Below are 57,671 nucleotides of genomic sequence, written 5' to 3' on the forward strand. Positions count from 1 at the left end.
AGCAAGTTAATCGGCGTCTCTTTACCTTGGCTGCGAGCAGAATGCGCAGAGATAAACCCCTCGCGCTTCCAACGAACACTGAGCAGATCCGGTGAGTGCTTAATAATATCCCGCAGCGCATGAATCACGGTTTCATTGGTATTGGCGCAAATTTGCAGCAAAATATCGCCGTGGCACAAGCCCGCATCCAGTGAGTCATTTGGGAAACGGGTCATGCGCTGAAGCCGCAAAGGTTTATGCTGCTGCAAGCCAAAACGCTCATCAAACAGCGAGTCACCGACCGACACTGTGATAGTCAGATTATCCGGATAGATTTCCGGCCCCATAATGCCTGAATCCAGTGGCGGTAACTTGGCATTCACTGAGGGTGCATGCCCGCCGGTGGTCAGAAAGGCAATGCGCTCGGTTAACAACTTGAATAACCGGCTCAATGCCGCTTTATCTGTTGCCAGCACATCAAACGCCACCAGCATCATCGCGGCCTGCTGTGGCGTGAGTACCCCAGATTGATGTTGACCATAAAACGGCTGTTTCTGCCAGCGTTCATCTTGGGCAGGAGCAGCCTCGGGGGCTGGGCAATCCGCAGCACGCGCGACTTTTACCCCACCAAGGGCCAGTGCGCCACTCATCATCCCCATACCAAGCAACAAACGTCGACGAGACGGCAAAGCCGCCCCGTTATCATGCTGATACGGCCCTAATTGCCGGCCGATTTTCTTACTCATCTTAATGCCTCAATCAAGACCTAATACGCCACGGAGCTGAGCAAGGTCTTCCGCCAGAGCCGTAATCGGCCCTTTCATTGCAGTGCGGTCGGCATCGGTTAACTTCTCGTATGACTCATAGCCATCTTTGGTACGATATTTCGCCAAAATGCTATCAACAGTCTTGAAGTTAGCATCAATTTTTTCCAGCAACGGTTTATCGGCTTTTTCCAGCAATGGACGTAGCAGATTAACAATTTTCTGCGCGCCATCGACGTTAGCCTGGAAATCCCATAAGTCAGTGCGGCTGTAGCGATCTTCTTCACCACTGATTTTACTGGCGGCGACTTCTTCAATCAGACCTGCTGCACCGCCCACCACTTTGCTTGGCGCAAAGGTTAGGCCGCTAATCCGTTTTTGCAATTCCTGCGTGTCTTGATACAGCGTATCGGCAAATTTATCCGCGCCTTTGGTGGTGTTATCACCAAATAAGATTTTCTCTAAACGGTGGAAACCGGTGAATTTCGGGTCCGCCGCTTTATGTTCAAAATCATCTTCACGGGCATCGATACTGCCATCTAAATCAGAGAACAACTCGGCAATAGGCTCAATGCGCTCATAATGTTGGCGGGTTGGCGCATAAAGCTGGCGTGCCAAGGCCAAATCACCTTTTTTTACCGCGTCAGTAAAGGCTTTGGTTTGCGCCACTAACTGAGCAACTTCCTGTGTTACATAGACTTTGTATTCAGCAATTGGCCCCACCAGCGCCATGGCATCTGGTTTCACTGCTGCGTTGGAATCTGCTGCTGCAGTGACCGTCAATTTGCCTTTCGGATTGCTCAGCAAACCACAGGTCATATCGTACTCACCCGGTTCCAAATTGGCGGTCATCTTCTGCGTAAAGCCAGGGGCGATATTTTCACGTTCTTCAACTACCATCACCCCTTTCAGAATCTCCCACTCCAAGCCTTTCTGGCTCGCATTGTGGACAATAAACTGAGTTTTACCGGCAGGGATGGACAGCGCCATTGGCTCACACTGTTTATCATTAACCGTTATTTTAACTTGTGGAATATCAGCTGCCTGCGCGCTGATAGCAAAAACAGGCAGTGCCAATAAAGCGGCGTGTAAGGCTGTGCGACGGAAGAACCGGTTAGACATGTAATAAATCCCTGAATTATTGGTTAGTTTTCCGCGCAGCAGGTACGGTTGAGGCCGCCGTGGTGCGTGGTGGAAGGAAGAAGAGAATCAATGCCGGAATTAGGTAGATAAAGTAGACCGCAACCTCACTGATGGTCGGTGCTTCCTGATAGCCAAACATGCCCTCAAGGAAGGTGCCAAGTAATGAATGAGTTGACAGGACATTGGTCAGATCAAAAGCGATGTCCTGGAAATGGTTCCACAGACCGGCTTCATGGAAGGCTCTTATCGCCCCGGCAGCAAGACCGGCGGCCACAAACAGAATAAACAGGCTGGTCCATTTAAAGAATTTAGCCAGATGTAACTTAACACCGCCCCAGTAGATAGCCATGCCAACTAAAATGGCGCAGGTTAAGCCTAATATTGCACCAATAGGTGCACCAATGCCGACATCTTGCTGGAACGCCGCCAATAAGAAGAAGACCGACTCAAGGCCTTCACGAGCCACCGCGAAGAATACCATTGCCACTAATGCCCACCCCTGACTACGGCCCGAATTTAGCGCGCTATCAATCGCCCCTTCGAGATGAACTTTGACTGACTTGGACACTTTGCGCATCCAGAAAACCATATAGGTTAATATGCAAACTGCCACCACCGCGATAATCCCTTCGAACAACTCTTGCTGTTTTTGCGGGAACTCACCCGTGGTCTCATTAATAAAAATACCTATCGCCAGACAAAGTGCTGCGGCGGTAATAACACCCACCCATACTGCTCCCATCCATTGACCGCGTTGAGTACGTTTAAGATAACTGGCGATCAGGCTAACAATCAGCGCAGCCTCTAGCCCTTCACGAAACATAATAAGAAATGGGACAAACATGCTAAACACCCCTGATGGGTATGGCTATGGGTAGCGATCTATGATTATAGACAATGTCGGTAAACGTAAAGAAAAGTAAAACGATAGTGATTATCATTCTGGCAAAAAGAAATTCAAGAGGCTGAATAAGAATATTGTTAAACAAACTGTGGCAAGTTGTTTCTGATGAGTTAAATAATAAATGAATTCATTAGGATACGAATTAATGCTGCGATTTGTTCTGTGTAAGATTTATTGCAAAAAAAAGCTCCCTATCTGGTAGGGAGCTTTTATCAGCGAGTGATTAGAGTGGCTAAGCACCACCAACACACTGGCAACGGGCAAAATGACCGCGATATTAAATGGTTTTAAACTCGGCTTCCGCGCTACGGAAACGTTCAGTAATTGCATTGCTCGGCGTGCGGCCTAGCAAGCTCACCACCACAATGGCGATACTGGCGAACAAGAAGCCCGGGATGATTTCATAGAGATCCAACCAAGCATATTGCTTCCAGACAATGACGGTAATCGCACCAATCAGCATCCCCGCCAATGCGCCATTGCGCGTCATTCGTGGCCACATCACTGAAATCAGAACCACAGGGCCAAATGCCGCACCGAAACCAGCCCAAGCATAGCTCACTAAGCCAAGCACGCGGTTATCTGGGTCTGCCGCCAAGGCGATAGCAATCAGAGCCACCAACAACACCATGGCACGCCCCACCCACACCAACTCCTTCTGGCTGGCTTTTTTACGCAAGAATGCTTTGTACAGATCTTCCGTCAATGCACTGGAACACACCAGTAACTGGCAGCTTAATGTGCTCATTACTGCCGCCAAAATAGCAGACAATAGAATGCCGGCAATCCACGGATTGAACAGCAACTTGGCTAGCTCGATAAACACTCGCTCGCCATTTTGAGTCACACTTCCCGCTTGCTCTGGATGGTTCTCGAAATAAGCGATGCCAAAGAAGCCTACCGCGATAGTCCCTGCCAGACACAAGATCATCCAAGTCATACTGATACGGCGGGCACTACGGATAGTACGATGAGAATCTGCCGCCATAAAACGCGCCAGAATATGTGGCTGACCAAAATAGCCCAAGCCCCAACCCAGCAAAGAGAGAATTGCGACCAGATTCAGTCCTTTGAACATATCAATATTGGCGGGGTTTTTCGCCGCAATCACCATCATTGAAGTATCGATGCCCCCGACCGCCAGAATGACGATAATCGGAGTTAGAATCAGGGCAAAAATCATCAGAGTTGCCTGAACGGTGTCAGTCCAACTAACGGCCAGGAAACCCCCAATAAAGGTATATGCGATGGTCGCCGCAGCACCGGCCCACAGAGCAGTGCCATAACTCATGCCAAAGGTGCTTTCGAACAGTCGTGCTCCGGCAACAATCCCTGAAGCACAATAAATAGTGAAGAAAACCAAGATAACGACCGCAGATATCACCCGCAGCAATTTACTGTTGTCTTCAAAGCGGCTGGTGAAATAATCCGGCAGTGTCAGAGCATTATTATTCGCTTCGGTATGTACTCGCAAACGACCGGCAACTAACTTCCAGTTAAGGTAAGCACCAATAGTTAAACCAATCGCAATCCAGCTCTCAGAGATGCCTGAAAGAAAAATCGCCCCCGGCAAACCCATCAATAGCCAACCACTCATATCAGAAGCGCCAGCAGACAATGCGGTCACCACACTGCCTAGACTTCGCCCACCCAAAATATAGTCATCAAAGTTATTGGTCGCCCGGTAGGCCATAAGGCCGATAAGTATCATCCCAAAAATGTAAACTAAAAAAGTCACCAACATCGGTGTGTTCATGGTCATGCAACGTCTCCATAGTGCGTATTATCGTTTTAATATATCTCGCTATTTTTAGTTCTTTCCGCTTAAAGCGGCATCATGCTTTATACCCAATAGGTTGCAAAATGATGGTTATCTCTCTGGCTGGTCGGAACGTGACACTAAGTTGCACCAGAGCTGAATGCTTAACCTTAAATACATTACTAGCGCACCTATTCGCTAGCAAACCACTGTCTCGCGGTTGCTATCCTAGTAGAGTCCTTTCTTCACTCACAAGAATTTAAACAAATTATTTACAAAAAATTCACCCTGCATCACATTACGCAATGTCGACAGTTACACCCGACATCACAAAATGAGTGACACCTAAGGCAAAGCCGCCATAACCCCTACTATTATTAGCATTAGTCGTCCTTACGCGTAATTTTAAGCAAATACCAATTCTTGATAATTGTTAAAAACAAGACGGAATTCACAGTTCAAATACGCCCCTCAATTAACAAGGTTGCACAAAGTTGCAACATGCTTGATATTGTCTGAAATAAAATCATAACTCCCCTTATGGAAGGAGATAGACCGCATGGGTAGCACCACAATGGGCGTGAAGCTCGATGAAGCGACACGTGACCGTATTAAAGCCGCGGCACAGCGTATTGACCGCACGCCACACTGGCTTATCAAGCAGGCAATTTTTAACTATTTGGAACGACTGGAAAATAACAGCGAATTACCGGAGCTTCCTGCAACAAATGCGGCCACCTCTCAGGAAGCGGACGACATTATGCCGCAAGTCACTGAAAGCGCCCACCAGCCATTCTTAGATTTTGCCGAGCAGGTGCTGCCGCAATCGGTTACCCGAGCCGCTATCACCGCGGCCTATCGCCGCCCAGAGACAGAAGCCATTCCAATGCTATTGGAGCAGGCGCGCTTACCGACAGACCAGGCGCAAGCAACCCATAAACTGGCTTACTCCATTGCTGAGAAACTGCGTAATCAAAAGAGTGCCAATGGCCGTGCCGGGATAGTCCAAGGCCTGCTGCAAGAGTTTTCACTCTCTTCACAAGAAGGCGTGGCATTGATGTGTCTGGCAGAAGCCCTGCTGCGTATTCCGGATAAACCCACTCGTGACGCGCTGATTCGCGATAAAATCAGCAATGGCAACTGGCACTCCCATTTGGGCCGTAGCCCGTCAATGTTTGTCAATGCAGCGACCTGGGGCCTGCTGTTTACCGGCCATCTGGTTTCGACTCACAATGAAGCCAAACTCTCCAGCTCCTTAAACCGAATTATTGGTAAAGGCGGCGAACCGCTGATCCGCAAAGGCGTGGATATGGCCATGCGCCTGATGGGTGAGCAATTTGTGACTGGCGAAACCATTGCGGAAGCATTGGCTAATGCCCGCAAGCTGGAAGATAAAGGTTTCCGTTACTCTTACGATATGCTGGGTGAAGCCGCGCTGACAGAAGCGGATGCTCAGGCTTATCTGCTCTCTTACCAACAGGCAATTCATGCCATTGGTAAAGCGTCAAATGGCCGAGGGATTTATGAAGGGCCGGGGATTTCAATTAAACTTTCGGCGCTGCACCCTCGTTACAGCCGTGCTCAATATGAGCGAGTCATGGATGAGCTTTATCCGCGTTTGTTGTCACTCACCCTGCAAGCTCGCCAGTACGATATTGGGATTAATATTGACGCCGAAGAAGCCGATCGTCTGGAAATTTCACTCGATCTGCTGGAAAAACTCTGCTTTGAGCCAAAGCTGGCAGGCTGGAATGGTATTGGCTTCGTTATTCAGGCCTATCAAAAACGCTGCCCATTCACCATTGATGCAGTAATAGATATGGCGCAGCGCAGCCGTCGCCGCCTGATGATCCGCTTGGTCAAAGGTGCATATTGGGACAGCGAAATCAAACGCGCCCAAATGGATGGCTTAGAGGGTTACCCGGTTTATACCCGCAAAGTTTATACCGATGTTTCTTATCTGGCTTGCGCACGAAAATTACTGGCGGTGCCTAACCTGATTTACCCGCAATTCGCCACCCACAACGCGCATACGTTATCAGCGATTTACCATCTTGCTGGGCAGAATTACTACCCTGGGCAATATGAATTCCAGTGTCTGCATGGTATGGGTGAACCGCTGTATGAGCAGGTAGTTGGGAAAGTTGCCGAGGGTAAGCTTAATCGACCATGCCGTATTTATGCACCAGTGGGCACCCATGAAACATTGCTGGCCTACTTGGTTCGCCGCCTGTTGGAAAACGGAGCAAATACCTCATTTGTTAACCGTATTGCGGACGCCACCCTACCACTGGATGAATTAGTCGCCGATCCGGTGAGTGCCGTGGAGGCTATCGCCGCCAGTGAAGGGCAACTCGGCTTACCTCACCCACGAATCCCATTACCTCGGGATTTGTATGGTAAAGACCGCGCTAACTCCAGCGGGTTAGATTTGGCCAACGAACATCGTCTGGCCTCACTCTCCAGCGCATTACTCACCAGTGCCAGTCAACTGTGGCGGGCAGAGCCTATTATTGATGCCGAGCTTGATAGCGGTGTCGATCTGCCCGTTATCAACCCCGCCGAGCCAACAGATATCGTCGGTTACGTTCGTGAAGCCACAGAAGCTGAAGTGAGCCGTGCTTTGGATGCCGCAGCCAATGCCGGGGCGATTTGGTTTGCCACACCACCGGCGGAGCGAGCCGCTATTTTAGTGCGTGCTGCCGAACTGATGGAAAATCAGATGCAAACACTGATAGGTATCCTGGTGCGCGAAGCCGGTAAAACCTTCAGTAATGCCATTGCAGAAGTGCGTGAAGCCGTTGATTTCCTGCACTACTATGCCGGAATGGTACGTGATAACTTTTCTAATGATAGCCACCGCCCACTCGGCCCAGTGGTTTGCATTAGCCCATGGAACTTCCCACTCGCCATCTTTACCGGTCAGGTTGCTGCTGCTTTAGCTGCCGGTAACAGTGTGTTGGCAAAACCGGCAGAACAGACACCACTGGTTGCCGCTCAGGCCGTCCGTATTTTGCTGGAAGCCGGTATCCCGCCAGGTGTACTGCAACTGTTGCCGGGCCAAGGTGACAGTGTTGGCGCCACACTCGTCAACGATGCGCGAGTACGCGGCGTGATGTTTACGGGCTCAACCGAAGTAGCAAGCATTCTACAGCGCAGCATTGCTGGCAGACTTGATCCTCAGGGCCGCCCAACCCCATTAATTGCTGAGACCGGTGGCCTCAATGCCATGATAGTGGACTCATCGGCGCTTACCGAGCAAGTGGTCACTGACGTTGTGGCTTCGGCCTTTGACAGTGCAGGTCAGCGTTGTTCCGCTTTACGCATCCTCTGCATTCAGGATGATGTCGCTGAGCACACCTTACAAATGCTACGTGGCGCCATGGCTGAATGCCGGATGGGCAACCCGGAACGCCTGTCTACCGATATCGGGCCGGTGATTGATGCGGAGGCTAAAGCTGGCATTGAACGCCATATCCAGGCAATGCGCACCAAAGGGCGCAAGGTTTATCAAGCTGCCCGCAACAATGATCAAGATGAGAAAGAGTGGCAACACGGCACCTTTATCAAACCGACCTTAATAGAGTTGGATAGTTTTGATGAACTGCAAAAAGAGATCTTCGGCCCAGTGCTGCACGTAGTGCGCTTCCAGCGCCAGAACCTGAGTGCACTGGTCGATCAAATCAATGCTTCTGGTTATGGCCTGACGTTAGGCATTCACACCCGTATTGATGAAACCATCGCCCATATCACTGAAAAAGCCAAAGTCGGAAATCTCTACGTTAACCGCAATATGGTCGGTGCAGTGGTCGGGGTACAGCCTTTTGGTGGTGAAGGTTTATCTGGCACGGGCCCTAAAGCCGGCGGCCCGCTGTATCTGTATCGCCTTCTGTGCAGTCGCCCGGAAGATGCGGTGGTCAATACACTGTCACATCCGCATAGTGAAGAAGTGCAGAATGTCGCTGGCCGTGAAATGTTGCAAGCCGCCCATCACGCTCTGATCACATGGGCTGGAGAGCAGCAACATAGCGAGCTCGCCGAATTGGCGCAGCGCTATGGTGAGTTGGCTCAAGGGGGAACAGTCCGGCTGTTACCGGGGCCAACCGGTGAGCGTAATACTTATGCTCTGTTACCTCGTGAGCGAGTGTTATGTTTAGCTGATACCGAGGCCGATGCACTGACACAACTCGCCGCCGTACTGGCAACCGGCAGTGAGGTATTATGGTCGGAAAATACCGTGCAAAGTGATTTGTTCCGCAAATTACCTCCAGTTGTGCAAGCGCGTATTACCCTCACTAAAGATTGGCAAACGGCTAATGTCAGCTTTGATGCGGTTATCTACCACGGCGATGCCGACCAATTGCGTATCTTGTGTGAGCAGATAGCGCAAATTGATGGGCCAATTGTCTCGGTACAAGGTTTTGCCCGTGGTGAAACCAATATCCTGTTAGAGCGCTTGCTCATTGAGCACTCACTCAGTGTCAATACTGCGGCAGCGGGTGGCAATGCCAGCCTGATGACCATCGGCTAGCTTTTCGTATTTCCAATTTTTTAATTAGCATAATAAGGCCCTTTGGGGCCTTATTATTTGCTCGATAATGAGTGTTTATTTCTCGAGGTATCCCGCACTGTCGTGTGCAAAACCGCAACAATCCTCTTTTTCTCTGGCAACATTCCGCATATCTAGCTTCGTGTTCTTGTCACCTTGCTGTGCCTAACTCACTATTAATTCAAGCAAACAACTGAGCGACTTGTGTTCCTAGCTTTCTTCTTAGTGAAGATATTCTATACAGCAACTTTCAGAGGTGATATTTATATTCATGGCTGATAAAAAGATTATTGATGAGACCCATCAAATTGCTAGCCGGCGCGGTAATGGTCAATTACGCCGCGAGATATGGGCCGACCGGTCAGGTACCATTACCCGTTATAATTTAGCCTATATCAATCACTGTTTATCGCGGGGTGATAATGGTCGGGTCATCGGTTATGACAATGCTCATGGGTATCATCATCGCCATTACTTAGGCGCCATTGAAGCGGTTAATTTTGTCAGCTTTGAACAAATAGAGGATTGCTTTCAAAAGGATTGGACTTCACTAAGGAGAAGTTAATGGACAAGCTAGTCATCAAAACTGCAACGGAAGATGAATTTTTCAAGCGAGGTAAACAACTCGCAGCCTTGGCTGATGTGGGGCAAACATTACCTGAAGAGCATATAATTACTTTCGAAGACCCGCTGGAAATGGTGCGAGTATTAAGTGCCGCACGCATCGTGCTACTACGAGCCGTCAAAAAGCATCCCGGTTCTATCACCTCCCTTTCAACGCTACTCAAAAGAGATCGCAGTGCCGTCACCCGCGATGTCGCTATTTTGCAGAAAGCGGGGTTGGTTACCGTGGAACAGAAAGTATTACCCGGCCATGGGCGCATGAAAGAAGTTAAAATAACCGCTCATCGCCTTAAGCTCGAAGCCTTTCTATAACACTGCCGAAAAAATCAGGGGCCATTGGCGGCCCCATTACACAACTGTTTATGCTCATTAACACACTTTATGCTAATTAACCCACTGGCGACTCAGTGATTATTCAGGAACTTATCCAGGAACTGCCGAGTGCGGTCATGTTGCGGATGAGCAAACAATTCTTTCGCTGGCCCTTGTTCAACAATCCGCCCATGGTCCATAAAGATAGCCCGATCTGCGACATCGCGAGCAAAGCTCATTTCATGAGTGACGATGACCATCGTGCGTTTTTCTTCAGCCAATGCACGGATAGTATTTAATACCTCACCCACCAGCTCGGGGTCTAGCGCAGAAGTCGGTTCATCAAACAAAATGACCTGAGGTTGCATCGCCAATGCCCGAGCGATAGCAACACGTTGTTGCTGACCACCAGATAAACGGCGAGGATAAGCATCTTCCTTGCCACTTAACCCAACTTTTGCCAACAACGCCCGCGCCCGCTTTTCAGCCTCAGCGCGTTTCTCGCCCTTAACAATGACCGGCCCCTCAATGATATTTTCCAGCACTGACCGGTGCGGAAACAGATTGAAGCTTTGAAACACGAACCCCACTTGCTGGCGTAGTGCGCGCACCTGACGTTGCTGCCTGCTGATAGGAATACTGCCGTCAATCTCTATATCACCCACTCGAATAATCCCCGAGTCAGGGATCTCCAGCAGGTTGATACTCCGTAGCAAGGTGGTTTTTCCTGAGCCACTAGGCCCGATGATCGCCACCACTTCGCCACTATTCACTTCAAGATCGATACCATGTAGTACCTGTTGACCTTTAAACTGTTTGGTCAGTTTTTTCACGTCGATGGCACTCATGGCTACTCCTGATCCTGACGATTAACATGTGCTTCCAGGCGATTTTGTAATGCTGACAACAATGTTGCCATGATCCAGTAAATCAATGATGCCGCCAGATACATAGTGAAAACTTCCAGTGTCCGAGACGTTACCAATTGCGCCTGGCGGAACAACTCAGGCACCTGAATGGTGGCCGCCAGAGAAGTGTCTTTGACCAAACCAATAAAACTGTTACCCAGTGGGGGTAAAGCGGTACGCCCGGCTTGTGGCAATATCACCCGATAAAGTGTCTGCCAGCGCGTCATCCCGATACTGGCCGCCGCTTCCCACTGCCCTTTCTCAATTGATGAAATGGCAGCACGCAGTGTCTCGGAGGTATAAGCCGCAGTATTCAATGATAAGCCAATCAATGCCGCTGGCATTGGATCCAGCTCAATACCAAACTGTGGCAATCCGTAATAAATCATAAACAGTTGGGCAATTAATGGCGTACCACGGAAAATGGAGACGTAAAAACGCGAGAGCAGTGAGAGTGGCAAGAAACGGGATAGCCGCATCATTGCCAACATAAAACCTAATGCCAGACCAAAAAACATCCCCCCCAGACTAAGCTGGAGGGTAAACCAAGCACCTTTCAATAAAAATGGTGCTGAATCCAGCACCAATTGAATACTTTCTTGCATTATTTAGTTACGTCCGCACCAAAATATTTTTCAGAAATTTTGGCCAATGTGCCATCTTTTTGCATCTCAGCAATAGCCTGATTGATTGCCGCTAACAACTGAGGGTTATTTTTACGCAATGCCACGCCTGACTCCTGACGAGCAAACGCTGGGCCAGCAACGGCAAGGGTGTCATTGGTTTTCTTCACCAAATCCAACGCCGCTAAGCGATCAACTAAAATGGCGTCTGTACGGCCAACGCGAAGATCCTGATACTTGGTTGGGTCATCATCATAAGTACGGATATCAACACCTTTCAGGTTGTCACGTAACCACTGCTCATAGTTACTGCCCAAGCCGACGCCGACTTTTTTACCTTCCAAATCTTCAGGTTTGTTGAACTTGCCTTCATTACCTTTCTTGGTCAAAACCTGAATACCAGAGATGGTATAAGGGGTTGAGAAATCATACTTTTTCTTACGTTCTTCTGAGATAGTGACTTGGTTAATCGCCACATCAATACGTTTGGACTCCAGTGAGGCCAGCATGCCATCCCATTTAGTCGGAGTGATTTTTGCCTTAACACCCATGTGTTCAGCCAATGCGTTAGCAAAATCCACTTCGAATCCAGTCAGTTTGCCATCTTCACCTTGGAAGCTGAACGGAGGATAAGTCCCTTCCAGGCCGACCACCAGAGTTCCGCGTTCTTTGACCTGATCGAGCAGGTCAGCCGCAGCGTAAGACTTCACATTAAGGCCGGTTGCCAGTGCAACTGCCACCATACCCAGAACCATTCGACGACGTACAATTGAAAAGCTCATACATACCCCAACTGTCATGTTTGTTTTTGATATTCAGTACTTTATCAGTGCTGTTAATGGAATAAAGGAATATAAAATAATAACGATAGCCATAAATGGAATAAGCAATAACCAAAGGTTACACCTGTGGATGATATGCAAATAATGCCGGGGCGCCGCCAGTGTGAATAAACAGAATCGGCCCCTCATCACGAAACTTTTTCTGCTCCAGGCCATCGAGTAAACCCGCCATCGCCTTACCGGTATAAACAGGATCCAGCAACATGCCCTCTAACCTTGCCAGCAGCCCTATCGCGGCCAATCCTTCTTCGTTTGGCTCGCCATAGCGCGGAGCGAAATAGTCATCCCACAAGGTAATTGCTGCCTGCGGCCCAGTAATGCCAAGGGATGCGGCCAGTTTTTCCTGAATATCCACCACTTTAGGCCGTTGTTCATCCGCTTTACGCGATACTGTCACGCCGATCAATTCAACCTCAGGTAACAGTTGCTGTAGCCCTACGGCTAACCCGGCATGAGTCCCGGCACTGCCCGAGGCCACCACCACCGAGCTAAAAGCAACATTCCCTGCCGACTGGGCAGCAATTTCCAATGCGCACTGCACATAGCCCAATGCACCTAAGGCATTGGAGCCGCCAACCGGAACCACATAAGGGCGAAAACCTTGTGCTTCAATTCGAGTAGCCAGCTCCGCTAATTGCTGATTGGGGTCGTGCAAGCCATCACACATCACCACATCGGCATTAAACAAATCCAGCAGCAATCGATTGCCATTGGTCAGATAATTTTCCGCTGAAGTACCGATAGGATTCTCGAGTAACGCAACACAATGTAGCCCCAGCTTGGCGGCAACGGCGGCCGTTTGACGCACATGATTAGACTGAATAGCCCCAGCGGTCACCAGTGTATCGGCCCCTTGCCTCAGTGCATCGGCAGCCAAATACTCCAGCTTACGCAATTTGTTACCGCCTAGTGCCAGCGGGGTGACATCATCACGTTTGATATAAATTTCACGTCCCAGGTAATCGGAGAGTCGAGATAATTTTTCTAATGGTGTCGTATGACCGACCAAGTCCAGGCGCGGAAATTGCGCCAGTTTATGTTGAAACGTCACGGGTCCCCCGGGGAATTAATGAGTTACTGCAATTACATAGATTTATCAGATGTAACACGAATAATCACTGATTTTATTATAGATGTCGGTAAGCAACAGCGCCGGAGATTAATATCATAGGAGGAATAAATGAAACGCCCGGCGAAGGAGAAACCTTGCCGGGCGCTGAATCACGGAAGAGTGTGACTGAATAGCTTTGCGTTATATTAGAAATGATTCCACTGAAAACACAGAGCTTTCTCAACTGCTGGAATGCGCTCTATTAACCTTAGTAATTTTTTTGCCATGCCAAATATTGATCATATTTACGCAAAGCAATGCGGTAATTGTTATGTGCGGCATTGGGCAGTTCATCGATAATACGCTGATGCATGGTTTCACTGGCGAATTTTTCTGCTGGGTAATTAGTGGCAACCAGCATTTCATCTAATCGACGTAGACGCACAACATATTCACGAACAGTGCTATGACTCATCTCAGTTTGTTCAAATAGATACTGTTTGAACGCCATAATATCAAAATAACCCGGTGCGCTATTACAGTATATCTCACTGCAAAAGCGGCATAATGCGGTTAGTTCATGCTGAAGTTTTGACCAGACTTGATCGTCAATAGGCTGGTCCATACCAGCGATTGCTTCTTTATTAATAATTTGTCCGCGAAAAACCAATGCCATGCGGTCGAGTTCTTTATGACAATGTGAGCAATGAGTTTGACCGTGCTTATAATCTTTTAAATAACGGCTCAGCGGCCGCTTTTTTAACTGAAGTCCTGGCATGAGAAGACCTGCATTAATAAAGTTAAACACTGTGATATCACTGAGCGAAAGTGAATTAAGAGTCGTTACTCAGGCGGGCGCGTAAGCGTTTTATCGCCTGGCTATGAAGCTGACTGACGCGGGATTCCCCCACTTCGAGTACAGCGCCGATTTCTTTCAGGTTCAGCTCTTCCTGGTAATACAGCGTCAACACCATTTTCTCACGTTCCGGCAATGCCTCGATCGCTTCAATGACGCGCTGGCGCAGATTTCCTTCCAACAAATGTTGCAACGGATTGGCATCTTCATGCCCTTCCAGCAGCGGCTCGACACTTTCACCATGCTCTTCTCGCCATTCGTCATAGGAGAAAAGCTGGCTGTTATTGGTGTCTAATAAGATCTGGCGATATTCGGCCAGATCAATTTCAAGAATTTGCGCCACTTCCTGCTCTGTTGCTGGTCGCCCAAGCCGCTGTTCGACTTTTTGCATGGCGCTGGCAACTTCGCGGGCATTACGCCGAACACTGCGCGGAGCCCAATCTCGGCTGCGCAGCTCATCCAACATGGCGCCACGTATACGCTGTACCGCATAAGTGGTAAATGCGGTTCCTTGTAAAGCGTCATAACGCTCAACGGCATTCAGCAGACCAATCCCCCCAGCCTGCAACAAATCGTCCAATTCCACACTGGCCGGCAGGCGCACCTGCAAACGTAATGCCTCATGGCGCACTAGAGGAACATAACGTTGCCAGAGGGAATTCTTGTCCATCACGCCTTCGGCGGTATACAGATCGCTCACTAGACAGGCACCTAAGGGTAAGAGAGTCGTACCATTATCCTGTCAGGTCAGTCAGACAATCGCCGGAATAGGCCTATAAAAGGGCGGCTATTTGGCTTATGCCCGCGAGTTTTACTGTTAACCTACTGCTTAGATTGAAAAAACAGAGCGAAAAATTGCAGCAAAAACCAGCAGAAATAGATAATTAGCGCCTGATTTGAACTGTCCTTATCGAAATAGCTCTGTTTAGTATTTCGATAAGGCAAGATAAAACCCCGCCGTAGCGGGGTTTGAAAACATATGGTGTATCTGTGGAATTAACGCAGCAGAGACAGAACAGTTTGTGGTACCTGGTTTGCCTGAGACAGTACTGAAGTACCTGCTTGTTGCAGAATCTGCGCACGGCTCATGTTAGATACTTCTGTTGCATAGTCAGCATCCTGGATGCGGCTACGTGCTTCAGTCAGGTTGTTTACGGTGTTGTTCAGGTTGGTGATGGTAGAGTTGAAACGGTTTTGAATCGCACCCAATGAGCTACGCAGGGAGTCGATTTTATTGACCGCGCCATCCAGAGTTGCCAACGGATCGGTAGTTTTAGCCGTTACGGTTTTAGCATCAGTAGTTAGAACACCATCAGCTTGTTTGAATACTGCTTTGCCTGAACCGTTAGAAATTGAACCATCTGCTTGTGCAAAATAGCTAACAGTTTTGTTAGTAGTTAATGCGCCATCTTTACCAACAAATGCCGCTGCACCACCAGTAGTAACGTCGCCGTTAGCTGCAACTGAGTGAGTACCAGCAGTATATGCGGTACCTTTAGCCAGAGTACCTAATGCATCAGCACTAATAGTTGCGCCAACAACATCAAAACCCGTACCATTGGAAGTAATAGTGCCTGCATCAGTTGTGATTGTGGCAATTTTACCTGTGCCACTTGCTGACAACGCAGTCAGGGTTGCTGCAGGAGGGTTAGCAGCCTGGTTTTTAGTCAAGTTACCGGTAGTATCAAGGAACAAAGCAGCGCCATCATCTGCCGCAGTCATCGAGCCGTCTTTAGCAATTAAGACATCTTGCTTAGTACCGCCAATCTCAATAGATGCTTTAGTTACATCACCCGCTTTAGGGTTCAGGTACGTTTGTACATTTGCAGCGCTAACACCCGTCGCATCAAATGTAAATGATTTATTAGTGGCATTATAAGTATAAGTATCAGCAGTCGCAGCTGTCCCTAAACCGTTATTTGCAGCTATACCGGCAGCAACCACAGCGTTACCATTTGCCAAATTAGCAAGTACATCACTGCTGGTGGCGGCTTTCAAGCCAGCTGAACCGTTATACTCATTGGTTGTACCAACTTGGGTAAAACCTGCAGTTTTCAAATCAGCCAAAGAGGCCGCAGTGTTGGCTACACCACCTTTACCATTGACGTTGAAACCATCCAGACCCAATGTCTTAGAGTTGATTTCTTTCAGATCCAGTGAAATAGTTTCGCCGTCGTTCGCGCCAACCTGAATTTTCAGGCTGTCAGTTGAAGCCAACACTTTAACGCCGTTAAATTGGGTTTGGCTGGATACACGGTCGATTTCGTCTAAACGTTGTTGAATTTCGTCTTGGATTGAATCCAGGTCGGTTTGTTTGTTGCCTTCAGAAGAGGCCTGAACGGTCAGCTCACGAACACGTTGTAAGTTGTTGTTGATTTCGTTCAGTGCGCCTTCAGTAGTCTGAGCGATAGAAATACCATCGTTAGCGTTACGTGCCGCCTGAGTCAAACCACGGATGTTAGAAGTAAAACGGTTAGCAATTGCCTGACCCGCTGCATCGTCTTTCGCGCTATTAATACGCAGACCGGAAGACAAACGCTCAATGGCGGTGCCTAAAGAAGACTGGGATTTGTTCAGGTTGTTCTGAGTCAGCAGAGACAAGCTGTTAGTGTTAATTACCGCCATATTGTTATTCCTTAAATGCTATTGGGTTATGGTTTGGGCATACTGCCCACGGCTTCATCACCGTCACAACTTGTATCGGCGCTCTTTAAGGAACCTTTAGCTTTTCTGAGAAATAATTTTAAATTTTAGCAAAATTATTCTTTCTCTCTTCTTTAATTATTACTCTATTCAATGGCGTAAATAGCGCCCAGTTATCCCCCGTTATTCTGCCCATCATAAATTCTATTTTATGTGTAAACTTTTTTCCTCTCTGGCCGATAACCCGGTAACGACACTTGAATATTAAGGATTAGAAATGGCAAGTATCAGTTCTCTGGGCAGTGGGTCAGGTATGGACTTAAACAGTTTGTTAGATAAGTTAACCGCATCGGAACAGACACGCTTAACCCCACTAACTAATCAGCAGTCCAGCTATAAAAGTAAGCTAACTGCATTTAGCGTTCTACAAAGTGCCTTGGCGAAACTAGAAACTGCATCTGCTACATTAAAAAAAGCAGACACATTAAATTCAACAGCAGTCAGTAGCACCAATACTGCGTTTAGCGCCACTACAGATAGTAAAGCAACCGCAGGCAGCTATGCTATTGAAGTGACAAACTTAGCTAAAGCACAATCTTTATTATCCAAAGATGTTCCTAACGCAACAGATAAACTGGGCAATGATAACTCTACTCGCACAATTACAATTAGCCAGCCAGGGCAAGAAAAACCACTGGAAGTGACATTAACCAATGAGCAAACATCCTTGGCAGATATCAGGGATGCAATTAACAAGAAAGAAGGTAACGTTAATGCCAGTATCATGAAGGCGGATGATAATACTTATTATTTGGCATTAACTTCTCGAGATACCGGCACAAAGTCAGAAATGACCATCAGTGTTGCCGGTGATGACACATTAAATGACTTTCTGAATTATACGCCAAGCACTACCGGTGGCAGTGGCGCAATGACGCAAAAAGTGAAAGCCGAAGATGCCGAACTGATAGTCAATGGTGTGGCTATAACTCGTCAAAGTAATACGATTACTGATGCGCCACAAGGTGTGACAATTAACCTAAAAGCAGAAACCAAAGCAGGCACACCAGAGCAACTGACAATAACTCGAGACAGTAGTGCGACAAAAGCGGCTATTCAAAGTTTTGTCGATGCTTATAACTCATTGCAGACAACCTTTGGTTCACTGACTAAATATACGGCAGTAGAAGCAGGTAAGGATCAAGCCAGCAGTAATGGTGCTCTAGTGGGTGATGGTACATTACGTACTATTCAAACTCAGTTAAAAGGGCAATTAGCATCAGCTCAATCAGGTGATTTGAAAACACTGGCGAGTATGGGTATTACGCAAGATCTCGATGGTAAACTCGTAATAGATTCTACAAAATTAGATGTTGCACTAAAAGATAAACCGAATAGCGTCACTGCATTCTTTGTCGGTGACGGAAAAAATACTGGTTTCGCTACTCAGACAGATAATTTACTTAACAACGCATTGGATACAACGAAAGGCACTTTAAAAGCGGTGACTGACGGCATTAATAAATCATTAAAAAGCCTAGATAACCAAGTTTTATCCACAACGGATAGTATAAATGCCAATATTGAACGATATAAAACACAATTTACACAGCTGGATAAGATGATGAGTTCGTTAAATAATACCTCCAGCTTCTTAACCCAACAGTTTTCTTAAAAAGGATTAGGATATGTACAACCGATCAGGGAGCCAGGCTTACGCTCAGGTAGGACTAGAAAGTGGTGTAATGAGCGCCAGCCCGCACCAATTGATCGTGATGTTGTTCGACGGGGCGCAAAGCGCCCTGGTTCGAGCTCGCATCCTGATGAATCAAAGAGACATTCCTGCTAAAGGGGCAGCGATATCTAAAGCAATTGATATTATTAATAATGGCCTGAATGCCGGGCTAGATTTGGAAAAAGGCGGCGAAATGGCTGAGAATTTATCTGCCTTATATGACTATATGTCACGGCGCTTACTGCATGCCAATTTGCATAATGACGAACAGGCCATTGATGAAGTTTTGGCTCTGCTCGAAAATATAGCAGATGCGTGGCGGCAGATCGGCCCCAATTATCAACCTGATTAGGACCCCATTTAATGGAACGTCACCAGCACCTTTTGTCCGAATATCAACAAATCCTGACCCTCAGTGAGCAAATGTTAATGCTGGCGACTGAGGGAAAATGGGATGCGCTGGTTGATCTGGAAATGACTTACCTCAAAGCAGTTGAAAATACGGCTAATGTGACTATTTCGTCCTGCACATCTTCGGTGCTGCAAGAGCTATTACGGGAGAAGCTTAAAGCTATTCTGGATAATGAAATAGAGATTAAGCGTTTATTACAACTGCGTCTGGATGCATTAAGTGAATTGGTCGGGCAATCCACCCGACAGCAGGCGGTTAATAATACCTATGGTCAGTTTCCTGACCATGCATTGCTGCTAGGCGAAACACAATAATCTCCGGTTCGCCTAGCCACAATATATCGACTTGTTGCGAGGCAATAACTTGCAACTTAAATGATTATCATGATAACTACTTTTAATTACCATTATTTTTAACATGGGATTATATTGACAGTAACAATTACTCATATCTAACTGACTATTATTCTCATATTTAATACTTTTCGCTAAAATAGTCAGTTACTGTAAGTTTTCTATTAAAATGGGTTGCCAGTCTGCTATTCAAAGCGTAAAGATATTCTCAGGCCAAAATTGTGAAATGAATATCGATGGAACGTACAATTAATTTTTGCCCTGGTGTGGGTAGCTCGGCACATGTTATTCAACACACAGAGCTACTACTCTCCTCTGTCTATATTGAGCATCCATTGCTCATTATGGTTAACCGTGGGCATAAGATTATTCGTTGGAATAATCAAGAATGTCGAGTTCAATCGGGCGAAATAGTCGCAGTGAGTAGTGGCCAAACCATTGATATTGTTAACGGCCTATCTGATGATGGGTTATTTTTCAGTCATCAGCTTCGTTGTGATCCTCGTTTGATAGCCACATTTGCCAATCACCCAGCATCATCTGGCCTTAGGGCCATTCCTAGTGTTATGCCAGTGCGTAATTTAGCTCCCGAATTTATTAATACCTTCGGAAATACCTTTAAAGCCATCTCAGATATTGGCGATATCCCTCCATCTATTGTCAGGCATCGTATGCTTGAATTACTGCTTTGGTTAGCTCAGCGAGGGGTTAAATTCACACTCAATGAAAGTCACTCATTAACTGAGCAGGTACGCCGTTGTCTGGCGATTGACCCCCACAAAATATGGTCAGCATCGGAGGTCGCCGAACATATGGCAATGAGCGAAGTGGTATTACGGCGAAAACTTGCGGCGGAAAATACATTATTACGCGATTTGATGATTGATGTTCGTATGACCAGTGCCTTACGTTTATTGCAAGGGACAGATTGGCCGATTTCACTGATTGCTAGCCAAGTTGGTTACGAAAGCGCATCACGCTTCGCTGAACGTTTTCGTAAACGTTTTGGTTTTGCTCCCACCGCCATTCGCGGGCATCATCGTTTACAACCCCCGGATAATGAGCCATCGCCCCCCAACTATCATAGTTATTTAAATCTTCATACACCGGATTTAGATTCAATCTAAACTCATTGAAGCTTCAGATAATTTTCACTGTAGCTCTTTGTTCTCCAATCTAAAATACATCCGCCTCGCTTATTTAAGCTTTCTCTATCTGTATTACAGCCAGTTATTTAGACTGCTAAACACTGCTTTTGGATATTCTGCGAGTTAAAACATTTTTTTTACTACAGTCATTAGTTATTTCATCCAACAAACCGGACTTGATAACTAAAAAAGTGATTATAATCATATAATTAGATATAAGCCACCGAAAGAAAGGGAAATATGTTAGTTAGGCCAGTACATTCTATTATTAAATTTGATTAAATAATAATCTTCCGGGATGGTTATGATGCTTAGCAACCTGTTCGGACTAAAAAGCCGCTATCCTCTGCACATCCAGATTGCAGCCCTATTTACGTTGCTGATTGTCTCAATAGGCACGGTAATTATTATCTTTGGTCATAGCCAACTCACTAAATTGACGGAAATCAGCACCAATAGGCAATATCAAAAAACTGGCCAGGCAATTGCGGCCGAGTTAGATGCGGTGACCCGCCCGATGATGATGTCGGTTAATATTCTCGCCAGTATGCAAATTACAGAATTATCTACCCTTGAACAAAGAATGAACTTTGTGGGTAAGTTTATTGAAATCCTCAAGCAGAATAACTATGCCAGCGCTGTCTACAGTGCTTATCCTAATGGGGATTTCTTTATGCTGAGGCGTCTAACAGCGGCTAATCGCCTCTTATTTCATGCCCCTGAAGATGCGGAATGGATGATTCAAAGTAATCGCTTTCTCGATAGCTTGCCGGAAAAACGCTTTATCTATCTGAATAAACAGCAGCAAGTCATTGCCGTTATGCCTCGGGACAATGATAACTATGATCCCCGCCGGCGAGATTGGTTTATTTTAGCCTCGGCCAGCCCTACATTAATCACCTCCCCTATCTATATTTTCAAAGGCACAGGAGAGGCTGGTTTTACTTATAGCCGTCAGGCTGAGAATAAAAAGGCAATTATTGGACTCGATGTTTCATTAGCATCTTTATCACAATTTCTTGTCAGACAAAACTTACCGCCAGGCAGTCAGGCCATCATTATTAATTCTCGCGGTGAAGTTATCGCCAGCTTGCCAAAAATCAAAGAAAGCACAACAGTCTCTGCCAGTGCTGATAAACAAATTCCGGTATTGCAAGCATTGCTAAATGCTAAAGAAAATAGCACCGCCGCCAACAATCTTGATGACAATAGTGGTGATAGCATCATGTTTGAAGCACAAAATCAGCAATGGTATGGTGCTGTTGTCGATATTAATAACAATAACAATAAATATCAGTTAGTCATTGCGACTCCAGCCAGCTATCTAACTGCCGATGCTAACTCTATTCGTAATCATTCGACCTTTATTGCCTTTATTCTTCTGATGCTCAGCTTGCCGATTGTCTGGTACTTCTCCAGAAAAATATCTAACCCGCTTATTCGTCTCCGTAAAGATGCTGACTCCATCAGCAACTTATATTTCGAGGAGCACGAGGTAGAGCACTCGGTGATTGAAGAAGTGGATGAATTGCACAAATCAATGTCAAAAATGAAGTCGACGCTAAAACAGTTTATTTCCATGGGCAATATGCTGACAGCCGAAAGTAACTTCTTCCGTCAGATGCAGGGTTTATTGAGTGAAACCACGGAAATTGCAGCAATGACTGGGGGGATGATATTCCTCGCGGATAAAAATGAAGGGATCTTTACGCCAACGGCATTTCGCTGGAATGGTGAAAATATCCCTGTGGCAGAGATGTCTTCATTACAGGTAGCAGAAGATAATTTTGCCACCTTCCATCCCGTGCTGGAGGGGAAAACTATCACTGGCACATTGAATAAAGAAAATATATTCAGCCAATTGAAAGACTTCCTCCTGCCCTATTTACCGTTACGTTTTATTGCTGTGCCAATGAAAACGCATGATGAACAATTATTGGGCTTCTTGCTGCTCTTTAACCCTTATGTATTAAATACTGAACGTGAACGGTCAAAAATTCAGTTAGTTAATGCGCTGGTTGGTAGTTTGTCTGTTTCTGTAGAAACACAACGATTACTGCAAGAACAAAAAAATCTGCTCAATGCATTTATAGAGCTTATTGCCGGTGCAATAGATGCCAAGAGTGCTTATACCGGAGGGCACTGCCAGCGGGTACCTGAAATAACCAAAATGCTTGCCAAAGCCGCGGTTAATGTTAAAGAAGGGCCTTTTGCTGACTTTACTTTATCAGAGAATGAGTGGGAAGAACTGCATACAGCTTGCTGGTTACATGACTGTGGCAAGATAACAACACCAGAATTTGTTGTCGATAAATCAACAAAACTGGAATTAATTTATGACCGTATTCACGAGGTAAGAATGCGGTTTGAAGTATTAAAACGTGAGAAAGAAATTGCCTTCTTGCGCCGCCATGCCACCATCACGGCCAGTGAAGCTGACCAACAATTGCTGGCTGATGAATTGCGCCAGTTAGATGAAGATTTTTACTTTATCGCTAACTGTAATGTCGGCGGCGAATTTATGTCTGATGAAGCAATAACCCGTATCCAGCAAATTGCCGGTTATCGCTGGACGCGCACATTGGATGATAACGCTGGTATTGCTAATGAGGAACGAGCACGTAAAGCCCGGCAGCCAGCCGCATCATTGCCAGTACAAGAGCCTATGCTGGCAGATAAAGAAGAACATATTATTTATCGCGATAATAAAAACAGACGCCCAGAATATTATGATTTCAAAGTGCCAGAGCCAACCTTACTTTATAACCGTGGGGAGATTTATAACCTCAGTATTCGCCGTGGGACACTGACGGAAGAAGATCGCTATAAAATAAATGAGCATATTATGCAGACCATTGTAATGCTTAAAAAACTCCCCTTCCCGCGCACCATGGCGAATGTGCCCACTATTGCCGGCGGGCATCATGAACGGATGGATGGTAAAGGATATCCTTATCGACTCAATTATACCCAGATGAGTATTCCTGTCCGTATGATGGCCATTGCTGATGTTTTTGAAGCGCTGACCGCCGCCGATCGCCCTTATAAACCGGGGAAATTGTTATCTGAGGCACTGAACATCATGGTTAATATGGTGAACGAGAATCATCTGGATAGAGAGATATTTATCTTGTTCCTGCAATCGGGTATCTGGCATGAATACGCCGTGGCTCACTTGCAAGCCGATAAAGTGGATGTTATTGATGTATCGGCATTACTGCAAAGAATAGGTCATCAGAATATTACGTTGGCGGAGACGGCTTAAACACCAGCAGCAAGAAACGGAGTGTGCGCCAAACAGAATTGAGGCTAAGCTTTTCGCTTTTCACATGCACCATAAGGGAGTTTTTAAGCATGTTTTATAGCTACGGTGAAACAGAAATTAATCATCTCAAGCGGCGGGATAAAAAGATGGCGGCGGCCATCGATCGATTAGGGATGATAGCCCGCCCATTATCACCAGATCTATTTGCCGCATTAATCAGAAATATCGTTGATCAGCAAATATCGGTTAAAGCGGCGCTCACTGTTAATGCGCGCCTGGTGACTTTACTCGGTGCTGTTACACCAACGGCGATGGCAGCAGCGCCTATTGAGGCTATTCAAGCTTGTGGTATGACCATGAGAAAAGCCGGATACATTAAAGGAGCCGCAGATGCGGCACTCGATGGATCACTGGATTTATCAGCTATCTCGCAGTTACCCGATAATGACGTCATTACTCAGTTATCGAACCTTAACGGCGTGGGTATTTGGACGGCAGAAATGCTGCTTATCTCTTCACTTTCTCGCCCAGATATAGTCAGTTGGGGTGACCTGGCAATACGCCGAGGTATGATGAATTTATATCGCCATAAAACATTGCCGCGCGAGCGTTTTGAACGATATCGCCGCCGTTATACCCCTTATGGTACCACTGCATCACTTTATCTATGGGCATTGTCACACGAAGAATTTGAATAACATCTGTGGCGCAGTTATTGCCTTATATTATTCCTCAAGATATCGCCCGCCCATTCTATCTAATGCATTCGCCAGCCTTTTAATATTAACGCAGCCAGGTTTCGGCGTATCAAACCTCGAGCTGCAAGTATTTTTCATCTGCCCAACCCAATAAGCTTTAAGAATGGATAAATCGACTAATTTCATGCAGGCAATTCGCTCTTTCTTCACATAGCGATTACTGCAAACAGCTTCTGAAACTTTCATTATTGCCGGTTCGGCCAAGAGTGGTTGGAGTTCACTAGAGAATGAAAAAATAGGAAAAGAGACAAGGAATATCATTAAATAAATTCTCATTACAGCCACCTATATCAATTGATTTGAATAATAAATATCGCATCGAATTGTTACATAAATGTTGAATGAGATTTTGCTCACAGGTGCGAAGTTAATTATCACCATGAGAAAGAGACTCTCGGGCTGGCATTTCACTGCACAAAGCCCAAGTTATTTTAAGTCGTGCGGGGAGTCAGCAAAGATTTAAAATAATTAAACCCCCATATTCATTACGTCTTGATAAGCCGCAACCAGCTTATTACGTACCTGAATACCGAGCTGTAAAGAGACCGATGACTTCTGCATGTCCACCATCACATCATTCAGACCAACACCGGGGACGCCCAACTCAAAATTTTGTGCTTGGGTGCGAGCATGTTGCTGATTTTCACTGATTTTGCCAATTGCCGCTTTTAATTCACTGGCAAAACCGGCTTCTGCGGGCAATGTTTTCACCGAGTTAGATGCTTGCAATGCAGTGACCTGCAACTGCTGTAAAACCCCTTCGATACCTTGGACAGACATACTCACCCCAGAACATTCAGTTGTTCGAATAACATCATGACAAGTGAAGCGGCCAACACAGTTATTCACCGCCAGACCCGTATCACTTTTTTCAGGATGACACCCTAACACATCATTTTTGCGCTAAAGCGGCTAATTAGACACAAAAATACCGGCTAATTGAGCCATCAAACCACTCACTTACAGCAAATAATGGCGTGCCCACAAAAGGGGATATCAGTTATTGATGCTTTCACTTGGGAGTCTGTTTTGTTTCGACACACTAGTTACACAAAGAATACTCACTCAAACGTTGTTCAGCTTGGCCAAGGACGTGTATGAATGCCTCGATAACCGGCGGTGAAAATCGTGAAAATACCTTTGCGACGACACTGGCACGCCTACGCGCGAATCCAAAAATCCCACTGCTGATTGCAGCCGCAGCCGCTATCGCTATTATTGTCGCGCTGATGTTATGGGCTAAAAGCCCAGATTATCGCGTTCTTTATAGCAACCTGAGTGATCGTGACGGTGGCGAGATCGTCACACAACTGACACAACTGAATATTCCTTACCGCTTCGCTGATAATGGCGGGGCGTTGTTGATCCCGGCGGATAAAGTACATGAAACCCGCCTGCGTTTGGCACAGCAAGGTTTACCTAAAGGTGGTGCAGTCGGTTTCGAGCTGCTGGACCAGGAAAAATTTGGCATTAGCCAATTCAGTGAGCAAGTTAACTACCAGCGGGCGCTGGAAGGTGAACTCGCCCGGACTATCGGCACTCTGGGGCCAGTACTGAATGTACGAGTCCATTTGGCGATGCCAAAACCCTCACTGTTTGTCCGCGAACAAAAATCACCGACTGCCTCGGTAACACTCGCCTTGCAACCTGGCCGTGCACTTGATGACGGTCAGATTAACGCTATCGTGTATATGGTATCCAGCAGTGTGGCTGGCTTACCACCGGCTAACGTCACCGTGGTCGATCAGACTGGTCGTTTGCTGACGCAATCTGACAGCGCCGGTCGCGACTTAAATGCGGCACAACTCAAATTTACCAATGAAGTTGAAAACCGCTTCCAGCGCCGCATTGAAACCATTCTGGCCCCTATGGTCGGCAGCGGGAATGTGCATGCTCAGGTGACTGCCCAAGTTGATTTCGCCAGCCGCGAACAGACTGACGAAGAGTACAAACCGAATCAGGCAGCCAACCAAGGCGCAGTACGTTCTCAGCAAGTCAGCTCCAGTGAACAACTGGGCGGCACCAATGTTGGTGGCGTGCCGGGGGCATTGTCTAACCAACCTTCAGCCACGCCGGTCGCGCCGATTGAAGTGCCTCAGCCTGCTGCTGCGGCACCCGGTGCTGCGGGTGCAGCCGCGAATAATGCCAATGCGGCGAATCGCCCTGCAACAACCCGGCCGACAGCGACATCCAGTAATAGTCGCCATGACCAAACCACTAACTTCGAAGTTGACCGCACTATCCGCCACACCCAGCAGCAAGCGGGCATGGTACAGCGCCTCTCCGTCGCCGTGGTGGTTAATTACGGCAGTGATAAAGCGGGCAAACCTATTGCCTTGACTAAAGATCAACTGGCGCAGGTGGAATCTCTGACCCGCGAGGCGATGGGCTTCTCCACTAATCGTGGCGACACCTTAAATGTGGTGAACACGCCATTTAATGCCACCGATGATGCCTCCGGCAATACCCTGCCATTCTGGCAACAACCGTCCTTCTTTGATCAGTTGCTGAATGCGGGTCGTTATCTGCTGATCTTGCTGGTGGCTTGGATCTTATGGCGCAAACTGGTTCGTCCATTAATTGCCAAGAAACAAATTGCTGATAAAGCAGCGGCCTCGGTCAATAACATTGTTCAGACCGCGCAAGCCACTGAAACGGCGAAACAGAGTAAAGAAGAGCTGGCCTTACGTAAGAAAAATCAGCAGCGGGTAAGTGCTGAAGTTCAGGCCCAGCGTATACGCGAACTTGCGGATAAAGACCCACGTGTTGTCGCGCTGGTTATCCGTCAATGGATGAGTAATGACCAATGAGCCTGACCGGAACTGAAAAAAGCGCCATCATGCTGATGACTCTGGGTGAAGACCATGCCGCCGAGGTGTTTAAGCACCTCTCCTCGCGCGAAGTGCAACAGCTCAGTACCACTATGGCGAGTATGCGTCAGGTCTCTCATCAGCAGTTGGTTGATGTCTTGGCTGAGTTTGAAGACGATGCCGAGCAATATGCGGCTCTGAGTGTCAATGCCAGCGATTATCTGCGCACCGTGCTGATAAAAGCCTTGGGGGAAGAGCGTGCGTCCAGCTTGTTGGAAGATATTCTGGAATCACGCGAAACCACCAGTGGTATGGAAACACTCAACTTTATGGAACCGCAGATGGCGGCCGACCTGATCCGCGACGAGCATCCGCAGATCATCGCCACCATTTTGGTTCACCTCAAACGCGCTCAGGCCGCCGACATTCTGGCCCTGTTCGACGAGCGCCTGCGCAACGATGTCATGTTGCGTATCGCCACCTTTGGCGGTGTTCAACCCGCGGCGTTGGCTGAATTAACTGAAGTGCTGAACAACCTGCTCGATGGCCAGAATCTCAAACGCAGCAAAATGGGCGGTATCCGCACCGCAGCCGAGATTATCAACCTGATGAAAACACAGCAGGAAGAGACGGTTATGGAAGCGGTACGCGAATATGACGGCGAGCTGGCACAGAAAATTATCGACGAAATGTTCCTGTTCGAGAACTTGGTCAGTGTCGACGACCGCAGCATTCAGCGTTTGCTACAAGAGATCGACAACGAGTCGCTGTTGATTGCATTGAAAGGTGCGGATCAAGCACTGCGCGAGCGCTTCCTCAGCAATATGTCACTGCGTGCAGCAGAAATCTTGCGCGACGACTTGGCAACCCGCGGACCGGTGCGTATGTCACTGGTGGAAAACGAACAGAAAGCTATTTTGCTCATCGTCCGTCGTTTGGCGGAAAGCGGCGAGATAGTCATCGGTGGCGGCGAGGATATCTATGTCTGATCGGATTAATACCCTGCCCTGGCAGCCCTGGTCACTTAACGATTTCGCCAGCCAGCCCGAGCCTATCGCTGCATCCACGGCGCCAGATATCAGCATGCTGTTTACTGATGAGCCGGGTACCGAGACTGAGCCCACTGCCGTTGATGAGCAACAAACACTGATAAACCTGCAACTCGAAGCTGAGAAGCAAGGCCGGCAACAAGGTTTTGCCAAAGGGCTGCAAGAAGGTCTGGATAAAGGTTATCAAACCGGTCTTGAAGAGGGTCATCAGCAAGCTTTGGCTGATGCCGAGAAACAACTGGCCCCGATAACTGCCCACTGGCAACTGCTGGTTAACGACTTCCAAAGCACTCTGGATGCACTGGATAGCGTCATTGCTTCGCGGCTTATGCAGATGGCGCTGGCGGCAGCCAAACAGATTTTGGGTCAACCCGCAATTTGTGATGGCACCGCCTTGCTCGCCCAAATCCAGCAGATGATTCAGCAAGAACCGATGTTTGCCGGTAAGCCGCAATTACGAGTGAATCCGAATGACTTAGCCGTGGTTGAACAGCGTTTAGGCACCACCCTGAGTCTGCATGGCTGGCGTTTATTGGGTGATAGTCAAATTCATCCGGGCGGCTGCAAGGTCAGTGCCGAAGAAGGCGACTTGGATGCCAGTCTGGCGACTCGCTGGCATGAACTGTGTCGGCTGGCAGCACCGGGAGAATTATGATGACCGCCCGTCTTGGTCGCTGGCTCACCTCTTTGGATAAATTCGAAGAGCGTATCAGCCAATCAACCACCATCCGCCGTTATGGGCGATTGACGCGAGCGACGGGTCTGGTGCTGGAAGCCACCGGCCTACAGTTGCCATTGGGTGCAACTTGTCTGATTGAACGCCACGATAACGGCGAAGTTCAGGAAGTTGAGAGTGAAGTGGTCGGCTTTAATGGCCAGCGTCTGTTCCTGATGCCACTGGAAGAAGTGGAAGGCATTGTGCCCGGCGCTCGTGTCTATGCGCGAGTCACAACCGGTGGTGCCTCGGCCAGCAAGCAGCTACCTCTTGGCCCAGAATTACTGGGACGAGTGCTGGACGGCAGTGCCAAACCGCTTGATGGTTTACCGGCACCTGAAACCGGCTATCGCGCCCCCCTGATTACCCCGCCCATCAACCCATTGCAGCGCACCGCAATTGAGCAGGTCTTGGATGTTGGCGTGCGCACTATTAATGCCCTGCTGACGGTAGGTCGCGGCCAGCGTATGGGGCTGTTTGCTGGTTCTGGGGTTGGTAAAAGTGTGCTTCTGGGGATGATGGCCCGCTACACCCAGGCTGATGTGATTGTCGTTGGGCTAATCGGTGAACGTGGGCGCGAAGTAAAAGACTTTATCGAGAATATTCTCGGCGCTGAAGGTCGTGCCCGTTCGGTGGTGATAGCGGCTCCTGCCGATGTCTCGCCGCTACTGCGCATGCAGGGCGCGGCTTATGCCACCCGCATTGCAGAAGATTTTCGCGATCGCGGCCAGCACGTCTTGCTGATTATGGACTCCCTCACTCGCTATGCTATGGCACAACGTGAAATCGCGCTGGCTATTGGTGAACCTCCGGCGACCAAGGGTTATCCACCGTCCGTATTTGCCAAATTACCCGCACTGGTTGAACGCGCCGGTAACGGGGTATCCGGTGGCGGCTCCATTACCGCATTTTATACCGTATTAACCGAAGGCGATGACCAGCAAGACCCTATCGCTGACTCGGCGCGCGCCATTCTTGACGGCCACGTGGTGTTATCACGCCGGCTGGCTGAATCCGGCCACTACCCGGCTATCGATATTGAAGCCTCAATCAGCCGTGCCATGACCTCGCTGATTGATGAGAACCATTACAGTAAAGTTCGACAATTCAAGCAGTTACTGGCTAGCTTCCAGCGTAACCGCGATTTGGTCAGTGTCGGTGCCTATGCCGCAGGTAGCGACCCTTTATTGGATAAGGCCATAGCCCTGTATCCACAAATGGAAATTTTCTTACAGCAAGGCATGTTCGAGCGTAGCAGCTATGAAGATGCCTGCCAGCACTTGAAGAGTCTGTTCCCTGGCTAATCGCCAGTCGATGACGTCCCTGCTATCCCACCTGATGCTCAACGACATTAGAGTAAGGGTGTAAATGAGGAATACGATGAAAAATCAGTCACCTCTCGTTACCCTGTGCGAACTGGCCCAAAAGGCCGTTGAACAGGCAACTACTCAGCTGGGGCAAGCTCGCCTGTCCTATCAAAATGCTGAGCAGCAACTCACCATGTTGCTGTCTTATCAGGATGAATATCGGGTGCGGTTGAATGACACCCTGAGTAACGGGATGGCCTCCTCCAGCTGGCAAAATTATCAACAATTTATTCAAACATTGGAGCAAGCCATTGATCAACATAGAAATCAGTTGGCTCAATGGAATGTCAAAGTTGAACAGGCAGTTAAACACTGGCAAGAGAAACAGCAGCGGTTAAACGCATTTGAGACATTGCAAGAGCGCGCCGATACCACCGCACGCCTGCAAGAAAACCGTTTGGATCAAAAATTGATGGATGAGTTCGCCCAGCGCGCCTCACAAAGGAGTCTAAATTCATGAATCTGTCTTTATTGCCTACTGCTGCAGCCTCAACAACAGCAACTGCCGGTGAAGCTGAGGGCGCAGCATCCTCATCCTCCATTGCTGCACTGTTTACCGATGCGGGGCTGCCGGCTGATTTTGCCAAATTATTGGGTGACCAACTGGGCAAAGAGCTTACTGCCATTGATGCTTCGACACTGAAATCCTCTCTGGCCGCCACGACCGATATCACCGCCGATGTTGACGGTGGCAAATCAATCACGGGTAACAGCAAACTGAATCAGTTGTTGGCTGCATTAGGCGACATCAGTGCCACACTGCCCGCGGGCCTGACTCATGCAGGGCAAACCGGGGATGCCGCCGGTATCAAAAAAACCACAGCAAATGATGATAGCGCGTTGGATAAAACCAGCGATAAAGTCGATCTTGCTGCATTGCAAACCTTGTTGGCCATGTTGCCCCATCAGGTTGCCAACACTCTGGGAACTGCCAGTTCTGGGCAAAAAACCAATGCCAATGGCCTAACCGATAGCAAGAGCAGTACCAAGCAGGATATCGCCGCGCTGACTAACCTAACCTCGCAAGATAAAGGTTTAGCTGCATTGATTGGCGGCACGCTGGGCAATGTGAAGAGTGATAAAACCACCAATGGTGATGTACTGCCCGCGACAACCGCCAAATCTAAAACAGCAGCAGCGCAAGATAAACTGGGCCCGTTGAGTGCGAAAGATACTGACCACAACGCCAAAGTGGCACCATTAGCCGCGCAGGTCGAGACCGCCGTCACCTCAGCAACAGTAGACAAAACCTTAGTCAGCTCAAGTATCGTCACGCCGTCTCTGCCGCCAGTTTCTAGCCCAGTGTTATCAACCACCGCCAGCCCCCTGGTCAGCCCCCCGGCTAGCGGCCATTTAAGCGCACAATTAGGCAGCCAGGAATGGCAGCAATCACTTGGGCAACAAGTGGTTATGTTCAGTCGTAATGGGCAGCAAAATGCTGAATTACGCTTAAATCCGCAAGAGTTAGGTGCGCTCCAGATCAGCCTTAAAATAGAAGATAACCAGGCTCAATTGCATTTTGCTTCAGCGCATAGCCAAGTTCGGGCCGCTATCGAAGCGGCGATGCCCAGTTTGCGCAGCGCATTAGCTGAAAATGGTATCCAACTAGGCCAAAGCAGTGTCGGCAGCGAAGGGCAATGGCAGCAAGCACAGCAACAGAGCCAGCAAAATCAACAAGGTTTTGCATCTCGTGGTCAACCGGGCTATGGCGAAATTGCCTCGGGCGAGGCTGTAACCAGCACCCCACTGACCACCCCAGCCGCATTGCAGGCACTGGCAAATGGCAAGGGTGGCGTTGATATTTTCGCCTAAAATTGCTGTTAGTTTCAGCAAAAGGTGACAAACGAGTAAGTTAGGCCGTTTTTCGCCACCTATTCTGCCCATTGGGATTAAGGATGCGCGGGATAATCATCAGTAATAATTCGGATAACCTGGGGTGACCTGCCCCAGATTATTATCGTGGTTCACCGGTTTGATACCGAAACAGGAACTTGTCTTCTCCATGTCTGAAAATACCTTCCCGGCCAAGCGTAAGAGTTCGATCTGGGTGATCCTGCTGGTGCTGATTGCGGTGGCAGCAACTGCGGGTGGCGGTTATAGCTGGTGGCTGCTCAATAAGAGTAAACCTGCCACGGCAAAAGCTGCCCCGGTTTCCCCGGTGTTCATGCCACTGGAGACCTTCACGGTCAATCTGATCACGCCAGATAACAATCTGGATCGTGTGCTTTATATCGGGCTGACCTTAAGGCTACCTGACGATACCACTCGCGCAAAACTCAATGACTATCTGCCGGAAGTGCGCAGCCGCTTGCTGTTGCTGCTCTCCCGTCAGTCCGCCGATAGCCTGTCTAATGAAGAAGGCAAACAGCGCTTAGTCGGTGAAATTAAAAACGTTCTTAGCCCGCCAATGGTTAAAGGCCAACCTAATCAGGTAGTCAGCGATGTGCTGTTTACCGCATTTATATTGCGATAATCATTATGGGCGATAGCATTCTTTCACAAGCAGAGATTGACGCACTGTTAAACGGTGACAGCGGTGGTGAAGAACCTGAAGCTGTAACGGGAAGCGAGACAGACGTTAAACCTTATGATCCAACGACCCAGCGCCGTGTAGTTCGTGAACGGCTACATGCGCTGGAGATCATTAATGAGCGGTTTGCCCGCCAGTTCCGAATGGGGCTGTTTAACCTGTTACGTCGCAGCCCAGACATCACGGTTGGCCCGATTAAAATTCAGCCATATCATGATTTTGCTCGAAATCTGCCAGTTCCGACTAACCTCAACTTGATCCATCTGAAGCCATTACGCGGCACTGCGCTGTTCGTTTTCGCACCGAGTTTGGTGTTTATTGCTGTAGATAACTTGTTTGGTGGCGATGGCCGTTTCCCGACTAAAGTAGAAGGTCGTGAGTTTACCCACACCGAACAACGCGTGATCAACCGGATGCTGCGGCTGGCGCTGGATGCTTACCGCGACGCTTGGGCTCCTATCTATAAAATAGATGTGGAATATGTTCGTTCCGAAATACAGGTGAAATTTACCAATATCACCACCTCCCCTAACGATATCGTGGTCACCACACCTTTCCATGTGGAAATCGGTGCGTTGAGTGGTGAGTTTAACATCTGTATTCCGTTCGCCATGATCGAGCCATTGCGTGAGCTGCTGACCAACCCGCCACTGGAGAACTCCCGTCAGGAAGATAGCCATTGGCGTGAAACACTGGTCAAGCAAGTTCAGCATTCCGAGCTGGAGCTGGTCGCAAACTTTGTAGATATCCCGCTAAGACTGTCGCAGATACTCAAGCTGCAACCCGGGGATGTGCTGCCGATAGATAAACCGGATCGACTGATTGGTCATGTCGACGGCGTACCGGTACTGACCAGTCAGTATGGGACATTAAACGGGCAATATGCCCTACGTGTTGAACATTTGATTAACCCTATTTTGAATGCTCTGAATGAGGAACAGCCCAATGAGTGACCCTAAGCTTCCGTCTGACGATGGAAAGGAATCCGTGGACGATCTGTGGGCTGATGCGTTTAATGAGCAGCAAGCAGCGGATAAGCCAGCGGCCACCACCGAAGGCGTATTTAAATCACTGGAAGCGCCAGATGGACTGGGTAACCTACAGGATATCGATTTAATTCTGGATATCCCGGTGAAGCTGACTGTTGAGTTAGGTCGCACCAAAATGACGATCAAAGAGTTGCTGCGCTTGTCCCAAGGCTCGGTGGTTTCCCTTGATGGTCTGGCGGGCGAGCCACTGGATATTCTGATTAACGGTTATCTGATTGCTCAGGGTGAAGTGGTGGTGGTGGCAGATAAATACGGCGTACGTATCACTGACATCATTACCCCGTCAGAACGTATGCGTCGTCTGAGTCGCTAATGACCGCAGCACAGACCGTGACAGCAACGGATTCGACCACTGCATCTGATGTGCCGGTGGCCGTTAATACACCGGCAGTTAGTCAGCCGGTTGTTAACTCATCGATTGTTAACCCAGCAGTTGTTAACCCAGCAGTTGTTAACCCAGCAGTTGTTAACCCATCGGTTGTTAATTCATCAGTTGTTAGTCCATTAACTACAGCGCAAACACCGGTTACCGGATTTGCTGCCAGTCACCCGGGCGTCGCTTCGCAGCAAACTGCACCAGCAATGCCCGCTGGCACGGTATTAACACAAGTCGGCAGCGTATTAGGTGGCATTCTCCTGCTGATTTTGTGCGGCGCGTGGTTGGTTCGTCGCTTAGGTTTTGCACCGCAGGCGCGCAACAATAAGTTATTGAATGTACGGGCTAGCTGTCAGGTCGGTCAACGCGAACGGGTCGTGATTGTGGAAGTTGACAATACCTGGTTGGTATTAGGCGTTACCGCGCAAAATGTCACCCAACTTCATACTCTGCCCCGCCCACCCGTTGATGAAGCAAGTCCCGAGTCATCGCCAAATAGTGCGAAACCGGCTGATTTTCGCCAACTACTGAACAAGCTACTGAAACATCCGGAAAAATCGGCATGATGTCTCTGCGTCCGCTAATGAATAAAGCTCCCCTGTTGCTACTCACCCTGCTCTGCTCCCCGGCAGCATTGGCCCAATTGCCTGGCATTATCAGCCAACCCCTGGCCAATGGTGGGCAAAGTTGGTCGCTACCGGTACAGACATTAGTCTTTATTACCACCCTGAGTTTTCTGCCCGCCGCCTTACTGATGATGACCAGTTTTACGCGCATCATTATTGTGTTGGGTTTGCTGCGTAACGCACTGGGTACTCCTTCAGCACCACCGAATCAGGTCATGCTGGGTTTAGCGCTATTTTTGACCTTCTTTATTATGTCGCCGGTATTCGACAAAGTTTATCAAGATGCTTATCTGCCCTTTAGTCAGGACAAGATAAGTATGGAAGTGGCGATGGATAAAGGCTCGCAGCCGCTGCGTGAATTTATGCTGCGTCAAACCCGTGAATCAGACCTGGCACTCTATGCCCGCTTAGCCAATATACCGGCTCTGGAAGGGCCAGAAGTAGTCCCGATGCGGATCCTGCTGCCCGCCTATGTCACCAGTGAGCTGAAAACAGCTTTCCAAATCGGTTTTACCGTTTTTATTCCTTTTTTGATTATCGATCTGGTGGTGGCCAGCGTACTGATGGCCCTGGGGATGATGATGGTTCCGCCGGCCAGTATCTCGCTCCCCTTCAAGTTGATGCTGTTTGTTTTAGTTGATGGTTGGCAACTGTTGCTGGGTTCACTGGCGCAAAGTTTCTATAGCTGATGCTATTTAGCTGAAAACACAGTTATTTATAATCACGGTTAGGCAAGAGGTAGATACGTCATGACACCAGAATCGGTAATGGCACTCGGCGTCGAGGCAATGAAAATCGCCCTTGCACTGGCCGCTCCACTGTTATTAGCTGCCCTGATAAGCGGTTTGATTGTCAGCTTGTTGCAGGCCGCCACGCAGATTAACGAAATGACCTTGTCATTTATCCCGAAAATTTTGGCGGTCTTCGCGACCATGGTTATTGCTGGCCCATGGATGCTGAGCTTGATTCTTGATTACATGCGTAATTTGTTTACCAGCCTGCCAACGTTGATTGGCTAATATGCTCTCTCTCGATACCACCCAACTTAGCATCTGGGTCAGCCAATATTTCTGGCCGTTAGTCCGGGTATTGGCCCTGATCACTACCGCCCCCGTATTAAGCGAGAAGCAGATAAACCGCAAAGTCAAAGTCGGTTTAGCGGTGTTAATTACTTTTCTGATTGCTCCCTCGCTACCGCCGGTCAATATTCCATTGGTCTCTGCCGGTGCAGTGTGGGTAGCGGCCCAACAGGTATTGATTGGCGTCGCCATCGGGTTAACCATGCAGTTTGCCTTTGCCGCTGTCCGGCTGGCCGGTGAGGTGATTGGGTTACAAATGGGGCTCTCTTTTGCCACCTTCTTTGACCCCTCCGGCGGGCCGAATATGCCGGTGCTCGCCCGTTTGCTAAACTTGCTGGCGATGCTGTTATTCCTCGCGTTCGACGGCCATCTGTGGTTAATTTCACTGCTGGCCGACAGTTTCCATACCTTACCTATTCAGTTCGAACCACTGAATGGCAATGGATTCCTGGCATTAACGCAGGCCGGTTCCTTGATCTTTATGAATGGACTGATGCTGGCATTACCCCTCATTACCTTACTGCTCACTCTCAACATGGCGCTGGGCATGCTCAACCGCATGACACCGCAACTTTCTGTGTTTGTTATCGGTTTCCCGCTGACCTTGACGGTCGGTATTATTTCTCTTGGTTTAATTATGCCGCTACTGGCACCCTTCTCAGAGCATCTGTTTGGTGAGTTTTTTGATCGTCTGGCGGGTGTATTGAGTGGACTGGCAAGCTAGGAGAGAGACTGTGGGGCGAACCCCACAGGCAGAAGACGGTTTATTTATTCAGTTGGAACAGAGACATGCCCTGCATATTGGTGAATGTGGTGTAGGAAGCCTGTAATGCGGCTTGCTGCATGACATATGAGGAGATAGCCGACGTCCAATCCACATCAACTAAATCACTTAATCGCTGCTTATTGCTCAATGTGCGGTCACTACCCAGGCTATCAAGGTTATCTAGCTCTTGCAGTTGCGTGCCCACTTCAGCCTGAACAGAAAGTACATTATTCAATGAGTTAGCCATACCGCGAATACCTTTATCCATATCCGCTGTCGCCTGATCCTTAACCGCATCCGTCGCCCCACTCAATGGCGTCTTCAACGATTTTAAAACAGTATCGATGGTATTAAAGACATTGGCTTCAGCGGCAACTGGAACACCATTGACATCATCAGGCTCTGGTTTTGCATTACTGGTCAGCGCCATAAACACACTGGAACCGGTATGCCCTACTGTCATCGAGCGGCTAGCATCTACTTTTTGCTCAATCGCGACATCACCACCTTGATAAGTGACTTCACCCGTCGCACTCATCACAAAGGGTGGTTTGTCACTTTTAAAAGCGGCAAAAGCGTAGCGACCATTGCCATTGGTGGAGTTAGCCTGGTTGAGTAACTGATCTTTTAAACCCTGTAACTGAGTCGCATAGGAGGCGCGATCATCGTCACTCAAAATGTCACTTTTGGCACTGATGATAATGCTCTGGATTGACTGAATGGTGCTGGTAACTTGCTCTAGCGTTTTAGTCTCCTGCGACAACTCGTTGCGGGCAAAGCTACGCGCTAATGCATATTGATTATTTTCTGATTGAGCTTGCGACACCATCACCGCTTGGGATGCCGCCATCGGATCATCCGACGGGTTAACCACGCGCTTACCGGTAGAGAGTTGTTGACCCGACTGCATCCAAAGGGATTGGGCATTAGTGACGCCCTGCATAGTTTGCTGATAAATCATGCTGGTACTTAAGCGCACAATGTCAGTTCCTTTTAGCAACAGTTAAGTCAGCAATAGACTGACTTAACTCGAAATAAGATAAGTGGCGGCGCATCATTCTGCCGCCGCCAAAAAATTTAGCCACGAATACTCAGCAGCGCATCAAACAGGGTTGATGCGGTTTGCATAACTTGCGCATTGGCCAAGTAATATTGTTGGAAGCGCTGTAAATCGCCATACTCTTCATCCAGGTTCACCCCGGAAATAGACTGCTGTTCGGCCGTCAACTGAGTCACAATATTGGCTTGCGCGGTACTGTTGGTTTTCGCGGTATTGGTCTGGTTACCGACGTTACTGACTAACCCGGCGTAAGCACCAGAAAGTGTTGCTTTACCACCCACCAATTTTTGAGTTTGTAGATCTAATAAAGCTTTAGCATTGACGTTGTCACTCTCACCACCGTCTGCGGTACCGGCAGCCGCAATTTTACTGGAATCTGTAATAGCTACCTGAAAATTGGCGGCCACATTAGACACCGTTTTTACGGTGAATTTATCTCTGGCTTCTGCTCCTGCGGTGCCGTTATCAATAGTGACGGCAACACCATCAAAACTTAAACCGGTAGTGTTACCACTGGCATCTTTCACCGGATTTGCCGGAACTTTGGTGTTATCTGACAAACGAGTCACTTGCCAGTCAGTGCCATCGAACTCAACGGTATAGTCACTGGCCTGGACTTTGGAGGTATCGGTGTAAGCGACAGTCAGGCTTGCATCCCCCTGATTTCTAGCATTTTTCAGCACAGTAGGATCGGCAAAACTAAAGAAGTCGGTACCAGCATCTCCGTTGGCATCAAACCCGGCTTTATGTTGAGTATTGAAGCTATCCGCCATCACCAGTGCCAATTGACCTAATTGGTTACGGGCGCTATCCAGAGCTTCACTCCGAAATTTCAAGGTACCGCCAAGGCTACCGGTCATCAGACGACTTTCATCCACTTCCAGTGTTGTACCACTACCATATTTGTAGCCAATGGCTAATCGGGTGGCATCAGCGCTAGAAGGTATCGCTTCAACATGATAAGAACTTGGTCCCTGAACCAAAGGCAAACCGTTAGCAAAGGAGACGTTATAAGCATCGCCATCTTGTTGAGTAACAGTCACCCCCACAATCTGATTCAGCTCGGTTACTAGTTGATCACGCTGATCAAGTAGTGCATTCGGTTCACTGCCACTGCTGCCGCGTAGACGGGTAATTTGGTCATTTAACTTGGCGATTTGATCGGCATAGTTATTAATCTTAGTAACACTTTCAGTAATCTTTTGGTTGACGCCATTATCCATGTCACGCAGGTACTTATCCGCATTCTGGAATTGATTAACCAAGCCTTCCGCCTTACCCAGCACAGTTTTTCGCGCCGCATCGTCACCTGCATTACTGACTAAGTTTTGCAAATTGCTGAAGAAGTCTTGCATTGTGACCGAGAGATTATTGGAAGAGTTAGACAGCAAATTATCAATTTGTGAAACTTGCTGATAATAGGTGGTTAAGCCACTGCTCTGAGTCTGAGCTGAACGCAATTGGTTGGTAATAAAGGAGTTATATTCGCGATTCACACCCGTCACTGTGACACCATTACCAACAAATCCTGCCGGACTTAGTGTACCGCCGCTTTGAGCAAAAATAGTGTTCTGGCGGTTATAGCCCGCGACTTGGTAATTGCTGATGTTATTACTGACGGTGCTCAGGGCATATTGTGCTGCGCTCAGACCACTCATCGCAGTATTCATTAAACTATTGGACATGAAGAAATCCTTTTACAGCAGGCGATAACACGCGCGAACCTGCGTTTATTAATATTGGGATACTGCCTGAGGAAACCGAAGCCCCCGCACAGCCTATTAAGGTTATCGACCAGACTTTTGATAACTTGAGTAAAAATGTGGGTCCAAACTCGGCTTTAATTACAATCAAAATATCTATTTATCAAAATAGCCATTTATCAAAATAACTGGCTTAAGTCGCTACTATAAGCTTTCACCGCCTGCTCCCCCGCATTCTTCATTTGCTGAATAACACTGACCAATTTTTGCGCATATTGTGGGTCGGTGGCGTAACCGGCTTGTTGCAGGGCATGTGCGCCTTGTTCAGGGCTTTGTGCTGCAGCAACATTGGCATAGCGCGGGTTTTGGGTCAGTAATTTGACATAATCACTGATGGCTTCGACGTAAGAGCCGTAAACCCGGAAGCGGGCTTTGGTTTTCTTCGCTACCCCTTGCTCGTATTCAGTGGTAGTTATCTCACTGACCGGGCCATCCCAGTTACTGCCTGCTTTGATACCAAACACGTTGTAGCTGGTCTTGCCATCCGCCGTTGGAATTTCACGCTGGCCCCAACCTGACTCCAGTGCGGCCTGCGCCACAATGAGCTGATGAGGAATACCACTTTGCTGACTGGCAATCTGCGCGGGGATAGACATGCGCGCGACGAAACTACCCGTGCCTTGCGGCAGTGATGCTGAGCTGTTGGTCGGTGGTGTCGGCATAGCCCGACGCACCATTTGCTCCAAGGCTTGCGCGGGCAGAGTTTGCAGGACTTCATTGTCCAGCATCATAGGTACCGTGCCCGCGTTTTCACTTGGTGAGGTAGTGCCAGAAAGCTGCTCTACCATCATATCCGCCAGCCCCAACCCTTTGACCGACATTTGCTGAGCGATTTGCTGGTCATACATAGAAGTATAAAGCCGGGTTTGATCACTGTTCATGACGCCATCTTGCGGCAAGGCAGAGCGCATGCTTTTGAGCATCATCTGCACAAACATCCCCTCGACCTGCTGGGCCACCTGTTTTAGGTTCCCCTGCGGATCTCTGGCCGCATCACGTTTCAATGTATTCAGTGATTGGGCGTCATAAGCCGCCCCGGACATCGCCATCAAATCACTCATTAGATAATTTCCAATTTAGCCCGTAAGCAGCCAGCACTTTGCATCGCCTGCAAGATAGACATCAAATCGATAGGCGTTGCCCCTAGGGAATTCAAGGCGCGGACTACATTATTCAGATTCGGGCTAGCATTCACTCGCTGCAATACTCCGCCTTGCTGCTGCACGGAAATCTGGGTATTCGGTGTCACTACGGTCTGACCGCCACCAAAAGGTGTGTCAGGCTGGCTGACCGTATTTTGTTTGTCGACCACCACGGACAGATTCCCCTGAGCCACCGCGCAAGAGTCCAGCACCACATTGCGGTTCATCACCACCGAGCCGGTACGGGAGTTGATAATCACCTTGGCATCACCGGCATCCACATTGACCGGGATATTTTGAATATCAGCCAGGAAACGGACTTGCGAGCTACTACCGCGCGGCACTAAAACCTGAATGGTACGGGCATCAATAGCGGTCGCAGAGCCAAAACCACGTTGACGGTTAATGGCATCACTGACCTGCTGTGCCATGGTGAAATCTTCGTTATTCAATTGAAGATTAATCACGCCGTCAGTACCAAAGGTGGTCGGCAATTCACGTTCAATGGTCGCGCCATTGCTAATGCGCCCACCGGTCAATTGGTTGACCTGCACACTGCTACCACCAGAGGAAGCCCCGGCACCGCCGACTAATACGTTACCCTGCGCCAGCGCATAAACCTGATTATCGACCCCTTTTAGCGGAGTCATCAGCAAGGTGCCACCACGGATACTTTTGGCATTCCCCATCGAGGAAACCACGACATCAATGGTTTGCCCGGCACGGGAAAATGCCGGCAACTTAGCCGTGACCATCACCGCAGCCACGTTTTTAAGCTGCATATTGGTGCCCGGCGGTACAGTAATACCCAGCTGCGACAGCATGTTACTCAAGCTTTGTGTGGTAAATGGCGTCTGCATGGTCTGGTCACCCGAGCCATCCAAACCCACCACCAGGCCATAGCCGATCAATGCGTTATCACGCACTCCCTGAACGGTCACTAAATCGCGGATACGCTCAGCCGAAGCCGGTAATGACAGCAGCGAAAATAGCGCCAAAAGCGGTACAACAAATAATGTGATAAGTGACGGTTTACGCATTGATGGGCCTCTTAGTACGGCGAAATATTAAGGAAGAACCGCTGCAACCAGCCCATGGTTTGCGCTTCATTGATATAACCATTACCCACATACTCTATGCGTGCATCGGCAACCTGGGTTGAGGTCACGGTATTGCTGCCGCTGATGGTGCGTGGGTTGACTACCCCAGAGAAGCGAATAAATTCAGTTCCCTGATTGATGGCGATCTGTTTCTCACCCACTACATGCAAGTTGCCGTTAGCCAGCACTTGATTAACAGTAACGGTGATGGTGCCATTAAAGGTGTTATTGGCATTCGCCCCCCCCTTGCCACCAAAGGTGTTGTCACCAGAAATATCCATATCAGCCCGCGCGTTACCCAATAATCCTTCTAAATAACGAGGCGCAGTCGCGACACCAAATTTGCTGGAGCCATTTCGGCTGGCATTGGCTGAAGAACTTTTGCTGGCACTGACATTTTCCTGCAAGGTGATCGTCAGTGTGTCACCGACGTTACGTGGACGGCGGTCTTCGAATAGCGGCTGATAACCATAATTCATCGGCTGGGCAGCCTGGAAAATAGAGCCATTCGGCAGTGGCGCACTGGCGGGGGCTGGCTGGGCAGACGTAGTGCCATCCACCAGTGGTTTATGCGGAATATACGCGCAACCATTGAGCAGTAGCATCGCCATCAATGGCGCACCCACCCATCTCAACTCACCTAATTTTCGCAGCGGCGATGTATCCATTTCTGATTATCGATCCTGTAACCTGTTAGAGGCTGGCAAGGTCAGCCCCGAATACTTATTATTCTGCGGCTATCAGGGGGCGCAATTGCCCCCCGAGAGCGGATTTACAGCTGTGTCAGTTTCTGCAACATCTGATCGGAAGTTGAAACCGCTTTACTGTTGATTTCATAGGCGCGCTGCGTCTGGATCATGTTGACCAACTCTTCCGCCACATTGACGTTAGAAGTTTCCACATACCCCTGATACAGCAAGCCCGCGCCGTTTAGACCTGGGGTTGAATCATTAGGTGCGCCGGAGCTGGCAGTTTCCTGATACAGGTTCTCGCCCACACTTTCCAGACCACTGTTATTGATAAAGGTGGTCAGTGTCAGTTGCCCAACTTGTTGGGTGGCAGTTTGCCCTTGCAGAGTGACACTCACTATCCCATCACGCCCTACCGTCATGCTTAAGGCATTGGCTGGAATAGTAATCGCCGGTTGTACCTGAAAACCGCCGGAGGTCACTAACTGACCATTTTGGTCAACCTGAAAAGAACCATCACGGGTATAGGCATTGGTGCCATCAGGCATCTGCACCTGAAAGAACCCTTCACCTTTGATGGCGATATCTTTGCTGTTATCGGTCTTGGATAGGTTGCCCTGACTGTGCAAACGCTCAGTGGCGACCGGGCGCACACCCGTACCAATCTGCAAACCCGATGGCAACGTGGTCTGCTCGGAAGATTGTGCTCCCGGCTGGCGCATCGTTTGATACAACAAATCCTCAAACACCGCCCGCTGGCGTTTAAAGCCATTGGTACTAACGTTCGCCAAGTTGTTGGCGATAACATCCATATTGGTCTGTTGTGCATCCAAGCCGGTTTTGGCAATCCATAGTGATCGGATCATCAGTTTATTCCTCTGCGCCTGCGCGCTTAGCTCATTGCTAACAGCTGATTAGCGCGCTGTTCGTTTTCATCCACACTGTGGATGACTTTCATCTGCATTTCGAAACTGCGGGCATTGGCAATCATGTCGGTCATCGCTTCAACCGCCTTCACGTTACTGCCCTCCAGCACACCCGGCATGATTTTAATCAACGGATCGTTGGCCAACTGAGCACCACGGGCCTGTTGCGCCGCAGGTGTCAAATGGAACAAACCGTCATCGCCATGCATCACTTCACCCGCCGTGGCTCTGACCCGTTTAATTTGGCCGAGCTGGGCGATAGTATTGGGTGAGTCACCGGCATTCAGTGCCGAGATGGTGCCATCAGCTGCGATGGTCACCGCCGCCTGAGGAGGCACTTCGATCGGGCCGTTGTCACCCATTAATGGATAACCCTGCACGGTCATTTGCCCGTTAGCCCCAACCTGAATGTTACCGTTGCGGGTATAGGCCTCAGTGCCATCGGGCAGTTGCACCGCCAGATAACCATCTTGCTGCAAAGCAACATCCAACGGACGACCACTGTAATTCATCGTCCCCTGGCTGATATCTACTCCCGGGGTCGATGCCGTGACCAAGGTGCGCGTGGCCATACTCGGCCCGTCGATAGGTACGGCGCGCATGGCCGCCAACTGCGCACGAAAACCCGGCGTAGAGGCGTTAGCCAAGTTATTCGCGGTTACCGCTTGCAGCTCTAATGACTGCCGCGCGGCGCCCATCGCGGTATATATTGCGTGATCCATGAGCTTATCCCGTCAGTTCGATTAACGCAGGTTAACCAGAGTTTGTAAGATCTGATCCTGAGTTTTGATGGTCTGGGCGTTGGACTGATAATTACGCTGCGCCACGATCATGTTCACCAGTTCTTTACTCAAATCCACGTTAGAAGATTCCAATGCGCCACTGGTCAGGGTACCGAAACCGCCACCACCTGCAGTACCAAGAATGGGGTTACCGGAAGATTTGGTTTCTTTCCAGACGTTATCGCCCTCTGGAGATAAACCTTCAGGGTTGGAGAAGTTAACCAGCACGATTTGACCGAGCAGTTGGGTCTGTTGGTTCGAATAAGTACCTACCACAGAACCGTCGTTATTGATCTGGAAACCAGTGAATTCACCCGCAGCGTAACCGGTCTGATTCTGGGTCACGATACCGTCAGTCCCGGTATTCTGCTGTTTGCTGCCACCCACATTCAGTGCGAAAGTTTGTGCTGGAGCACCGTTAACCACGCCCATCGGGATCGTCATATTGAAGTTAGTTGCGCTGGCTGCACCGCCGTCATTCGCTACTGTTTTCAATGCACCATTGGTATCAAATACCATAGTGCCACGCAGTGATGCCGCCGCTGGGTCAGCCGGGTCAAAAGGTTTGGTTGCGTCAGCCAGAGTGGCGCTGCTGTCTTTGGTGTACACCTTCCAAGTGTTGCCATTGGCGGCATCTTCCGCTGTTTTCACATAGTACACATTGATAACGTGGCGGTTACCCAGACTGTCGTAGGTCGTCATGTTATTAACAAAGCTGTACGTGTCGGGTTTTTCTGGATCAAAAGTGGCGGTAATGACATCGTGAGTTGAGGTCAGGTTAGCGACCATGTTGCCCGACACAGTAGCTTTGGCGGCAATCATATCCTGAGGAATAGACAGAGGAACCGGGTTAGCGCCCTGCTGTATGGTTGGTGGAGTACCTGTTGCCGGATAGCCGGTCAGGCTCAGCCCCTGCATGTTGACGATATTGCGGTTTTCATCAAGTTTGAACTGGCCGTTACGAGCAAAAAATACGCCGCCGCTGCTATCTTGCATCCGGAAGAAACCACTCTGACTGATGGCCAGATCCAGGCGACGGTTAGTCGTCGTCGGCGTGCCGTCGTTAAAGTCCTGAGTAATCCCGGCAACTTTAACGCCCATACCGGTTTGAGAACCCGCAAACATATCGGCAAAAGAAACTGAGCCGGCTTTAAAACCTGAGGTCGCCGTGTTGGCGATATTGTTACCGATCACATCCAGATTACTGGATGCTGCGTTCAAACCGCTGACTGCTTGAGAAAAGCCCATTTTCTTCTCCGTTAGATTCGAGGCCCGTTAAAGACCTTGAGCATTGATGACATATCAAATGCCACTTTTAAAAATAAGGGTGAGTCAGTTCGAATCATTGCCTCACCGTAATGTGGGTTTACTGCTGTTTATGTCGATAACCGGCTTACAAAATCTGACGGACTTTATCCATCGTGATGGTTCCTGCCAGACCAAGGTCCAATTTGGAGCCGTCGCTACCGCGGGTCACACCATTGACGATGGCGTAGCTCAACGGAGTAGCAACCAGCGACTCGCCCCCATTGCTGGCGGTAATAGTCACGGTATAAGCACCATCTGGCGCATTGCCGCCAGCGTCCAGTGAGCCATCCCAGGTAAAGGCGTGCACCCCCGCAGACAGGCTGCCTATCTCAATAGTGCGCACGGCCAGACCATTGCTATCACTGATAGTTGCGGTCACTTTGTCCGCTGAACGTTCCAGCTCAACACCAAATGGCGTGGTGGTCACAGTGCCGTCTTTACTGCCCGCTAAGATACTGGTGCCCGGGATCATCACACCGTGACCAATCAGGCTACTGGCTTGCAAGGATTGGCTGCTGTCGATTTGTCCGGAAATAGAACCCAGAGTGGTATTCAACTTTTCAATGCCGCTCACCGTGTTGATTTGCGCTAATTGCGTGGTCAACTCGTTGTTTTGCATTGGGTTGGTCGGGTCCTGATTTTTTAACTGCGCAACAAGCAAGGTCAGAAAGCTGTTTTGCAGATCCTGACTGGTACTGCCGCTACCGGTGGTAGAGCTGGTACCTGTGGTGCTGGTGATACCGTAATCGCTATCTGTCAGGGAATTGGTAATGGCCATTGATGCAGGCTCCTGTTATTGACCCAATGCTTTATTGACCCAAGGTCAGCGTCTTGAGCATTAGAGATTTAGTCGTATTCAGCACTTCGACGTTGGCTTGATAGCTGCGCGAAGCCGAGATGGTGTTGACCATCTCACCGGTCACATCGACGTTCGGCATACGGACATACCCCTTGGCATCCGCCAATGGATTACCCGGTTGAAATACCAAGCGATCTGGAGCCGGATCATCGACTACCTGAGCAACACGCACACCGCCAGTTTCCTGCCCCGGCTGAGCCGCGACCTGAAATACCACTTGCTTAGCGCGGTAAGGCTGACCATCTGGGCCAGTAACACTGTCGGCGTTAGCCATGTTGCTGGCGCTGACGTTCATGCGCTGCGACTGAGCTGATAATGCAGAACCGGCAATATCAAAAATATTCAGTAAAGACATACGTCTTATCCTTGTTGTAACACTGACATCATCCCTTTGATCTGACCGCCAAGAACGGTCAAATCGGTCTGATATTTCAGGCTGTTATCGGCAAAATTCGTACGTTCACGGTCCATATCCACTGTATTGCCATCCATCGATGGCTGATCAGGGACGCGGAATAACAGATCAAGATCAGGCGGCTGAACTGTGCTTGCCGGGATATGACGGGCTGACGTTAAACTGAGCGACACCCCTGTACCATTGACACGTCCTTGCTCCATCACTTTTTTCAGTTGACTGGAGAAATCAATATCACGTGCCTGAAAGCCGGGTGTATCCGCATTTGCAATATTGGACGACAGGATCTCCTGTCGTTGAGCACGCAAGTTAAGCGCCTCTTGTTGAAAACGCAGAGCACCGTCCAGTTTGTCGAGCATAGTCCCCCCGCAAGGTTAGAATTTGGAGTCGACAGCATAAACGCCGCATAGGGAAGCCTATCGCCAGAATAAGGGCAAAATGCGTCGCTATTTATCCCCTTAACCTTGTTGAGGTACAGGTACACTAGTGGGCGAAAAGAGGTTGTAGGCAATAAAAGAGCAGCCTGGCTTGAGCGGATTGCAGGGGCGAAAAGGAAAATTGATGGCAATAAAAAGAAGTGACGCCATAACATTAACTGTGGGGCTACTGCTGGCGAGTCAGGCATTGGCACATCAAGCGGTGGCGGCAGATTTATCTGCACAGGTAAATCAATTCTTCCGACAACAGTATCCCGACCAAGAGAGTCAGGTGAAAGTTGTCATCAAAACGCCACAGAGCCAATGGCCGCAATGTGAGATGCCCGAAATCACACTGCCAACCAATGCTCGCCCTTGGGGAAATATCAGTCTGTCGGTGCGCTGCGATGGTCAGCGCCGTTTTATTCAGACCCAAGTACAGGTCAGTGGGCACTATGCTGTCGCTGCTCGCCAACTGGCCAGTGGCGCGAAAATTACCCCGCAGGATATTGAGATGAAACAAGGCCGGCTCGATACTCTGCCCCCCGGCGCATTACTGGAACCTCATTTTGCCCAAGGGGCGGTGAGTTTGCGGCAAATCAATGCGGGTCAACCTTTGACTCGGAATATGCTGCGCCGCCTGTGGCTCATAAAAGCCGGGCAAGATGTACAAGTCTTAGCGCAAGGCGAAGGATTTAATGTTAATAGTAATGGCAAGGCCATGAATAACGGCGCTATTCAAGATAATGTTCGGGTGCGCATGGCCTCGGGTCAAATCGTCAGTGGTACCGTGGCGGAAGATGGCACCATTCGCATTATGTTATAGTGATTAAAGTTTTTTTAACCTTTGCCGATAACACTAATATGCAGTTATTTGCGGGGTAAATAGTGACAATCCCGCCATTCTTTTGCTGAAAGATAGCGGGTCGATAAACGCCAATCCCGCTATAAAGGGAGCACCACAACATGAGTATTGATCGCACTCAGCCGCTATTACCAGTAACACCAGTACAGCCACGGGAAACCAGTGATATTGCGCAACAGACGCGTAAACCTTCGGCCCAAACAAAAACGCCAGTAAGCGGTACCGAGGTTAAATTGAGTGATGCGCAGGCAAAACTGATGCAACCGGGCAGTCAGGATATCAATGTAGAACGTGTGGAAACATTAAAGCAGGCTATTCGCTCAGGCCAACTGACTATGGACACCGGTAAAATTGCCGATGCTCTGCTCAAAAATGTCGCCGATGACCTGAAGAATAGTTAAGTAAAGCCATAATAGTTAATTGTAAAAGGATATCTGGTGGTGGAAAGATTACAGACCAATCTAGACCAACAACTTGAACTTCTCGAATCCCTGAAAGCTGTTGTAGCGCAAGAGCAACAATTGCTGTGCTCCGGTCGGATTCAAGGTATCGTGTTGCAAGGTGTGACCGAACAGAAAAGTTCAATCTTGGCTACCTTGGCTTATCTGGATCAAACACGCCTCACCACCGAGAAAACCGTCAATATTCAAGCGCCTTATCATAAGGTTGCTGAACTAGCCCTACGCTGGCAGCGGATGATGGAATTGGCTGAAAGCCTTCAATACAACAACCTACATAATGGGCTGTTGTTGCAACAACATATTGAATATAACACTCAAGCATTAGCTGTGCTGAATACCCGCCACGGCCAGTCACTGTACGGGCCAGATGGTCAATCTAAAGGCGCCAGTCTACTGGGCCGCAAGATTGGTATTTAGCCCCTTTATCGCACGGTGATTATATTCCATTGGCACAGAGCGGGAGTGCCGTCGTAACAGAGGGTGACTGTAGTGTACCTGTTGCCATATCCATGACGATAAAATCTGTGCTGGTCTTTTTGGTCCAATATTCGCCAGCTGACCAACCTGAACCATAGGCGGTTAAACTTCCCCATTCTCCCCACAACGTGCCATCCGGCGCACGTGCCCCATTTGTTGCCCGTGAGGAATCAATCAGTGTTGATTGATCCGAACCCTGGCATTTTCTGCTCGCCTCTAAATCTGTTATCGGTCCTTTACCAGTGGAGTATATCCATAAATTAGGTTTGAATTGATAAGTGGCTGTATAACTCGGGAATTTTTTACTTTTCGCGGCCACAATCAATGTACCAAAGGGTTTATAGATAAAACTCACCTGTCCTTGATTATTAACCGCGACATGGCTTGCGAATGATGATGTCCAGTCATACTGAGTATTATTAGTAATATTATCATTCATCACTAATTGGAAAGTCGCCTTCTCAAACGCCGTTTTCGGGAACCCTCTATCCGTAGCGAACTGTTCGCCATTAACCGCAATATTGGTTATCTTTGGTACTGGGAATAATGTTATTTTTTGCTGTAATGTGCTCAATTCCTGAGTATCAACCTGTGGCGTAATAGTAACATAGCCCACCTTATCTCCTGTCAGAGTGGCAGTATAGTGATCTATATTTTCCGTGACCGCACTAATAGTCACCGGGACGCCACTTTGAATAAAATCTATATCCTTTATTCCACTAATAAAATTATTATCTTTATTAAGAGGTACAAACGAGAGTATTGAGCTCATTGTGCCGTCAGCAACAATATCTGGCTCAGAGACAGTAAAGCGTGAGCGAGTTATATCAGGGGTAGAATCAGTGGTAAACCGGATATTGACACTCTGCTGTTGCCCCTCAACGTCCAGAGTTACTATCGACGGACCAGCAGTCGTATTGGTTAGTGCAATACGCGCAATCCCATTACCCTCTGTTTTTCCAGTTATTTTACTGGGGAGCGCACCATGACTGGCCGTGATGACGACATCTTTCCCCACTATGGGCATTTTATCAGCATTGGTAACTGTAAACTCAACGGTTATTGCCGTGCGGCCATCCGCTGGCGCACCATCACCGATGACCGCTGATGTGATCCAAAATTGGGGTTGCTGAATAGTGATAGTCAATTCTGATGAATTAGAACGATTCCCGTGATCATCAACAGCAACCGCCGACAAAGTGTAAGTGTTCGCAGCCTGTTCGGCATGGCTACGAACAGCAGTCTGATCGGTTTGGGCCACGCGCTGGTAAGGCGGTAAAAGTAAACTGAACTGCGTGGCACTGAATGGTATTAGTTTGCCACCAGCCGCAACCCAATTCGCATCATTCCAGACGATATGTTTTACCCCATATTGGGCTTGTACTCGTGCGCTAATGGGATAACTCTGACCTGGTTGGCCAACAATCTTCACAGGGGATAATATCAATTTGAGGATATTTTTTTTCTGGTAATCCAGTACGATATTATTGTTTCGCTCAACAAGATTATAACGGCTCTCAGTGAGCAAACGTGTTCCTGCTATTGCCGAAGAACTAACTTGTGAGTAAAAACTCTCTCCCAGGCGATAATCCATTTGAAAATTCCACTGAGTTTCATGCTTGCGGCTTTTCCCCATGCGCTGATCAACACCAAGAGTGAAGAGGGGTATTGGTGTATAATTAAGCCCGGCGGTAACCGCGTAAGGGTTACGTTGTAGATTATCTTTACCAAATAAAGCGACTCGTTCACCAGAGTATTGCTCATATATTAATTTCCCGCCTAGTTGAGGGTGTGCAGGTAAATAAGCCTTTGCTCGCAAGTCTCCCCCAGAAACAGGCCGTTCATTATAATCGGAAAAATCACGGGACTGGTGCCAACCATTGAGGCGAAAATAACCATTAGCTGATAATTGTAAATAGTCAGCCCATGCTTCAACACCAAAACCAATACGTTGGTTGTGCCCAGTAAAATCATTATCATAGAAAGTATTAAAACCGTACATCCAAGCTTCCTGCGCGATACGAGCCCCGGCGCCAATATTAAGCGTATTTCGACTGTCTTTATTACGAAAGCCAAATTGACTAAAAAACACATGAGAAAGAGACTCATGCCAAGGAATAAGCCAATCAATAGAACTTTCTTTAAGGGAGAGTTTTTTATTAAAATTAACATTAACTTGTGCAGTGCCAAATTGGCTTAGCCAATTCTTTATCTCTTGATTAGTCATATCATTTGCCATTGAGTGCGCAATTTCGGGTACACGCTCAGAGGAAGCCAAGCGAGTACTGGCATTTACCAACCTATTGACTGCCTCGTCGTATCGATATTCTTTAGCCATTTCCACATCTACGGCATCAGCTTGCCACTGATCGTTGACATTATATTTCCATGAAGCGCCCACAGTAAATATAATGAATATTAAAAAAGACAAAAGTATAATTTTTAATATAGTATTTATGGTTATTAATTTAGTATAATAAGAATGCATTAATGCCTCCCTCTAAATTTTCACGATTAATTTAAAGTAGCACATAATCTAAACTTAGAATGAAAAATTATTTTATTTATTAAAAAGTGAATGCCAAATAAATAACAATGATATTAAATAGATGGCTAATAAATTATTTAATATAGTTTTTCACTATTAAAATAACTGCAATCCTATTCATAAAATAAGTTCTTTGAGTTTTTCGCGATGCGCTAATGTGGCGTGACTAAGCAACTCTTTGCTTGGTTTCAAGGAGGAAAGATGAAAATACAGCGCATGTTATTTAGTTTGTTTTTTTGCAGTGTAATGGCGATGTCAATACACTCGGTGGCACAGGCTAAAGAGCTCAACAATCATCCGCCACTGCCTATATGCTATGCCTGCATTTACCCGATATGGGTGTAGGTTGACGGCGGATGTAGCTTAACGATAATTGACTAGTACTTGGTTGCTGATCACTTGTAGCGGCGGGTTTACTCGGCCTTTGCCCGCAATGAAATAAACAAAAGTCAGTTGGGTCGCGGCGGCTTCACCAGCAAGCCCCCGACTCTGCCCACTGCCACCTTCAAGTGGCATACAACGGGTTGGTGTGCATAACTTCACCTGCAACCCATCTGGTGCTGCCGACATTAATTGGTAGCGCCAGCCTACTGAAACAATCCGCGCGTTTTCCTGAGCCAGTGCCACAGGTGAACGCAGCGGTTTTGCTGATGTCGCCACGCCCCGCAGGCTCTGCGTCACGCCAATATCGTCTGCCACCCAAGAGCCCGAAGCTGCCGCATGCAATGGCAACAAACCGAGCGAAAGCAAACTACCGATAATGACTTGAGGAAGACGAATCGGCATCAGGCCGCTCCTATTGTTGACGTCATGCGAATTTGGCGATTATCACCAATTTCCAGATTAGACAGCACCACCATCTGCGGCAAACTGCGGCGCAGGAAGCGCGCTAATAATGCCCTAAGTGCATGATTAACCAGCAACACTGGCGGTGCTCCCAGCATCTCTTGACGTTGCAGCGCTTGTTTGGCTTGCTCTAACAGGCGGTCAGCCAGCCCCGGTTCCAGACCGCCACCGCCTTGTAGTGCCTGTAACAGCAAGCGCTCCAGTGCGGCATCCAGCCCGATAACCTGAATTTCACCGGTGCCTGGGAACCATTGCTGTGCAATTGAGCGCCCCAATGCAACACGTACCACCGCCGTTAACTCGTAAGGATCAGTTTGATTTGGTGCATGCTCGGCCAGTGTTTCAATGATGGTGCGCATATCGCGGATTGATACTCGCTCCAGCAACAGGTTTTGCAACACTTTGTGCAGCGTGGTTAAGGTCACCACTCCGGGGATGAAATCTTCGGTCAGCTTCGGCATCTCTTGCGAAACACGATCCAGTAGCTGCTGGGTTTCCTGACGGCCAAACAGCTCACTCGCAAATTGGCTAATCAGATGGTTCAAGTGCGTCGCCACCACGGTGCTCGCCTCTACCACGGTAAAGCCCTGAATCTGCGCCTGTTCACGTAATGCACTTTCAATCCATACCGCCGCCAAACCAAAGGCCGGATCATGTGTGGCCTCACCCGGTAATGTCCCAACGGCGTTACCCGGGTTGATGGCTAACCAGCGGCCGGGATGAGCTTCACCACTGCCAATTTCGACCCCTTTCATTAATATCCGATAGCTTGCTGGCGGCAGTTCCAGATTATCTCTGATATGCACCACCGGCGGCAGATAGCCCATTTCTTGGGCAAACTTTTTACGGATACTGCGAATTCGGCCCAGTAGCTCGCCATTCTGCTGAAAATCCACCATAGGAATCAGGCGATAGCCCACTTCCATACCCAGCGGGTCTTCCAATTGAACATCTGACCATGTGGCTTCAGTAGCTTGTTGTTGATCCTGTATGACTGGGGATTCTGCCTCTGTCGGCTGCTGTGTCTGTTTACCCCGTAAACGCCAGGCTAATGCCAGCAGCGCTACCGTGAACAGCAGGAAGACAAAGTTTGGCATCCCCGGGACCATCCCCAGCAAGCCCAGCACACTGGCACTCAAAACCATCACCCGCGGGTTGTTGAACAACTGGGTGACCATTTGTTGGCCGACATCCTGATCGGTACTGACGCGAGTCACAATAACACCGGCGGCGGTGGAGATAACCAATGCCGGAATCTGGGCAACCAAGCCATCACCGATGGTCAGCAAGGTATAGGTTTCTGCCGCATGACCGACGGCCATGTCGTGCTGAAGTACCCCAACGAGTAAGCCGCCGACCACGTTAATCACCATGATCAGTAACCCGGCAACCGCATCACCGCGCACAAACTTACTGGCCCCGTCCATTGAGCCGTAGAAGTCTGCTTCTTGGGTGACATCTGAACGGCGTTTTTTCGCCTCATCTTCGCCAATTAATCCGGCATTCAAGTCAGCATCAATTGCCATTTGTTTGCCGGGCATCCCATCCAGCACAAAGCGCGCGCCCACTTCGGCAATACGCCCGGCCCCTTTGGTGATAACCATAAAGTTGATAATCACCAAGATGATAAAGACCACGATACCAATGGCAAAATTACCGCCCACCAGGAAGTGACCAAAGGCTTCAACAACCCGGCCCGCTGCCGCTGCACCGGTGTGACCATCCATGAGGATGATACGGGTTGAGGCAACGTTTAATGACAAGCGCAGCAATGTTGAGAACAGCAAAATAGTGGGGAATGCCGCGAAATCCAGCGTGCGCTGGGTAAACATCGCCACCAACAGCACCATAATGGACAGCGCGATATTGAAGGTAAACAGCAAGTCAAGGATGAACGGCGGGAGCGGCAACACCATCATCGACAAGATCATTAAGATCAGGATTGGCCCGGCAAGAATTTGCCACTGCGTATCTTTAAAATTGCCCGGTAAACGTAGCAGGGCGGCCAAGTTAGCCATTAGTCAGTCTCACTCTCTGTTGCAAAATCCAGTCCTTCCGGTACCGGCAGATGTTCAGGTTTTTTCGGGATTAGCCCACCTTCCCGCTTCCAGCGTTTCAGCTGATAGACCCAGGCAAGGACTTCTGCCACCGCTGCATACAGGGTGGCTGGAATATGTTGGCCTACTTCGCTATGCCGGAATAATGCCCTGGCCAGCGGCGGCGCTTCTAATAAAGGAATGCGGTGTTCAGCCCCCAATTCACGGATGCGTAGCGCAACAGCCCCCGCCCCTTTCGCCAAGACTTTCGGCGCGCTCATTTTTGCTTCGTTGTACTGCAAAGCCACCGCATAGTGAGTCGGGTTAGTGACTATCACATCGGCTTTGGGGACATCCGCCATCATCCGCCGGCGGGCCATCGCTCGCTGCTGCTGACGTATGCGCCCTTTCACGTGCGGGTCACCTTCTTGATCTTTGAATTCATCACGTATTTCCTGCTTAGTCATACGTAACTTTTTGATATGGCTGGTTATCTGGAAGAATACGTCAAAGCCGACCATCGGCGTCAAACCAAGCACCACCACCAATCCGCAGAAGATAATCAAATGCAGCGCATCGCCTAAAGCCGCGACCGGAGGCGCCGCCATCAGCCGCATCATATCTGGCCAGTTATGCCACAGGAATATGCCGGTAACCCAGCCAACCAAGGTCGCCTTCAAAATCGCTTTCAGCAACTCAGCCAGCGCCTGAGAAGAAAACATTCGCTTTAAGCCTGCGATAGGGCTCATCCGCTTTAGATCAAATGTGATCGATTCGCCGCTAAACAGCACGCCGCCCAACAGCATCGGTACTGCCAGCGCCACTATGACTAAGCCCGCGAAAATCGGCAGCAGCGCCATCAGTGTTTGCCTCAACAGCATGCCAATTTGCCGCAGCATTTGCTTATCATCACTCACCATGCCGTGGTCAAAATGCAAACCTTGGGCAATCATGGCGGCAAGTTGTCGCGCCATCGACTCTCCCGAAACCCACAAGATCGCCAAACCGGCCCCGAGCATCAGCATCGAGGTCAGTTCGCGCGAGCGCGGGATCTGGCCTTTTTCGCGAGCCTTCTCCAGCTTGTGGGCTGTGGGTTCCTCGCTTTTTTCCAGATCGCTATCTTCAGCCACAGCAGGTATTCCTGTTCAGCGTAAGCGTTCCCATATCAGAGAAATGAATGAAAAATAAAATTGCTGCTTAGCATGACAAACATTCAGCTAGCCTATGGATGGAACAAAGCTGCAATTAGGCGGTTATTTCTCGGATCAGTGCCCGCAGTGGCCCTCTTCGGCTCACTCAGCACTCGAACATCAAGAGCCTCCAACATCATTATTGGCTTATTCATGTTTTATAATGAATTTTTTATAAACAGTGTATTTTGATGTGATATAAAAAAAGAATTAAATTCAGTTATTTTGTTACCCACACAAACTCAATTTAAATAATAAACCTACAGAGTTAAATGATAAACAAGACATATCAAAAGGAAATTGAGATGAAAAGATTCAATGTGACTTATGATATTCAAAATCATAAAAGAAAAATATTATCCATAATAAAATCAAGTGAAATACTGATTATTAGAATGTTTCCAGGAAAAGACTTCGCAGTAATGATGCTCAATGCGATGACAGATAACATCGAGTATCAGGTCGTTTTCACCATCGCCTCAGCAGAGGTCTACGTTGTCAGCGTGCAATCTGATACCAATAAAATCAATAAATTAAAAGAAAATATTGCCGCAAACACTGACGTTAGATTTGTCGGTCATGGTTATAAAATAGATCGCAATAAAGAGCCTATTATTTATACCGAAAACTTATTTATTAAATTCAATGAAAAATTAACAGAAAGTGAATGTAAGACAATTATCAAGCAATATAACCTTATTATGAAAGTGAAGTTGACATTTATTACTAATGGTTACTTTGTATCAACTCAGCCTAATACCGGAGATCACGTTTTTGTCATTGCCGAAGAAATATTAAAGCGCAAAGATATTGACCATTGCCACCCTGAGTTAATTCATCATAAAGAACCCAAAATCATTCATCCTAATCAATGGCACCTAAAGAAAACCGTCGTGCGGGTTGAAATTGATGTTGATGCCAGTGCCAATGTGGAGAATGCGCATAAAATTACGCAAGGTGAAGGCGTGGTTATTGCGGTTATCGACGACGGGTTTGATTTAAGCCACCCTGAATTTATGCGTGAGGGGAAAATCATCCATCCCGCCAATTTTTCTGGAGTAAACACCAACAGCGATCCTAGCCCCGAAGCGGGTGATACCCACGGAACACCTTGTGCGGGGGTCGCCTGCGCCGATGGCCGTTATGGGGCATCCGGTGTCGCACCGGCGGCAAAACTCATGCCGATACGTCAGGCGGAAGGTTTAGGATCACTAGGAGAAGCTTTAGCCTTTGCCTGGGCTGCAGATATGGGCGCTGATGTTATTTCTTGCAGTTGGGGGCCGGTCGAGGGCATTTGGTTCGATCCAGACGATCCCGAGCACGAAGTTGCTGCCGAACTGCCGGCATTAACCCGCTGGGCGATTGATTATGCTGTGAAAGAAGGCCGCGATGGCAAAGGCTGCGCTATCTTTTTTGCCGCAGGTAATGGTAATGAATCGGTAGATAATGACGGTTATGCCAGCTATAAACATGTTATTGCCGTGGCCGCCTGCAATGATCGCAGCACGCGCTCCACTTACAGCGATTATGGTAAGGCGCTGTGGTGTGCCTTTCCTAGCGGGGATTTTTTCAACCCGTTGGAACTCCACCCTACGCCATTAACTCCGGGTATTTGGACTACTGATTTACGGCATGAATATAACAAGGACCAAGGTGCAACCAATACCGGGGATATCTTTGGCAATTATACCAATAGCTTTAACGGCACTTCCAGTGCCTGCCCCGGTGCTGCTGGCGTGGCGGCTCTCATTCTCTCGGTCAATCCGTCACTAAGCTATCTCGAGGTCAAAGAT

54 protein-coding genes (2 of these 54 only partly in view) are annotated in these 57,671 nt (G+C 48.5%); 26 read left to right on the top strand and 28 right to left on the bottom strand.

Annotated features, from left to right (window positions below; translation table 11 throughout):
• The 4 genes from efeB to putP all read right to left on the bottom strand — a co-directional run.
• Positions 1–725: the 5' portion of an iron uptake transporter deferrochelatase/peroxidase subunit gene (gene efeB / locus FTA96_RS07045; protein WP_145573480.1), read on the bottom strand. Its footprint begins 580 nt before the window's first position; the window shows 725 of its 1,305 coding nt (coding positions 1–725); its start codon is at positions 723–725; its stop codon lies off the left edge, out of view.
• 9 nt (positions 726–734) lie between these two features.
• Positions 735–1,865 carry an iron uptake system protein EfeO gene (efeO, locus tag FTA96_RS07050; RefSeq protein WP_145573481.1) on the bottom strand — a complete coding sequence of 377 codons (1,131 nt, stop codon included), beginning with the start codon at positions 1,863–1,865 and terminating at the stop codon, positions 735–737.
• 16 nt (positions 1,866–1,881) lie between these two features.
• On the bottom strand, positions 1,882–2,730 hold the full coding sequence (gene efeU, locus FTA96_RS07055) for an iron uptake transporter permease EfeU (protein WP_050106648.1): 849 nt from the start codon (positions 2,728–2,730) through the stop codon (positions 1,882–1,884).
• Positions 2,731–3,067: 337 nt separating this feature from the next.
• A complete protein-coding gene (gene putP / locus FTA96_RS07060; RefSeq protein WP_050106649.1) occupies positions 3,068–4,552 on the bottom strand; it encodes a sodium/proline symporter PutP in 1,485 nt (494 codons plus the stop codon).
• A 556-nt stretch (positions 4,553–5,108) separates the two neighbouring features.
• Here putP and putA point away from each other — a divergent pair.
• The 3 genes from putA to FTA96_RS07075 all read left to right on the top strand — a co-directional run bounded on the left by putA (position 5,109) and on the right by FTA96_RS07075 (position 10,034).
• A complete protein-coding gene (gene putA, locus FTA96_RS07065; RefSeq protein WP_145573482.1) occupies positions 5,109–9,080 on the top strand; it encodes a trifunctional transcriptional regulator/proline dehydrogenase/L-glutamate gamma-semialdehyde dehydrogenase in 3,972 nt (1,323 codons plus the stop codon).
• Positions 9,081–9,369: 289 nt separating this feature from the next.
• Positions 9,370–9,663 carry a toxin-antitoxin system TumE family protein gene (locus FTA96_RS07070; protein ID WP_050121963.1) on the top strand — a complete coding sequence of 98 codons (294 nt, stop codon included), beginning with the start codon at positions 9,370–9,372 and terminating at the stop codon, positions 9,661–9,663.
• Positions 9,663–10,034: an HVO_A0114 family putative DNA-binding protein gene (locus tag FTA96_RS07075; protein ID WP_145573483.1), complete on the top strand. Its 372-nt coding sequence runs from the start codon at positions 9,663–9,665 to the stop codon at positions 10,032–10,034. The genes FTA96_RS07070 and FTA96_RS07075 overlap by 1 nt, the downstream gene beginning before the upstream one ends.
• Before the next feature lie 92 nt (positions 10,035–10,126).
• On the opposite strand, the gene tcyN is transcribed toward FTA96_RS07075, so the two are convergent.
• From tcyN to FTA96_RS07110, 7 genes are all read right to left on the bottom strand, one after another.
• On the bottom strand, positions 10,127–10,882 hold the full coding sequence (gene tcyN / locus FTA96_RS07080) for an L-cystine ABC transporter ATP-binding protein TcyN (RefSeq protein ID WP_050121962.1): 756 nt from the start codon (positions 10,880–10,882) through the stop codon (positions 10,127–10,129).
• A 2-nt stretch (positions 10,883–10,884) separates the two neighbouring features.
• On the bottom strand, positions 10,885–11,547 hold the full coding sequence (gene tcyL / locus FTA96_RS07085; RefSeq protein WP_005160319.1) for a cystine ABC transporter permease: 663 nt from the start codon (positions 11,545–11,547) through the stop codon (positions 10,885–10,887).
• Entirely contained in the window at positions 11,547–12,347 is an 801-nt protein-coding gene (gene tcyJ / locus FTA96_RS07090) for a cystine ABC transporter substrate-binding protein (RefSeq protein WP_050106654.1), read from the bottom strand. The genes tcyL and tcyJ overlap by 1 nt, the downstream gene beginning before the upstream one ends.
• 118 nt (positions 12,348–12,465) lie before the next feature.
• Positions 12,466–13,458 carry a D-cysteine desulfhydrase gene (locus tag FTA96_RS07095; RefSeq protein ID WP_145573484.1) on the bottom strand — a complete coding sequence of 331 codons (993 nt, stop codon included), beginning with the start codon at positions 13,456–13,458 and terminating at the stop codon, positions 12,466–12,468.
• Positions 13,459–13,726: 268 nt separating this feature from the next.
• Positions 13,727–14,236, bottom strand: a complete 510-nt coding sequence (gene fliZ, locus FTA96_RS07100) for a flagella biosynthesis regulatory protein FliZ (protein ID WP_004708222.1) — start codon at positions 14,234–14,236, stop codon at positions 13,727–13,729.
• A 55-nt stretch (positions 14,237–14,291) separates the two neighbouring features.
• Positions 14,292–15,014, bottom strand: a complete 723-nt coding sequence (locus FTA96_RS07105; protein ID WP_050106656.1) for an RNA polymerase sigma factor FliA — start codon at positions 15,012–15,014, stop codon at positions 14,292–14,294.
• A 296-nt stretch (positions 15,015–15,310) separates the two neighbouring features.
• Positions 15,311–16,939, bottom strand: coding sequence for a FliC/FljB family flagellin (locus FTA96_RS07110; protein WP_145573485.1), 1,629 nt, complete (start codon positions 16,937–16,939; stop codon positions 15,311–15,313).
• A 295-nt stretch (positions 16,940–17,234) separates the two neighbouring features.
• On the opposite strand from FTA96_RS07110, the gene fliD reads away from it, so the two are divergent.
• The 6 genes from fliD (at position 17,235) to FTA96_RS07140 (ending at position 24,568) form a co-directional block, all read left to right on the top strand.
• Positions 17,235–18,632 (top strand): flagellar filament capping protein FliD, encoded by a 1,398-nt coding sequence (fliD, locus tag FTA96_RS07115; protein WP_134956879.1) that lies wholly within the window; start codon positions 17,235–17,237, stop codon positions 18,630–18,632.
• Positions 18,633–18,645: 13 nt separating this feature from the next.
• The gene (fliS, locus tag FTA96_RS07120) at positions 18,646–19,044 is read left to right on the top strand and encodes a flagellar export chaperone FliS (protein WP_134956880.1); all 399 of its coding nucleotides are present in this window, start codon (positions 18,646–18,648) and stop codon (positions 19,042–19,044) included.
• A gap of 11 nt (positions 19,045–19,055) precedes the next feature.
• Positions 19,056–19,418: a flagella biosynthesis regulatory protein FliT gene (gene fliT, locus FTA96_RS07125; RefSeq protein ID WP_050106659.1), complete on the top strand. Its 363-nt coding sequence runs from the start codon at positions 19,056–19,058 to the stop codon at positions 19,416–19,418.
• Between the two features lie 275 nt (positions 19,419–19,693).
• Positions 19,694–20,584, top strand: coding sequence for a helix-turn-helix transcriptional regulator (locus FTA96_RS07130; protein ID WP_050121959.1), 891 nt, complete (start codon positions 19,694–19,696; stop codon positions 20,582–20,584).
• A 328-nt stretch (positions 20,585–20,912) separates the two neighbouring features.
• Positions 20,913–23,870 carry an HD domain-containing phosphohydrolase gene (locus tag FTA96_RS07135; protein WP_145573643.1) on the top strand — a complete coding sequence of 986 codons (2,958 nt, stop codon included), beginning with the start codon at positions 20,913–20,915 and terminating at the stop codon, positions 23,868–23,870.
• 89 nt (positions 23,871–23,959) lie between these two features.
• On the top strand, positions 23,960–24,568 hold the full coding sequence (locus FTA96_RS07140; RefSeq protein ID WP_145573487.1) for a DNA-3-methyladenine glycosylase family protein: 609 nt from the start codon (positions 23,960–23,962) through the stop codon (positions 24,566–24,568).
• A gap of 27 nt (positions 24,569–24,595) precedes the next feature.
• On the opposite strand, the gene FTA96_RS07145 is transcribed toward FTA96_RS07140, so the two are convergent.
• Positions 24,596–24,904: a hypothetical protein gene (locus tag FTA96_RS07145; RefSeq protein ID WP_072077527.1), complete on the bottom strand. Its 309-nt coding sequence runs from the start codon at positions 24,902–24,904 to the stop codon at positions 24,596–24,598.
• Between the two features lie 192 nt (positions 24,905–25,096).
• Complete coding sequence (gene fliE / locus FTA96_RS07150) at positions 25,097–25,408, bottom strand: flagellar hook-basal body complex protein FliE (protein WP_050106662.1); 312 nt, start codon at positions 25,406–25,408, stop codon at positions 25,097–25,099.
• Positions 25,409–25,725: 317 nt separating this feature from the next.
• Between fliE and fliF the strand changes: the two genes are divergently transcribed.
• The 13 genes from fliF (at position 25,726) to fliR (ending at position 36,953) form a co-directional block, all read left to right on the top strand.
• The gene (gene fliF / locus FTA96_RS07155) at positions 25,726–27,438 is read left to right on the top strand and encodes a flagellar basal-body MS-ring/collar protein FliF (RefSeq protein WP_050106663.1); all 1,713 of its coding nucleotides are present in this window, start codon (positions 25,726–25,728) and stop codon (positions 27,436–27,438) included.
• Positions 27,435–28,427 carry a flagellar motor switch protein FliG gene (gene fliG, locus FTA96_RS07160; RefSeq protein WP_032910786.1) on the top strand — a complete coding sequence of 331 codons (993 nt, stop codon included), beginning with the start codon at positions 27,435–27,437 and terminating at the stop codon, positions 28,425–28,427. The genes fliF and fliG overlap by 4 nt, the downstream gene beginning before the upstream one ends.
• On the top strand, positions 28,420–29,142 hold the full coding sequence (fliH, locus tag FTA96_RS07165) for a flagellar assembly protein FliH (RefSeq protein WP_050106664.1): 723 nt from the start codon (positions 28,420–28,422) through the stop codon (positions 29,140–29,142). Before fliG ends, fliH begins: the two co-directional genes overlap by 8 nt.
• Complete coding sequence (gene fliI, locus FTA96_RS07170; protein ID WP_050106665.1) at positions 29,142–30,506, top strand: flagellar protein export ATPase FliI; 1,365 nt, start codon at positions 29,142–29,144, stop codon at positions 30,504–30,506. Before fliH ends, fliI begins: the two co-directional genes overlap by 1 nt.
• Before the next feature lie 76 nt (positions 30,507–30,582).
• On the top strand, positions 30,583–31,029 hold the full coding sequence (fliJ, locus tag FTA96_RS07175) for a flagellar export protein FliJ (RefSeq protein WP_050106666.1): 447 nt from the start codon (positions 30,583–30,585) through the stop codon (positions 31,027–31,029).
• Entirely contained in the window at positions 31,026–32,381 is a 1,356-nt protein-coding gene (locus tag FTA96_RS07180) for a flagellar hook-length control protein FliK (protein ID WP_186372860.1), read from the top strand. The genes fliJ and FTA96_RS07180 overlap by 4 nt, the downstream gene beginning before the upstream one ends.
• Before the next feature lie 190 nt (positions 32,382–32,571).
• Positions 32,572–33,042 carry a flagellar basal body-associated protein FliL gene (gene fliL, locus FTA96_RS07185; RefSeq protein ID WP_145534058.1) on the top strand — a complete coding sequence of 157 codons (471 nt, stop codon included), beginning with the start codon at positions 32,572–32,574 and terminating at the stop codon, positions 33,040–33,042.
• Between the two features lie 5 nt (positions 33,043–33,047).
• Positions 33,048–34,052: a flagellar motor switch protein FliM gene (gene fliM, locus FTA96_RS07190; RefSeq protein ID WP_050106669.1), complete on the top strand. Its 1,005-nt coding sequence runs from the start codon at positions 33,048–33,050 to the stop codon at positions 34,050–34,052.
• A complete protein-coding gene (gene fliN, locus FTA96_RS07195) occupies positions 34,045–34,461 on the top strand; it encodes a flagellar motor switch protein FliN (RefSeq protein ID WP_050106670.1) in 417 nt (138 codons plus the stop codon). The genes fliM and fliN overlap by 8 nt, the downstream gene beginning before the upstream one ends.
• On the top strand, positions 34,461–35,090 hold the full coding sequence (gene fliO, locus FTA96_RS07200) for a flagellar biosynthetic protein FliO (RefSeq protein ID WP_145573489.1): 630 nt from the start codon (positions 34,461–34,463) through the stop codon (positions 35,088–35,090). The genes fliN and fliO overlap by 1 nt, the downstream gene beginning before the upstream one ends.
• Positions 35,087–35,839 (top strand): flagellar type III secretion system pore protein FliP, encoded by a 753-nt coding sequence (fliP, locus tag FTA96_RS07205; RefSeq protein ID WP_050106672.1) that lies wholly within the window; start codon positions 35,087–35,089, stop codon positions 35,837–35,839. Before fliO ends, fliP begins: the two co-directional genes overlap by 4 nt.
• Before the next feature lie 60 nt (positions 35,840–35,899).
• The gene (gene fliQ / locus FTA96_RS07210) at positions 35,900–36,169 is read left to right on the top strand and encodes a flagellar biosynthesis protein FliQ (protein WP_050075376.1); all 270 of its coding nucleotides are present in this window, start codon (positions 35,900–35,902) and stop codon (positions 36,167–36,169) included.
• A 1-nt stretch (position 36,170) separates the two neighbouring features.
• Positions 36,171–36,953 (top strand): flagellar biosynthetic protein FliR, encoded by a 783-nt coding sequence (gene fliR, locus FTA96_RS07215; protein ID WP_004708175.1) that lies wholly within the window; start codon positions 36,171–36,173, stop codon positions 36,951–36,953.
• 40 nt (positions 36,954–36,993) lie between these two features.
• Here fliR and flgL read toward each other — a convergent pair whose 3' ends face one another.
• The 11 genes from flgL to flgB all read right to left on the bottom strand — a co-directional run bounded on the left by flgL (position 36,994) and on the right by flgB (position 47,398).
• Complete coding sequence (flgL, locus tag FTA96_RS07220; protein WP_050106674.1) at positions 36,994–37,974, bottom strand: flagellar hook-associated protein FlgL; 981 nt, start codon at positions 37,972–37,974, stop codon at positions 36,994–36,996.
• A 98-nt stretch (positions 37,975–38,072) separates the two neighbouring features.
• Entirely contained in the window at positions 38,073–39,740 is a 1,668-nt protein-coding gene (gene flgK, locus FTA96_RS07225) for a flagellar hook-associated protein FlgK (RefSeq protein WP_050106675.1), read from the bottom strand.
• A 197-nt stretch (positions 39,741–39,937) separates the two neighbouring features.
• A complete protein-coding gene (flgJ, locus tag FTA96_RS07230) occupies positions 39,938–40,879 on the bottom strand; it encodes a flagellar assembly peptidoglycan hydrolase FlgJ (protein WP_050121952.1) in 942 nt (313 codons plus the stop codon).
• Positions 40,879–42,000, bottom strand: a complete 1,122-nt coding sequence (locus tag FTA96_RS07235) for a flagellar basal body P-ring protein FlgI (RefSeq protein ID WP_145573491.1) — start codon at positions 41,998–42,000, stop codon at positions 40,879–40,881. The genes flgJ and FTA96_RS07235 overlap by 1 nt, the downstream gene beginning before the upstream one ends.
• A gap of 11 nt (positions 42,001–42,011) precedes the next feature.
• Complete coding sequence (flgH, locus tag FTA96_RS07240; RefSeq protein ID WP_050129671.1) at positions 42,012–42,728, bottom strand: flagellar basal body L-ring protein FlgH; 717 nt, start codon at positions 42,726–42,728, stop codon at positions 42,012–42,014.
• A gap of 104 nt (positions 42,729–42,832) precedes the next feature.
• Positions 42,833–43,615, bottom strand: coding sequence for a flagellar basal-body rod protein FlgG (gene flgG / locus FTA96_RS07245; protein ID WP_050106679.1), 783 nt, complete (start codon positions 43,613–43,615; stop codon positions 42,833–42,835).
• Between the two features lie 26 nt (positions 43,616–43,641).
• Entirely contained in the window at positions 43,642–44,397 is a 756-nt protein-coding gene (locus tag FTA96_RS07250) for a flagellar basal body rod protein FlgF (RefSeq protein WP_050106680.1), read from the bottom strand.
• Between the two features lie 21 nt (positions 44,398–44,418).
• On the bottom strand, positions 44,419–45,705 hold the full coding sequence (gene flgE / locus FTA96_RS07255; protein WP_145573493.1) for a flagellar hook protein FlgE: 1,287 nt from the start codon (positions 45,703–45,705) through the stop codon (positions 44,419–44,421).
• A 145-nt stretch (positions 45,706–45,850) separates the two neighbouring features.
• Complete coding sequence (flgD, locus tag FTA96_RS07260; RefSeq protein ID WP_050106682.1) at positions 45,851–46,543, bottom strand: flagellar hook assembly protein FlgD; 693 nt, start codon at positions 46,541–46,543, stop codon at positions 45,851–45,853.
• Between the two features lie 31 nt (positions 46,544–46,574).
• The gene (gene flgC / locus FTA96_RS07265) at positions 46,575–46,979 is read right to left on the bottom strand and encodes a flagellar basal body rod protein FlgC (RefSeq protein ID WP_004708157.1); all 405 of its coding nucleotides are present in this window, start codon (positions 46,977–46,979) and stop codon (positions 46,575–46,577) included.
• 5 nt (positions 46,980–46,984) lie between these two features.
• On the bottom strand, positions 46,985–47,398 hold the full coding sequence (gene flgB / locus FTA96_RS07270) for a flagellar basal body rod protein FlgB (RefSeq protein WP_004392144.1): 414 nt from the start codon (positions 47,396–47,398) through the stop codon (positions 46,985–46,987).
• Positions 47,399–47,600: 202 nt separating this feature from the next.
• Between flgB and flgA the strand changes: the two genes are divergently transcribed.
• From flgA to FTA96_RS07285, 3 genes are all read left to right on the top strand, one after another.
• Positions 47,601–48,281: a flagellar basal body P-ring formation chaperone FlgA gene (gene flgA, locus FTA96_RS07275; protein ID WP_050151311.1), complete on the top strand. Its 681-nt coding sequence runs from the start codon at positions 47,601–47,603 to the stop codon at positions 48,279–48,281.
• 140 nt (positions 48,282–48,421) lie between these two features.
• Positions 48,422–48,721 carry a flagellar biosynthesis anti-sigma factor FlgM gene (flgM, locus tag FTA96_RS07280; protein WP_050106684.1) on the top strand — a complete coding sequence of 100 codons (300 nt, stop codon included), beginning with the start codon at positions 48,422–48,424 and terminating at the stop codon, positions 48,719–48,721.
• 36 nt (positions 48,722–48,757) lie between these two features.
• A complete protein-coding gene (locus FTA96_RS07285) occupies positions 48,758–49,198 on the top strand; it encodes a flagella synthesis protein FlgN (protein WP_050106685.1) in 441 nt (146 codons plus the stop codon).
• Positions 49,199–49,217: 19 nt separating this feature from the next.
• Here FTA96_RS07285 and inv read toward each other — a convergent pair whose 3' ends face one another.
• The 4 genes from inv to flhB all read right to left on the bottom strand — a co-directional run bounded on the left by inv (position 49,218) and on the right by flhB (position 55,818).
• Positions 49,218–51,746: an inverse autotransporter invasin Inv gene (inv, locus tag FTA96_RS07290; protein WP_145573495.1), complete on the bottom strand. Its 2,529-nt coding sequence runs from the start codon at positions 51,744–51,746 to the stop codon at positions 49,218–49,220.
• Positions 51,747–52,169: 423 nt separating this feature from the next.
• Positions 52,170–52,592 (bottom strand): flagellar protein FlhE, encoded by a 423-nt coding sequence (locus FTA96_RS07295; RefSeq protein WP_050121948.1) that lies wholly within the window; start codon positions 52,590–52,592, stop codon positions 52,170–52,172.
• The gene (flhA, locus tag FTA96_RS07300) at positions 52,592–54,670 is read right to left on the bottom strand and encodes a flagellar biosynthesis protein FlhA (RefSeq protein ID WP_050121945.1); all 2,079 of its coding nucleotides are present in this window, start codon (positions 54,668–54,670) and stop codon (positions 52,592–52,594) included. The genes FTA96_RS07295 and flhA overlap by 1 nt, the downstream gene beginning before the upstream one ends.
• Entirely contained in the window at positions 54,670–55,818 is a 1,149-nt protein-coding gene (gene flhB, locus FTA96_RS07305; protein ID WP_145573497.1) for a flagellar biosynthesis protein FlhB, read from the bottom strand. Before flhB ends, flhA begins: the two co-directional genes overlap by 1 nt.
• A gap of 455 nt (positions 55,819–56,273) precedes the next feature.
• Here flhB and FTA96_RS07310 point away from each other — a divergent pair, with 455 nt between their 5' ends.
• A protein-coding gene (locus FTA96_RS07310; RefSeq protein ID WP_314732597.1) for a S8 family peptidase crosses the window boundary here: on the top strand, positions 56,274–57,671 show its 5' portion. Its footprint extends 162 nt past the window's final position; the window shows 1,398 of its 1,560 coding nt (coding positions 1–1,398); the start codon lies at positions 56,274–56,276; its stop codon lies beyond the right edge, outside the window.

The sequence above is a fragment of the Yersinia alsatica genome (genome assembly GCF_902170305.1).
Lineage (GTDB): Bacteria > Pseudomonadota > Gammaproteobacteria > Enterobacterales > Enterobacteriaceae > Yersinia > Yersinia alsatica.

What these genes read in the sequence shown, in the direction of transcription:
- flgK (WP_050106675.1), bottom strand. Translation starts at nt 39,740, where the DNA reads ATGTCCAATAGTTTAATGAATACTGCGATGAGTGGTCTGAGCGCAGCA.
- fliZ (WP_004708222.1), bottom strand. Translation starts at nt 14,236, where the DNA reads ATGCCAGGACTTCAGTTAAAAAAGCGGCCGCTGAGCCGTTATTTAAAA.
- putP (WP_050106649.1), bottom strand. Translation starts at nt 4,552, where the DNA reads ATGACCATGAACACACCGATGTTGGTGACTTTTTTAGTTTACATTTTT.
- fliR (WP_004708175.1), top strand. Translation starts at nt 36,171, where the DNA reads ATGCTCTCTCTCGATACCACCCAACTTAGCATCTGGGTCAGCCAATAT.
- tcyN (WP_050121962.1), bottom strand. Translation starts at nt 10,882, where the DNA reads ATGAGTGCCATCGACGTGAAAAAACTGACCAAACAGTTTAAAGGTCAA.
- tcyJ (WP_050106654.1), bottom strand. Translation starts at nt 12,347, where the DNA reads ATGAGCTTTTCAATTGTACGTCGTCGAATGGTTCTGGGTATGGTGGCA.
- fliD (WP_134956879.1), top strand. Translation starts at nt 17,235, where the DNA reads ATGGCAAGTATCAGTTCTCTGGGCAGTGGGTCAGGTATGGACTTAAAC.
- fliT (WP_050106659.1), top strand. Translation starts at nt 19,056, where the DNA reads ATGGAACGTCACCAGCACCTTTTGTCCGAATATCAACAAATCCTGACC.
- flgH (WP_050129671.1), bottom strand. Translation starts at nt 42,728, where the DNA reads ATGGATACATCGCCGCTGCGAAAATTAGGTGAGTTGAGATGGGTGGGT.
- fliN (WP_050106670.1), top strand. Translation starts at nt 34,045, where the DNA reads ATGAGTGACCCTAAGCTTCCGTCTGACGATGGAAAGGAATCCGTGGAC.
- fliH (WP_050106664.1), top strand. Translation starts at nt 28,420, where the DNA reads ATGTCTGATCGGATTAATACCCTGCCCTGGCAGCCCTGGTCACTTAAC.
- fliQ (WP_050075376.1), top strand. Translation starts at nt 35,900, where the DNA reads ATGACACCAGAATCGGTAATGGCACTCGGCGTCGAGGCAATGAAAATC.
- fliM (WP_050106669.1), top strand. Translation starts at nt 33,048, where the DNA reads ATGGGCGATAGCATTCTTTCACAAGCAGAGATTGACGCACTGTTAAAC.
- FTA96_RS07180 (WP_186372860.1), top strand. Translation starts at nt 31,026, where the DNA reads ATGAATCTGTCTTTATTGCCTACTGCTGCAGCCTCAACAACAGCAACT.
- FTA96_RS07070 (WP_050121963.1), top strand. Translation starts at nt 9,370, where the DNA reads ATGGCTGATAAAAAGATTATTGATGAGACCCATCAAATTGCTAGCCGG.
- flgA (WP_050151311.1), top strand. Translation starts at nt 47,601, where the DNA reads ATGGCAATAAAAAGAAGTGACGCCATAACATTAACTGTGGGGCTACTG.
- efeU (WP_050106648.1), bottom strand. Translation starts at nt 2,730, where the DNA reads ATGTTTGTCCCATTTCTTATTATGTTTCGTGAAGGGCTAGAGGCTGCG.
- fliF (WP_050106663.1), top strand. Translation starts at nt 25,726, where the DNA reads ATGAATGCCTCGATAACCGGCGGTGAAAATCGTGAAAATACCTTTGCG.
- flgC (WP_004708157.1), bottom strand. Translation starts at nt 46,979, where the DNA reads ATGTCTTTACTGAATATTTTTGATATTGCCGGTTCTGCATTATCAGCT.
- FTA96_RS07075 (WP_145573483.1), top strand. Translation starts at nt 9,663, where the DNA reads ATGGACAAGCTAGTCATCAAAACTGCAACGGAAGATGAATTTTTCAAG.
- flgM (WP_050106684.1), top strand. Translation starts at nt 48,422, where the DNA reads ATGAGTATTGATCGCACTCAGCCGCTATTACCAGTAACACCAGTACAG.
- FTA96_RS07135 (WP_145573643.1), top strand. Translation starts at nt 20,913, where the DNA reads ATGCTTAGCAACCTGTTCGGACTAAAAAGCCGCTATCCTCTGCACATC.
- flgE (WP_145573493.1), bottom strand. Translation starts at nt 45,705, where the DNA reads ATGGGCTTTTCTCAAGCAGTCAGCGGTTTGAACGCAGCATCCAGTAAT.
- inv (WP_145573495.1), bottom strand. Translation starts at nt 51,746, where the DNA reads ATGCATTCTTATTATACTAAATTAATAACCATAAATACTATATTAAAA.
- tcyL (WP_005160319.1), bottom strand. Translation starts at nt 11,547, where the DNA reads ATGCAAGAAAGTATTCAATTGGTGCTGGATTCAGCACCATTTTTATTG.
- putA (WP_145573482.1), top strand. Translation starts at nt 5,109, where the DNA reads ATGGGTAGCACCACAATGGGCGTGAAGCTCGATGAAGCGACACGTGAC.
- fliE (WP_050106662.1), bottom strand. Translation starts at nt 25,408, where the DNA reads ATGTCTGTCCAAGGTATCGAAGGGGTTTTACAGCAGTTGCAGGTCACT.
- FTA96_RS07145 (WP_072077527.1), bottom strand. Translation starts at nt 24,904, where the DNA reads ATGAGAATTTATTTAATGATATTCCTTGTCTCTTTTCCTATTTTTTCA.
- FTA96_RS07130 (WP_050121959.1), top strand. Translation starts at nt 19,694, where the DNA reads ATGGAACGTACAATTAATTTTTGCCCTGGTGTGGGTAGCTCGGCACAT.
- efeO (WP_145573481.1), bottom strand. Translation starts at nt 1,865, where the DNA reads ATGTCTAACCGGTTCTTCCGTCGCACAGCCTTACACGCCGCTTTATTG.
- fliP (WP_050106672.1), top strand. Translation starts at nt 35,087, where the DNA reads ATGATGTCTCTGCGTCCGCTAATGAATAAAGCTCCCCTGTTGCTACTC.
- FTA96_RS07140 (WP_145573487.1), top strand. Translation starts at nt 23,960, where the DNA reads ATGTTTTATAGCTACGGTGAAACAGAAATTAATCATCTCAAGCGGCGG.
- FTA96_RS07110 (WP_145573485.1), bottom strand. Translation starts at nt 16,939, where the DNA reads ATGGCGGTAATTAACACTAACAGCTTGTCTCTGCTGACTCAGAACAAC.
- flhA (WP_050121945.1), bottom strand. Translation starts at nt 54,670, where the DNA reads ATGGCTAACTTGGCCGCCCTGCTACGTTTACCGGGCAATTTTAAAGAT.
- flgJ (WP_050121952.1), bottom strand. Translation starts at nt 40,879, where the DNA reads ATGAGTGATTTGATGGCGATGTCCGGGGCGGCTTATGACGCCCAATCA.
- flgD (WP_050106682.1), bottom strand. Translation starts at nt 46,543, where the DNA reads ATGGCCATTACCAATTCCCTGACAGATAGCGATTACGGTATCACCAGC.
- flgB (WP_004392144.1), bottom strand. Translation starts at nt 47,398, where the DNA reads ATGCTCGACAAACTGGACGGTGCTCTGCGTTTTCAACAAGAGGCGCTT.
- fliS (WP_134956880.1), top strand. Translation starts at nt 18,646, where the DNA reads ATGTACAACCGATCAGGGAGCCAGGCTTACGCTCAGGTAGGACTAGAA.
- fliJ (WP_050106666.1), top strand. Translation starts at nt 30,583, where the DNA reads ATGAAAAATCAGTCACCTCTCGTTACCCTGTGCGAACTGGCCCAAAAG.
- FTA96_RS07235 (WP_145573491.1), bottom strand. Translation starts at nt 42,000, where the DNA reads ATGCGTAAACCGTCACTTATCACATTATTTGTTGTACCGCTTTTGGCG.
- fliL (WP_145534058.1), top strand. Translation starts at nt 32,572, where the DNA reads ATGTCTGAAAATACCTTCCCGGCCAAGCGTAAGAGTTCGATCTGGGTG.
- fliI (WP_050106665.1), top strand. Translation starts at nt 29,142, where the DNA reads ATGACCGCCCGTCTTGGTCGCTGGCTCACCTCTTTGGATAAATTCGAA.
- fliG (WP_032910786.1), top strand. Translation starts at nt 27,435, where the DNA reads ATGAGCCTGACCGGAACTGAAAAAAGCGCCATCATGCTGATGACTCTG.
- flgG (WP_050106679.1), bottom strand. Translation starts at nt 43,615, where the DNA reads ATGATCCGATCACTATGGATTGCCAAAACCGGCTTGGATGCACAACAG.
- FTA96_RS07295 (WP_050121948.1), bottom strand. Translation starts at nt 52,592, where the DNA reads ATGCCGATTCGTCTTCCTCAAGTCATTATCGGTAGTTTGCTTTCGCTC.
- FTA96_RS07250 (WP_050106680.1), bottom strand. Translation starts at nt 44,397, where the DNA reads ATGGATCACGCAATATATACCGCGATGGGCGCCGCGCGGCAGTCATTA.
- fliO (WP_145573489.1), top strand. Translation starts at nt 34,461, where the DNA reads ATGACCGCAGCACAGACCGTGACAGCAACGGATTCGACCACTGCATCT.